The 57,671-nt window shown below is 70.4% G+C and carries 49 protein-coding genes (2 of these 49 running past the window's edge); 21 read left to right on the top strand and 28 right to left on the bottom strand.

The annotated features are described in order from the left end of the window. Both M1203_RS01000 and M1203_RS00995 read right to left on the bottom strand, forming a co-directional pair. Positions 1-682 carry the 5' portion of a hypothetical protein gene (locus M1203_RS01000; protein ID WP_249947510.1) on the bottom strand. Its footprint begins 425 nt before the window's first position, so only the first 682 of its 1,107 coding nucleotides appear in the window; it begins with the start codon at positions 680-682; its stop codon lies beyond the left edge, outside the window. Positions 683-1,305: 623 nt separating this feature from the next. Beyond that, positions 1,306-1,914 carry a TetR/AcrR family transcriptional regulator gene (locus M1203_RS00995; RefSeq protein WP_249947509.1) on the bottom strand — a complete coding sequence of 203 codons (609 nt, stop codon included), beginning with the start codon at positions 1,912-1,914 and terminating at the stop codon, positions 1,306-1,308. A gap of 198 nt (positions 1,915-2,112) precedes the next feature. Between M1203_RS00995 and M1203_RS00990 the strand changes: the two genes are divergently transcribed. The 5 genes from M1203_RS00990 (at position 2,113) to M1203_RS00970 (ending at position 7,485) form a co-directional block, all read left to right on the top strand. Continuing rightward, positions 2,113-2,934 (top strand): phosphatase PAP2 family protein, encoded by an 822-nt coding sequence (locus M1203_RS00990; protein WP_374401643.1) that lies wholly within the window; start codon positions 2,113-2,115, stop codon positions 2,932-2,934. After that, on the top strand, positions 2,931-3,989 hold the full coding sequence (locus M1203_RS00985; RefSeq protein WP_249947507.1) for a hypothetical protein: 1,059 nt from the start codon (positions 2,931-2,933) through the stop codon (positions 3,987-3,989). The genes M1203_RS00990 and M1203_RS00985 overlap by 4 nt, the downstream gene beginning before the upstream one ends. A 192-nt stretch (positions 3,990-4,181) precedes the next feature. Next, entirely contained in the window at positions 4,182-5,216 is a 1,035-nt protein-coding gene (gene tdh / locus M1203_RS00980) for an L-threonine 3-dehydrogenase (RefSeq protein WP_249947506.1), read from the top strand. An 83-nt stretch (positions 5,217-5,299) separates the two neighbouring features. Further along, entirely contained in the window at positions 5,300-6,499 is a 1,200-nt protein-coding gene (locus M1203_RS00975; RefSeq protein ID WP_249947505.1) for a glycine C-acetyltransferase, read from the top strand. Positions 6,500-6,570: 71 nt separating this feature from the next. After that, the gene (locus M1203_RS00970) at positions 6,571-7,485 is read left to right on the top strand and encodes a LysR family transcriptional regulator (RefSeq protein ID WP_249947504.1); all 915 of its coding nucleotides are present in this window, start codon (positions 6,571-6,573) and stop codon (positions 7,483-7,485) included. A 103-nt stretch (positions 7,486-7,588) separates the two neighbouring features. Here M1203_RS00970 and M1203_RS00965 read toward each other — a convergent pair whose 3' ends face one another. Continuing rightward, positions 7,589-8,320 (bottom strand): Clp protease N-terminal domain-containing protein, encoded by a 732-nt coding sequence (locus M1203_RS00965; RefSeq protein ID WP_249947503.1) that lies wholly within the window; start codon positions 8,318-8,320, stop codon positions 7,589-7,591. Positions 8,321-8,422: 102 nt separating this feature from the next. Continuing rightward, positions 8,423-9,898: a xylulokinase gene (xylB, locus tag M1203_RS00960; protein WP_249947502.1), complete on the bottom strand. Its 1,476-nt coding sequence runs from the start codon at positions 9,896-9,898 to the stop codon at positions 8,423-8,425. A gap of 201 nt (positions 9,899-10,099) precedes the next feature. Between xylB and xylA the strand changes: the two genes are divergently transcribed. Further along, entirely contained in the window at positions 10,100-11,269 is a 1,170-nt protein-coding gene (gene xylA, locus M1203_RS00955; protein ID WP_249947501.1) for a xylose isomerase, read from the top strand. A gap of 71 nt (positions 11,270-11,340) precedes the next feature. Here the strand turns inward: xylA and M1203_RS00950 are convergent, their stop codons facing one another. From M1203_RS00950 to M1203_RS00940, 3 genes are all read right to left on the bottom strand, one after another. Further along, complete coding sequence (locus M1203_RS00950; RefSeq protein ID WP_249947500.1) at positions 11,341-12,588, bottom strand: ROK family protein; 1,248 nt, start codon at positions 12,586-12,588, stop codon at positions 11,341-11,343. A gap of 125 nt (positions 12,589-12,713) precedes the next feature. After that, entirely contained in the window at positions 12,714-13,145 is a 432-nt protein-coding gene (locus M1203_RS00945) for a hypothetical protein (RefSeq protein ID WP_249947499.1), read from the bottom strand. Then, positions 13,139-13,612, bottom strand: coding sequence for an ATP-binding protein (locus M1203_RS00940; RefSeq protein WP_249947498.1), 474 nt, complete (start codon positions 13,610-13,612; stop codon positions 13,139-13,141). The genes M1203_RS00945 and M1203_RS00940 overlap by 7 nt, the downstream gene beginning before the upstream one ends. Positions 13,613-13,820: 208 nt before the next feature. On the opposite strand from M1203_RS00940, the gene M1203_RS00935 reads away from it, so the two are divergent. The 3 genes from M1203_RS00935 to M1203_RS00925 all read left to right on the top strand — a co-directional run bounded on the left by M1203_RS00935 (position 13,821) and on the right by M1203_RS00925 (position 15,859). Then, positions 13,821-14,684 (top strand): helix-turn-helix transcriptional regulator, encoded by an 864-nt coding sequence (locus M1203_RS00935; protein WP_249947497.1) that lies wholly within the window; start codon positions 13,821-13,823, stop codon positions 14,682-14,684. Then, a complete protein-coding gene (locus M1203_RS00930; RefSeq protein ID WP_030350290.1) occupies positions 14,685-14,921 on the top strand; it encodes a DUF397 domain-containing protein in 237 nt (78 codons plus the stop codon). A gap of 137 nt (positions 14,922-15,058) precedes the next feature. Further along, a complete protein-coding gene (locus M1203_RS00925; protein ID WP_249947496.1) occupies positions 15,059-15,859 on the top strand; it encodes an SAM-dependent methyltransferase in 801 nt (266 codons plus the stop codon). 76 nt (positions 15,860-15,935) lie between these two features. Here M1203_RS00925 and mmsB read toward each other — a convergent pair whose 3' ends face one another. From mmsB to M1203_RS00895, 6 genes are read right to left on the bottom strand one after another with little or no spacing between them, the layout of a single operon-like run. Next, positions 15,936-17,186, bottom strand: a complete 1,251-nt coding sequence (gene mmsB, locus M1203_RS00920) for a multiple monosaccharide ABC transporter permease (RefSeq protein WP_249947495.1) — start codon at positions 17,184-17,186, stop codon at positions 15,936-15,938. A 5-nt stretch (positions 17,187-17,191) separates the two neighbouring features. Then, entirely contained in the window at positions 17,192-18,742 is a 1,551-nt protein-coding gene (gene mmsA, locus M1203_RS00915) for a multiple monosaccharide ABC transporter ATP-binding protein (RefSeq protein WP_249947494.1), read from the bottom strand. Continuing rightward, the gene (chvE, locus tag M1203_RS00910; protein WP_249947493.1) at positions 18,739-19,845 is read right to left on the bottom strand and encodes a multiple monosaccharide ABC transporter substrate-binding protein; all 1,107 of its coding nucleotides are present in this window, start codon (positions 19,843-19,845) and stop codon (positions 18,739-18,741) included. Before chvE ends, mmsA begins: the two co-directional genes overlap by 4 nt. Positions 19,846-19,852: 7 nt before the next feature. Then, positions 19,853-20,890: a hypothetical protein gene (locus M1203_RS00905; protein ID WP_249947492.1), complete on the bottom strand. Its 1,038-nt coding sequence runs from the start codon at positions 20,888-20,890 to the stop codon at positions 19,853-19,855. Next, positions 20,887-21,981: an alcohol dehydrogenase catalytic domain-containing protein gene (locus M1203_RS00900; RefSeq protein ID WP_249947491.1), complete on the bottom strand. Its 1,095-nt coding sequence runs from the start codon at positions 21,979-21,981 to the stop codon at positions 20,887-20,889. Before M1203_RS00900 ends, M1203_RS00905 begins: the two co-directional genes overlap by 4 nt. Next, the gene (locus tag M1203_RS00895; protein WP_249947490.1) at positions 21,978-23,141 is read right to left on the bottom strand and encodes a mandelate racemase/muconate lactonizing enzyme family protein; all 1,164 of its coding nucleotides are present in this window, start codon (positions 23,139-23,141) and stop codon (positions 21,978-21,980) included. The genes M1203_RS00900 and M1203_RS00895 overlap by 4 nt, the downstream gene beginning before the upstream one ends. A 165-nt stretch (positions 23,142-23,306) precedes the next feature. Here M1203_RS00895 and M1203_RS00890 point away from each other — a divergent pair, with 165 nt between their 5' ends. The 3 genes from M1203_RS00890 to M1203_RS00880 all read left to right on the top strand — a co-directional run bounded on the left by M1203_RS00890 (position 23,307) and on the right by M1203_RS00880 (position 25,314). Next, positions 23,307-24,074, top strand: coding sequence for an IclR family transcriptional regulator (locus M1203_RS00890; protein ID WP_249947489.1), 768 nt, complete (start codon positions 23,307-23,309; stop codon positions 24,072-24,074). Positions 24,075-24,155: 81 nt separating this feature from the next. Further along, complete coding sequence (locus tag M1203_RS00885; RefSeq protein ID WP_249947488.1) at positions 24,156-24,590, top strand: YchJ family protein; 435 nt, start codon at positions 24,156-24,158, stop codon at positions 24,588-24,590. A gap of 85 nt (positions 24,591-24,675) precedes the next feature. After that, positions 24,676-25,314, top strand: coding sequence for a TetR/AcrR family transcriptional regulator (locus M1203_RS00880; RefSeq protein ID WP_249947487.1), 639 nt, complete (start codon positions 24,676-24,678; stop codon positions 25,312-25,314). 70 nt (positions 25,315-25,384) lie between these two features. Here M1203_RS00880 and M1203_RS00875 read toward each other — a convergent pair whose 3' ends face one another. The 6 genes from M1203_RS00875 to M1203_RS00850 all read right to left on the bottom strand — a co-directional run bounded on the left by M1203_RS00875 (position 25,385) and on the right by M1203_RS00850 (position 31,596). Further along, positions 25,385-26,959: an NAD(P)/FAD-dependent oxidoreductase gene (locus M1203_RS00875; RefSeq protein ID WP_249947486.1), complete on the bottom strand. Its 1,575-nt coding sequence runs from the start codon at positions 26,957-26,959 to the stop codon at positions 25,385-25,387. Positions 26,960-27,016: 57 nt separating this feature from the next. Further along, positions 27,017-27,787 (bottom strand): methyltransferase domain-containing protein, encoded by a 771-nt coding sequence (locus tag M1203_RS00870; protein ID WP_249947485.1) that lies wholly within the window; start codon positions 27,785-27,787, stop codon positions 27,017-27,019. Next, positions 27,784-28,416 carry a DUF2064 domain-containing protein gene (locus M1203_RS00865; RefSeq protein WP_249947484.1) on the bottom strand — a complete coding sequence of 211 codons (633 nt, stop codon included), beginning with the start codon at positions 28,414-28,416 and terminating at the stop codon, positions 27,784-27,786. Before M1203_RS00865 ends, M1203_RS00870 begins: the two co-directional genes overlap by 4 nt. Then, entirely contained in the window at positions 28,413-29,156 is a 744-nt protein-coding gene (locus M1203_RS00860; RefSeq protein ID WP_249947483.1) for a glycosyltransferase family 2 protein, read from the bottom strand. The genes M1203_RS00865 and M1203_RS00860 overlap by 4 nt, the downstream gene beginning before the upstream one ends. A 196-nt stretch (positions 29,157-29,352) precedes the next feature. Next, positions 29,353-30,414 (bottom strand): NAD(P)-dependent oxidoreductase, encoded by a 1,062-nt coding sequence (locus M1203_RS00855; RefSeq protein ID WP_249947482.1) that lies wholly within the window; start codon positions 30,412-30,414, stop codon positions 29,353-29,355. 111 nt (positions 30,415-30,525) lie between these two features. After that, positions 30,526-31,596, bottom strand: coding sequence for an ATP-dependent DNA ligase (locus M1203_RS00850; protein WP_249947481.1), 1,071 nt, complete (start codon positions 31,594-31,596; stop codon positions 30,526-30,528). A 74-nt stretch (positions 31,597-31,670) separates the two neighbouring features. On the opposite strand from M1203_RS00850, the gene ligD reads away from it, so the two are divergent. Continuing rightward, entirely contained in the window at positions 31,671-32,684 is a 1,014-nt protein-coding gene (gene ligD / locus M1203_RS00845) for a non-homologous end-joining DNA ligase (protein WP_249947480.1), read from the top strand. Between the two features lie 84 nt (positions 32,685-32,768). Here the strand turns inward: ligD and M1203_RS00840 are convergent, their stop codons facing one another. Both M1203_RS00840 and M1203_RS00835 read right to left on the bottom strand, forming a co-directional pair. Next, positions 32,769-35,000: an OmpL47-type beta-barrel domain-containing protein gene (locus M1203_RS00840; RefSeq protein WP_249947479.1), complete on the bottom strand. Its 2,232-nt coding sequence runs from the start codon at positions 34,998-35,000 to the stop codon at positions 32,769-32,771. Continuing rightward, positions 34,997-37,477, bottom strand: coding sequence for a ThuA domain-containing protein (locus M1203_RS00835; RefSeq protein ID WP_249947478.1), 2,481 nt, complete (start codon positions 37,475-37,477; stop codon positions 34,997-34,999). Before M1203_RS00835 ends, M1203_RS00840 begins: the two co-directional genes overlap by 4 nt. A gap of 203 nt (positions 37,478-37,680) precedes the next feature. Between M1203_RS00835 and M1203_RS00830 the strand changes: the two genes are divergently transcribed. Next, positions 37,681-38,709, top strand: a complete 1,029-nt coding sequence (locus M1203_RS00830) for a multicopper oxidase domain-containing protein (protein ID WP_249947895.1) — start codon at positions 37,681-37,683, stop codon at positions 38,707-38,709. A 1,129-nt stretch (positions 38,710-39,838) separates the two neighbouring features. On the opposite strand, the gene M1203_RS00825 is transcribed toward M1203_RS00830, so the two are convergent. Further along, positions 39,839-42,055, bottom strand: coding sequence for a DEAD/DEAH box helicase (locus M1203_RS00825; protein ID WP_249947477.1), 2,217 nt, complete (start codon positions 42,053-42,055; stop codon positions 39,839-39,841). Between the two features lie 184 nt (positions 42,056-42,239). Here M1203_RS00825 and M1203_RS00820 point away from each other — a divergent pair, with 184 nt between their 5' ends. Continuing rightward, positions 42,240-43,193, top strand: coding sequence for an alpha/beta fold hydrolase (locus M1203_RS00820; RefSeq protein ID WP_249947476.1), 954 nt, complete (start codon positions 42,240-42,242; stop codon positions 43,191-43,193). Positions 43,194-43,223: 30 nt separating this feature from the next. Here the strand turns inward: M1203_RS00820 and M1203_RS00815 are convergent, their stop codons facing one another. Next, the gene (locus M1203_RS00815) at positions 43,224-43,904 is read right to left on the bottom strand and encodes a TetR/AcrR family transcriptional regulator (protein WP_249947475.1); all 681 of its coding nucleotides are present in this window, start codon (positions 43,902-43,904) and stop codon (positions 43,224-43,226) included. Between the two features lie 124 nt (positions 43,905-44,028). Between M1203_RS00815 and M1203_RS00810 the strand changes: the two genes are divergently transcribed. Both M1203_RS00810 and M1203_RS00805 read left to right on the top strand, forming a co-directional pair. Continuing rightward, on the top strand, positions 44,029-44,826 hold the full coding sequence (locus M1203_RS00810; protein ID WP_249947474.1) for a VOC family protein: 798 nt from the start codon (positions 44,029-44,031) through the stop codon (positions 44,824-44,826). Between the two features lie 105 nt (positions 44,827-44,931). Beyond that, the gene (locus M1203_RS00805) at positions 44,932-45,237 is read left to right on the top strand and encodes a WhiB family transcriptional regulator (RefSeq protein ID WP_249947473.1); all 306 of its coding nucleotides are present in this window, start codon (positions 44,932-44,934) and stop codon (positions 45,235-45,237) included. A 150-nt stretch (positions 45,238-45,387) separates the two neighbouring features. Here M1203_RS00805 and M1203_RS00800 read toward each other — a convergent pair whose 3' ends face one another. The 4 genes from M1203_RS00800 to M1203_RS00785 form a co-directional block, all read right to left on the bottom strand. Next, on the bottom strand, positions 45,388-46,362 hold the full coding sequence (locus tag M1203_RS00800; protein WP_249947472.1) for an acyl-ACP desaturase: 975 nt from the start codon (positions 46,360-46,362) through the stop codon (positions 45,388-45,390). Between the two features lie 297 nt (positions 46,363-46,659). Continuing rightward, positions 46,660-48,933, bottom strand: a complete 2,274-nt coding sequence (locus M1203_RS00795) for an excinuclease ABC subunit UvrA (protein ID WP_249947471.1) — start codon at positions 48,931-48,933, stop codon at positions 46,660-46,662. Positions 48,934-49,005: 72 nt separating this feature from the next. After that, entirely contained in the window at positions 49,006-50,646 is a 1,641-nt protein-coding gene (locus tag M1203_RS00790) for an ABC-F family ATP-binding cassette domain-containing protein (protein WP_249947470.1), read from the bottom strand. A 335-nt stretch (positions 50,647-50,981) separates the two neighbouring features. Further along, positions 50,982-51,398, bottom strand: coding sequence for an SsgA family sporulation/cell division regulator (locus M1203_RS00785; protein WP_249947469.1), 417 nt, complete (start codon positions 51,396-51,398; stop codon positions 50,982-50,984). 167 nt (positions 51,399-51,565) lie between these two features. Here M1203_RS00785 and M1203_RS00780 point away from each other — a divergent pair, with 167 nt between their 5' ends. Then, positions 51,566-52,246, top strand: coding sequence for an endonuclease V (locus tag M1203_RS00780; protein ID WP_249947468.1), 681 nt, complete (start codon positions 51,566-51,568; stop codon positions 52,244-52,246). A gap of 20 nt (positions 52,247-52,266) precedes the next feature. On the opposite strand, the gene M1203_RS00775 is transcribed toward M1203_RS00780, so the two are convergent. Continuing rightward, on the bottom strand, positions 52,267-53,475 hold the full coding sequence (locus M1203_RS00775; protein WP_249947467.1) for a trans-acting enoyl reductase family protein: 1,209 nt from the start codon (positions 53,473-53,475) through the stop codon (positions 52,267-52,269). A gap of 395 nt (positions 53,476-53,870) precedes the next feature. On the opposite strand from M1203_RS00775, the gene M1203_RS00770 reads away from it, so the two are divergent. From M1203_RS00770 to M1203_RS00760, 3 genes are all read left to right on the top strand, one after another. After that, complete coding sequence (locus tag M1203_RS00770; protein ID WP_249947466.1) at positions 53,871-55,058, top strand: CaiB/BaiF CoA-transferase family protein; 1,188 nt, start codon at positions 53,871-53,873, stop codon at positions 55,056-55,058. Beyond that, the gene (locus M1203_RS00765) at positions 55,055-56,269 is read left to right on the top strand and encodes an acetyl-CoA C-acetyltransferase (protein ID WP_249947465.1); all 1,215 of its coding nucleotides are present in this window, start codon (positions 55,055-55,057) and stop codon (positions 56,267-56,269) included. Before M1203_RS00770 ends, M1203_RS00765 begins: the two co-directional genes overlap by 4 nt. Positions 56,270-56,367: 98 nt before the next feature. After that, positions 56,368-57,671, top strand: partial view of a 3-hydroxyacyl-CoA dehydrogenase NAD-binding domain-containing protein gene (locus M1203_RS00760; RefSeq protein WP_249947464.1) — the 5' portion only. Its footprint extends 901 nt past the window's final position; the window shows 1,304 of its 2,205 coding nt (coding positions 1-1,304); it begins with the start codon at positions 56,368-56,370; the stop codon falls past the right edge of the window.

Here is a 57,671-nt window from a genome sequence, read left to right as displayed (position 1 = left end):
TGACCAGCGTCCAGGTGATCTCCGTGAGCGCGCGTACCCGGGGGTCCTGCATGTCCTCGTCCGCCACGGAGAAGCCGCCGACCACCTCGATCATCGCGGTGGAGGGCGCCATCCCGATGGCCCGCATCCACAGGGTGATGTAGTCGTCGAGCGAGGGGAGTTCCGGATTGCGGCGCCAGGACGCCTCCCACACCAGTCCCGAGGTGTAGACGCGCATGGCCTCCGTCAAACGGCGTACCTGACGCGGCGACGCGTACTGCTCAAGCTCCAGCCGCAGCCTGCGCAGCGCGGCGGTGTGCGGCGAGTCCCCGAGCGCCCGCGCCGCGGGCGCCTCCACGGCGCGCATGATGCGCGAGGTCTCCTGGACCATCAGATCGGCCGTGGGCTCGGACTCGTCGCACACGCCGTCGTCGAGGGAGAAGAGCACGGCGTGGAATTTGGCCATGAGGGTGAGCGGTTCGAGCGCTCCGTACGGCATGGTCGAGGCGGTGAGACCGCCGAAGTCGCAGACCGCCAGCCGTTTGAGTTGATCCTCGTCGCTGTCGAGGCGCTGTTGGAGCATCCACCGCACGGTCCGGTCGTTGAGGACCTCGACCGAGGGATGTCTCGCGGGCGGTACGGGGCAGTAGAACGGCACAGCCGGAAGCTGTTGGACCAAGCGCTGTTCCGAGACACAGGTCATGATCGGCCTCCTGATGCGGCAAGGGCGCAATTCGGTGCGGAATGAGGGACGATGCCGTTCGGGTGGAGCGTATCTGTCCATCTCGTATCGTCAACAACTGAACAACTGGCGTGCCGCTGGCCGAAATTGACTGATTGTGAACTGACCTGATCGGTACCGGTCCTGCGCCGAAGCGGCCGCGCGTAAGCACCCCAGGGCCCGCGCACCGGCCGCACGTGCGGCGCCCACCGGTGGTTCACACCACTCGGGCGCGGCCCGCCCACCTCCGCCGAGCCCCCGCCGTGCGTCGCCGATCGAGGGTTCTCGTCACGGTTCGTATACGGCTTCTCCCGGATGCCGTCGCCATTCTGATCGTTGTCACTACGTCATAGAGCGGCAACGCACGGAGACGAATGTACGAGACCCCTCGCGACCTGAACCTCCGGAGCGGGCGAAGCCCCCGTGCCGACCTGAACCCCCGTGCCGACCTGAACCACCCTGCCGACCTGAACGCCCGTGCCGGCCCCGGCATGCCTGTGGGCCCCCTCCGGAGAAGAGGCCCACAGGCATGGAGTGCGCCGCTCCCGTCCCCACGGTGCGGCGCCGGTGAGTCGTCGTCATCCGCTCGGACGACGGCCCACCGGTCAGGGATGCGAGGTGACTCGCGAGATGGCCCGCAGGCCGAGTGCCGGGAAGACCGCGGCCTCCAGGAAGCGGTGGAGATACGCCTCGTCGGCATGCCTGCCCTCCACCATCTGCCGGGCCCGCATGACACCCATCAGCTGGGCGGCCACGAACTCCGTCGCGGGGTTGTCCGCCGCGACCTCACCGCGTGCCACGGCGCGCTCGACCATGGCGTTGATCGCCGCGATCTCCGGTTCGACGAGGTTCTCGCGCAGGGCGCGCAGCAGCTCCGGATTCTGGAAGGCCGCGTGGCTGAGCGCGTGCATCAGCGCGGTGTCGCGGCCCGCGGCCCGCACCGCCGCACAGGCCGCCGCCCGCAGATCCCCGACCAGGCTGCCCGTGTCGACATCCGCGAGCTTGACGCAGCGGGTGCCCCGGAGCGCCGCCGCGACCAGTTGCGGTTTTGTGCCCCACTGGCGGTAGAGCGTGGACTTGCCGCAGCGCGAACGGGCGGCGACGCCCTCCATGGTCAGTGCCTCGTAGCCGCTCTCTCTCAGCAGGTCCAGAGCGGCTTCGTAGAGTTCCAGCTCCCGTTCCGGCGTGATCTTGGAGCGGCGCTGCGGCGTCATCGTCTCTCCCCGTCTCTGTCGCTCGGGTCCGATGGGGCTCGGGCGGTGATACGTCGGTGTATCGATACGCCAGTGTACCGATACGAAGACGTATCGGTACACTGGCGTATCGATAGGGCGGGGTCCAGATCCCGCCGCCGCACCGCCACGACGTTCCGCGCGCCGTGTTGTCCAGGTACCAGGTAAGGGGGTCGGGTGATACAAGCCCGCACCGGGCCCGCCGCACGGAAGCCGGAAACTTCCGCCCGACCGCCCCTCGTACGCGAGCTGTCGCTCGTCGCCGGACTCTTTCTCCTCTACAAACTCGGCAGGCAGGCCGCCACCGGCCGGACCGCTGAGGCCTTCCGGAACGCCGACCGCGTCTGGGACTGGGAACGCGCCCTCCATCTGCCGGGCGAGGGCGCCGTACAGGGCGTACTGCTGGACAGCGGGACGCTGGTCCACCTGGCGAACACCTACTACGCGACGGTGCACTTCCCGGCGACGCTCCTCTTCCTCGGCTGGCTCTACTGGCGCCGGCCCGGCCACTACGTATGGGCCAGGCGCGTGCTGTCCGTACTGACCGGGGCCGCGCTCGCCCTGCATCTGCTGATGCCCCTCGCGCCGCCGCGGCTGCTCGCCGCGTCCGGTCTGGTGGACACCGGACAGGTGTACGGGCCGACGGTGTACGGCGAGAGCCCCGGCACCGGCTCGCTGGCGAACCAGTTCGCGGCGATGCCGTCGCTGCATGTCGGCTGGGCCCTGATGGTGGCCGTGGGGATCATCGCCGCCACCCGCTCGCGGTGGCGGTGGCTCTGGCTGCTCCATCCGCTGCTGACCCTGCTCGTGGTCATAGGCACCGCCAACCACTACTGGCTCGACGCCCTGGTGGCCGTCGCCCTGCTCACCGGCGTCCTGGCGGTCATCCGGGCACCGCGTCCCGGGTCCCCGCGGCGCGGCGCCCTGATCGCGCGCTCCGCCGTCGCGGCGGCCCCGCCGGCGCCGTCCGTCGCTCCCGTCGTCTCAGGGGCCGGCCGATGAACGGGGCGACGGCCGCGGCCGTGGCCCTGTCGCTGGTCTCGGCCGTCGCCTATGCCACCGCGGCGGTGGCGCAGGAGCGGCTCGCGGCCCGTACGGCGCCGGGCACCGGGCTGTTCACCCTGCTGGCCCGCGGCGCCTGGTGGTGGGCGGTCGGGCTGAACGCGACCGGCGCGCTGCTGCATGTCGTGGCGCTGACCTACGGTCCGCTCACGGTCGTCCAGCCGCTGGGCGCGCTCACCCTCGTCGCGGCCGTGCCGCTGGGCGCCCGTCGCGCCGGGCGGCAGGTCAGCCGGGGCGAGTGGCGCGGCACCGCCTTCACCCTGGTCGGCCTCGCGGCCATCCTGCTGGCGGCGGCCGGCAGTTCCCCCGACGAAACGCTCAGCCTGCCGCAGGCGCTCGGCGTCGCGGGTGTGGCGATGGCGCTGGTCGCCCTGCTGACCGGGCCGGGAGCGGGGTCCGCTCTCCGGCACGCGGCGGCCTCCGGTATCACCTCGGGCGTCGCCTCGGCCCTCACCCAGACGGTGACGGTCGCCGCCACCGCGCGCGACGCGGACGCGCTGCCCATGTGGCAGGTGGCGGCGGTGGCGCTGGTGGTCGCGGCCTTCGCCTCGGGTGGTCTGCTGCTGTCCCAGCGGGCCTACCGGGGCGGTCTCGGAGCCCCGCTCGCCGTCCTGACCCTGGCCAACCCGCTCGCGGCGGCGGTCATCGGTCTGACCCTGCTGGGGGAACGCCTCCAGGGCGGCGTCCCGGGCGTGACGGCGGCGCTCCTCGGCGCGGTGCTCGCCGCGCGGGGTGTGGTGCTGCTGACCCGTACGGCGGTGGCCGCACCCGCGATGCCGGCACCGGCGATGACGGCGGCGCCGACGGCGGCGCCCACGGCGCGGGTGCCCGGACAGCGGTCCGCCGTCCCCGCCGCCGGACCGCCGGACCGTCCCGCCCCCGGCGGCACCCCGCTCGCGGCGCGGACGTCCTGGCGACCGCATCCCCTGAGATCGGGACGGGTGCTCCAGCAGCGCCGCTGCCCACGCCGACGCGGGGACCGTACCTACCGATAGCGCTGCCCTTCCGCCCGCCACCCGGTCGTCTTCCCGGCGCGCCGCGGCGCGTGAAGCTGCGCTGTTGGGCCGCTTAAGAAATCCTCGATGGACTGAACGGCCACCGCTGGGCACATTGGTGCCCGACCACCGAACAGTGATCACCGCTCAGCGCCATGCACGACGCACCACCACCCTCCGGGAGCCGCGCCCATGAAGGCACTTGTCAAACAGAAGGCCGAGCCGGGGCTGTGGCTCATGGATGTGCCCGAGCCGGCGTACGGGGACGGTGACGTACTGATCAAGGTGCTCCGTACCGGCATCTGCGGCACCGACCTGCACATCCGGTCCTGGGACGGCTGGGCCCAGCAGGCCGTCACCACACCCCGCGTCCTCGGCCACGAGTTCGTCGGCGAGGTGGCCGCCGTCGGCGCCGCCGTACAGGACGTGGCCGTCGGCGATCTGGTCAGCGGTGAGGGCCATCTCGTCTGCGGCAAGTGCCGTAACTGCCTCGCCGGCCGCAGGCACCTCTGCCGCAGCACCGTCGGGCTCGGTGTCGGCCGCGACGGAGCGTTCGCTCAGTACGTCGCCCTGCCCGCCGCGAACGTCTGGGTGCACCGCGCCGAGGTGGATCTCGATGTCGCCGCGATCTTCGACCCGTTCGGCAACGCCGTGCACACCGCGCTCTCCTTCCCCCTCGTCGGCGAGGATGTGCTGATCACCGGCGCGGGCCCCATCGGCATCATGGCCGCGGCCGTCGCCCGGCACGCCGGTGCGCGCAATGTCGTGATCACCGACGTCAGCCCGCACCGCCTCGAACTCGCCCGCAAGGTCGGCGCGACCCTCGCCCTCGATGTCTCTCCCGCCGACATCGGTATCGCCGACGCACAGCGGCAGCTCGGCCTCAAGGAGGGCTTCGACATCGGTCTGGAGATGTCGGGCCGCCCCGAGGCCATGCGCGACATGGTGGACAACATGACGCACGGCGGCCGGATCGCCATGCTCGGGCTGCCCGCCGAGGAGTTCGCCGTCGACTGGTCGAAGATCGTCACCTCGATGATCACGGTCAAGGGCATCTACGGACGCGAGATGTTCGAGACCTGGTACGCGATGACCGTCCTGCTCGAAGGCGGGCTCGACCTCACGCCCGTCATCACCGGCAGCTACGGGTACGAGGACTTCGACGCCGCGTTCGACGAAGCGTCCTCGGCGCGCAGCGGCAAGATCATTCTCGACTGGAGCGTCTGACCGTCCGACCGCCTGACCGGCCCCCGTGGCGCACCGGGCCCAGCAGCCCGCGGCGCACCCAGCCCCACAAGAAGGAGCCCTTCATGTACGCGTCCGTCCGGGACGACCTGTCCGCCACTCTCGACGAGATCCGCGACGCGGGTCTATTCAAGCCCGAGCGGGTGATCTCGACCCCGCAGAGCGCCTCCGTCGCCGTCACCGCGGGTGGCGCCCCCGGGGACGTCCTCAACTTCTGCGCCAACAACTACCTCGGGCTCGCCGACCACCCCGAGGTCGTCGCCGCCGCCAAGGACGCGCTCGACCGCTGGGGCTACGGCATGGCGTCCGTGCGCTTCATCTGCGGCACCCAGGAGATCCACAAGGAGCTGGAGGGGCGGCTGTCCGCGTTCCTCGGCCAGGAGGACACGATCCTCTACTCCTCCTGCTTCGACGCCAACGGCGGGGTCTTCGAGACGCTCCTCGGCCCGGAGGACGCCGTCATCTCCGACGCCCTCAACCACGCCAGCATCATCGACGGCATCCGGCTCTCCAAGGCCCGTCGCCTCCGGTACGCCAACCGCGACCTCGCCGAACTGGAGACCAGGCTCAAGGAGTCCCAGGACGCGCGTCGCCGGCTGATCGTCACGGACGGCGTGTTCTCGATGGACGGGTATGTCGCCCCGCTGGCCGAGATCTGTGATCTCGCCGACCGGTACGACGCGATGGTCATGGTCGACGACTCGCACGCCGTCGGCTTCGTGGGCCCCGGCGGCCGGGGCACCCCCGAACTGCACGGCGTCATGGACCGGGTCGACATCATCACCGGCACGCTCGGCAAGGCGCTCGGCGGCGCCTCCGGCGGCTATGTCGCGGCCCGCGCCGAGATCGTCGCCCTGCTGCGCCAGCGCTCCCGTCCGTATCTCTTCTCCAACTCGCTCGCCCCGGTCATCGCCGCCGCGTCGATCAAGGTCCTCGATCTGCTGGAGAGCGCGGACGAACTGCGGGACCGGCTGAACGCCAACACCGCGCTCTTCCGTACGGAGATGACGGCGGCGGGCTTCGAGATCCTGCCCGGCGACCACGCCATCGCTCCCGTCATGATCGGCGACGCCGCGGAGGCGGGCCGGATGGCCGAACTGCTGCTGGAGCGCGGGGTGTACGTGATCGGCTTCTCGTACCCCGTCGTCCCCATGGGCCGGGCGCGGATCAGGGTGCAGCTGTCCGCCGCGCACTCCACGGCGGACGTGGAGCGGGCGGTCGCGGCGTTCGTCGACGCGCGCGAGGCGATGAAGCGGGAGGGCTGAGCGCCGACGACAGTGGGGCGGGAGGTACCGGTGGGGGTGGAGTTCCGGCCAGACCTGGCAAAATGGGCTGGGTGATCGACCCCCGGCGGCTGCGCGTCCTGCGGGCCGTGGCGGACCACCGTACGGTGACCGCCGCGGCCGCCGCGCTCTATCTCACCCCCTCGGCCGTCTCCCAGCAGCTCGCCGCGCTGGAGCACGAGACCGGGCACGCGCTGCTGACCCGCAGCGGCCGGGGCGTGCGGCTGACCGCCGCCGGGGAGATCCTGCTCACCCACGCGCACGCCGTCCTCGCGCAGCTGGAGCGCGCCGAGGCGGAGCTCGCGGCGTACGCGGGCGGGGCGGCGGGCGAGGTCACGGTCGCCGCCTTCGCCACGGGCATCGCGGAAGTACTCGCCCCGGCCCTCCAACTGCTCGGCGGACCCCACCCCGACATCCGGGTGCGCGTACGGGACGCCGAGGGTGATGAGAGCCTGCCGATGGTGCTCGACGGCGAGGCGGATCTCGCGGTCGCGGTCGAGTACCGTGGCGCCCCGCGCGAGGACGATCTGCGGCTGTGGCGGGTGCCGCTGTACGCGGAGCCGTTCGACGCGGTCCTGCCCGCCGCGCATCCGCTCGGCCTCGGCGCCGTGGTCGAGCTGGCCGAGCTGGCCGACAGCGACTGGATCGGCCCGTACCCCGGCAACCCCTGCCATGACGTGATCCAGCTCGCCTGCGAACTGGCGGGCTTCCAGCCGCGACTGGCGCACTCCTCCGACGACTTCCGCGCGGTCGTCGCCCTCGCGGGCGCGGGCGCGGGGGTGGCGCTGGTCCCGCGCTCCGCGCTGCGCGGCATGGAGCTGAAGGGTACGGTCGTACGCCCGGTGGCGGGCCCGGCCGCGACCCGCAGGGTCTTCGCCGCCGTACGCAGGGGCGCGGAGGCGCACCCGCTGATCCGTCCGGTCCTCGACGCGCTGGCGCGGGCGGCGGGCGGCCTGCCGACGGACTGACGGCGACCGGCGAAGGCCGTACTCGCCAGGGGCTCCGTGGCAGCCGCTGTGAGGGCCCGCCCGCCGGACACGACCTGGGCGCGGGCGGGCCGGTGCGTCACTCCTACGCCTGGAACTTCTCCCCGATCGTGCTCAGGGCGGCCGACACGTGCTCCTCGGTGCCCGCCCTGCTCAGGCCGAGACCGCTGAGCACGCCCACGCCGTCCTCCTGCTCCAGCAGCGCCAGCAACAGGTGCTCCGTACCGATGTAGTTGTGACCCAGCCGCAGTGCCTCGCGGAAGGTGAGTTCGAGGACCTTCTTGGCCCGCGCGTCGAAGGGCACGAGGTCGGGCACGGTTTCACCGGAGGGCTCCGGCAGCGCCTCGGCCGCGGCGGCCGCGACCGTCTCCAGCTGCACGCCCTGGGCGATGAGTACCTGTGCGGCCAGCCCCTCCGGGTCGTCGAGCAGGCCGAGCACGAGATGCTCCGTGCCGATCTGCTGGTGTCCGCCTTCGCGGGCCTTGTTCTGGGACGCGACGACGACGCTCCTGGCCCGCGGGGTGAACCTGCCGAAGTTCTGGTTCGCGTCGGACACCGGCTCGTCCTTCGTCACGAACCGCTTCTGGGCGGCCTGCCGCGTGACGCCCATGGACTTGCCGATCTCGGTCCAGGAGGCGCCGGAGCGCCGGGCCTGGTCGACGAAGTGGCCGATGAGGTGATCGGCCACTTCGCCGAGATGGTCAGCGGCGACGACGGCGCTCTGGAGCTGGTCGAGGGCGTCTCCGTGCACCTTCTTGATCGCCTGGATGAGGTCGTCGAGACGGACGGGATTGTCTACCTGTGTGGGTTTCGCCATGAGGCAACCCTAGGTTGACAGTCGGATGCGTGTCAACCCGTGGTTGACACCAGGATGGGGCGGGCGCGTCGATCTCCACCCCCTGATCGTGTGCGCCGTGGCTCAGCTCAGCAGGCTCGGCGCCGCCCGGTCCAGTACCGATCCCACGCGCTCCCAGGTCTCCATGTCCCGCTCCACCGGGGGAAGTTCAGCTCCTTCGCCGGTCCGCCAGGAGGTGGCGATCGCCACCGGGTCCTCGCCCGTCGCCGCGCCGGCGGCCAGCGCGGCGGCGCCCAGCGCGACCAGCTCACCGCTGGTCGGGACGATCACCCGGCGGCCGGAGAGCCTGCGGACCGTATCCACCCACATCCGGCCCTGCGCACCGCCGCCGACCAGGCGCAGCGGCCGGCCCGCCGCCTCCGGGGACGCGGGGTCGAGGCCGCAGGCGCGCAGCACCTCGTCCAGCGCGCGCAGTACGGTGACGGCCGCGCCCTCGTAGGCGGCGCCCAGCAGTTGCTGGGGGCTGGTGTCATGGCGCAGCCCGGTCAGCAGACCCGAGGCGGCGGGGAGATCGGGGGTGCGCTCGCCGTCCAGATAGGGGAGCAGGACGGCCTCGCCGCCGGGTACGGCGTCCTCCCGGTCGAGCCGGAGCAGCGAGGCCACCTTGTCGACGGCGAGTGTGCAGTTGAGCGTGCAGGCCAGCGGCAGATACGTACCGTCCGCCGCGGCGAACCCGGCGAGCGCCGGGGAGCCGGGGCGGGTGCGGGTGGCGGCGAAGACCGTACCCGAGGTGCCGAGACTCAGGACCGGATGGTCCAGCAGTCCGGCGCCGCCGAAGCCGAGACCGACGGCCGCGCTCATGTTGTCGCCGGTGCCCGCGGCGACGGCGATGCCCGCCGGCAGGCCCAGTTCCGCCGCCGAGCCCGCCGTGAGCGAGCCGACGCGCGCCGCGCCGGTCGCGGCGACGGCGGGCAGCAGATCGGCGTCGAGACCCAGGAGCGCGAGAAGTTCGGGGTCGTACTCTCCGGTGGCCGTGGAGTACCAGCAGGTGCCCGAGGCGTCACCGGCGTCGGTGGCCGCGGTGCCCGAGAGCCGCTCGGTGAGAAAGTCGTGGGGGAGCCGGATGGCCGCCGTGGCCTCCGCGATGGCGGGGTCGTTCTCTCGCAGCCACTGCCACTTCGACGCCGTCATCGAGGCCACCGGCACGGAGCCCGTGCGCGCCGTCCAGGCGTCCGGGCCGCCCAGGGCCTCGGTGAGCGCGGCGGCCTGCGGGGCCGAGCGGGTGTCGTTCCAGAGCAGCGCGGGGCGCAGCGGCCGGCCGGTGCGGTCGAGCACCACCAGGCCGTGCTGCTGCCCGGCGACGGCGATGCCGGTCACGGCCGAGGCGTCCACCCCGGATTCCTTGAGACCGGCGGCGACCGCCTCGCGCAGCGCGTTCCACCACACCTCCGGATCCGTCTCCCGGGCGCCGCCCTCACCGGTCACCCGGTGTGGCGCGCGGCCCACGGCGAGCAGCCGGCCTGTGGTGGCGTCCGTGAAGGCCGCTTTGGTGGACTGGGTGGAGCTGTCCACGCCGATCACGACCGGGTTCCGCGACATGGGCGTACCTCCAGATTGGGCGTCGGGGAAACAAATTACGCGATGGCCTGACACACGGGAACCGTGCCGACGATCATCATCCTGTGTCCATGGGCGTGCGGGGGCTTTTGCGCACACGCATACCCGTGCATTATTAGTCATGTCAGATAACAAATAAGGTCGGCACGTGCCGGACCTGAGGTATCGAAGGCGGCCAGAGTCATGACGGAACGCTTCACACCCACCCCCGAGGACAAGTTCAGCTTCGGCCTCTGGACGGTGGGCTGGCAGGGCAAGGACCCGTTCGGCGACACGACCCGCCCGGCGCTGGATCCCGTCGAATCGGTTCACCGACTCGCGGAGCTCGGCTCGTGGGGTGTGACCTTCCACGACGACGACCTCATTCCGTTCGGCTCGACGGAGGCGGAGCGCGAAGCGCACATCAAGCGGTTCAGGCAGGCGACCGAGGAGACCGGCATCACGGTCGAGATGGTCACCACCAACCTCTTCACCCACCCCGTCTTCAAGGAAGGCGGCTTCACCGCGAACGACCGCGACATCCGCCGCTACGCGCTGCGCAAGGTGCTGCGCAATGTCGACCTCGCGGCCGAACTGGGCGCCAGGACCTTTGTCGCCTGGGGCGGCCGTGAAGGCGCCGAGTCGGGCGGCGCCAAGGACATACGCCTTGCCCTCGACCGGATGAAGGAGGCGTTCGACCTGCTCGGCGAGTATGTCGTCGAGCAGGGCTACGACCTCAGGTTCGCCATCGAGCCCAAGCCCAACGAGCCGCGCGGCGACATCCTGCTCCCCACCGTCGGCCACGCTCTCGCGTTCATCGACCGCCTGGAGCGCCCCGATCTGTTCGGCGTCAACCCCGAGGTGGGCCACGAGCAGATGGCCGGGCTCAACTTCCCGCACGCCATCGCCCAGGCGCTCTGGTCGGGCAAGCTCTTCCACATCGACCTCAACGGCCAGCACGGCACCCGCTACGACCAGGACCTGCGGTTCGGCGCCGGCGACCTGCGCGCCGCCTTCTGGCTGGTCGACCTGTTGGAGAACGCGGGCTGGGAGGGTGCGCGGCACTTCGACTTCAAGCCGCCGCGCACCGAGGACATCGACGGGGTGTGGGCCTCCGCCGCCGGCTGTATGCGCAACTATCTGATCCTCAAGGAGCGCGCCGCCTCCTTCCGCGCCGACCCGCTCGTCCAGGAGGCCCTGCGCGCCTCCCGCGTGGACGAGCTGGCGCAGCCCACCGCCCCCGAGGGCGTGACCGCGCTGCTGGCCGACCGCGCCGCGTACGAGGAGTTCGACGTCGACGCCGCCGCCGCGCGCGGCATGGCGTTCGAGCACCTCGACCAGCTCGCCATGGACCACCTCCTCGGCGTCCGCTGACGGCGGGAGCCGGGCCACGGGCGCGTGGTACGGGTGTACGTCAGCCCGTACCGCGCGTCTCGCGGTGTACGTCAGCCCGTACCGCGCGCGTCGCGGTGTACGTACGCCACCGGATCGGCCAGCACCGCCTGGACGACCAGAGCCGCCGCGCCGCGTGCCGCGTCGCCCGCCGAGGAGGACCCGCGCAGCCGCCCGCTGTCGCTCTCCCACAGGCCCGACACCACCCGGGCGGTCAGCTCCCGGTCGGCGGCGGGCGAGAGCCAGGGCATCAGCTCCCGGTAGATCCCGCCGAGCACGACCGCGTCCGGATCGAAGAGATTCACCGCACCCGACAGCACCCGGCCGAGGACCCGCCCGGCCCGCTCCACGGCGGCGACGGCCCCCGGGTCGCCCGCGCTCGCCCGCAGCTCCAGCTCGGCCACGCCGGGCACACCCGCGTTCTCGTCGATCCCCGCCGCCCGCAGCAGCGCGGACTGGCCCGCGTACTGCTCCAGGCACCCCCGGGAGCCGCAACGGCACAGCGGACCCTCCGGATCGACGACCACATGGCCGATCTCCCCGGCGAACCCATGGGCCCCGCGCAGCAGTTCGCCGTTGAGCACCAGCGCGCCGCCGACGCCGATCTCGCCCGTCAGATAGAGGAAGGTACGGAGCGGGCCGAGTTCGCCGAACCACAGCTCCGCCAGCGCCGCGAGATTGGCCTCGTTCTCCGAACTCACCGGCAGCGGGGGCAGTTCGGGGCGCAGCTCGGCCAGCGCGGCGGCGAACAGCTCGTCGGCGGGGACGAGGTTCCAGCCGAGGTTCGGGGCCTGTCGGACCGTACCGCCCGACACCAGCCCCGGCAGGGCGAGTTGGACCCCGACCGGCAGCAAGTCCTGCTGGGCGGCGGACTCCAGGGTGCGGGCGGCGATCCTGGCGCAGCGGGCCAGCACATCGGTGGGCCGGGAGCCCCGGTTGTCGAGGTGTTCGGTCAGCCGGACCCGGTCCGTGCCCGACAGGTCGACCACACACACCGACACATAGTCGATATTGATCTCGACGCCGATCCCCGCGGGGCCCGTGCGCGTCACCTTCAGTACGGTGCCGGGGCGCCCGGCCTGGCCGCTGAACGTCTTGCCGGACTCGGAGAGGAACCCGCTGTCAAGCAGTTGTTCGACCAAGGACGACACGGCTGCCCGGGTCAGGCCCACCCGCGCCGCGACACCGGCCCGGGTCGCCTCGCCCTCGTCCCGTACCGCTCGCAGCACAAGGCTCAGATTGTGCCGGCGTACGGTCTCTTTGTCGGCCTTCGGGCCGAGGGAAGTGTGGTTGTTGTTCATCTCGCAGCCGAGCCTATGTGATCGGCCCGCGGTGGCGGGAGCGGAGCGCCAAGCCGACCGGCCGATCAGTCGGTCCCCGCTCCGTGATCCGGCCGGATCCACACGACAGGCCCTATCCCCAGGCCCTATCCCCGCTGTGCCGGTACCGTCCCCGCCGTGCCGTCCGGCGTCCAGGACGGGGCCGTGCCGGTGAGCTGGCAGACCATGAGGTAGAAGGGGATCGGCGGGGTGTACGGCGTGGGGTCCTCCGGCCAGTGGATCAGCCGGGGATGCGCCGCCGGTACGGTCGTCCCCGCCACATAGCGGGCCGGGGAGGGCCAGGTCAGATCGAGATCCGAGCCCGCCGGAACGATCCACCACCACCAGTCGGCGTCGGCGAAGATACAGCCCTTCCTCGGCAGCCGCGCCATCAGCCGGAAGCCGTGCTCCGCGGGGATACCCACGGCGTCGCACCCCAGCGAGGCGGGCAGGGTCGGCGGCAACGGCAGCTGTACGTGACCGGGAGACGACTCGGTGCGCAGGCCGCGCGACAGGCGCTGCAGCGCGGTCTTCAGCATGACTGCTCCGCTCCGTGTGACAGTTCCGCCCAGACGACCCGCCCGGGTCCGTATCCCGAGGTGTCGTGGGCTCCCCAGCCACTGCATATGGACTCGACGAGAAACAGTCCGCGGCCGCCCTCGCCCTCGGCCTCGCCCTCCTCGGTGCGGTGCAACTGCGGCCCCGTCGGCCCGTACCCCTGGTCCTCCACGGCGATCCGCAGCTTTCCCTCGCTCTGCCGTATCTCGCAGATGACATGGTCGCCCGCCGCGTGCACCACCGCGTTGGTGACCAGCTCCGACACGACGAGTACCGCGGTCTCGCGGGACTCCTCGTCCACGCCCCAGGTGATGAGACGGTCGCTGGTCAGCCGTCTCGCGCGACAGACGGACTCGGCGTGAGCCGGCAACTGGAACCCGTAACGGCGGACAACGTTGCCAGGGCACAGGGCTATGAGCTGGGGGGTGAGCGCGTTACCAGGTGCCACGACCGATTCCTAACGGTGGGGGAGCAGCGTTCGCGCGCAAGACCTCTCCCGTGGCAGAGCGCGACAACCGCGTGAACTGGTTCACCGATCCACTCTCCACCCGCCGAGGACACTTGGCAAGTAGCACTCTGAATTTTTCAGAGTGCCGTGTTCTTCGTGGAAGAGACATGGCAGACTGCTGTCAACCGTGCGTGGGGAGGACCCAGAAGTGAGTGAGCCGCGGTCCGCCCCGACCGTGGGACAGGTCGTACTGGGCAGACGTCTGCAGGATCTGCGTGAGCGTGCCGGTCTGAAGCGCGAGGAGGCCGCCAAGCTCCTCCGTGTGGCGCCGGCGACCATACGCAGGATGGAGACGGCCGAGGTCGCTCTCAAGATCCCCTATGTGCAGGTGCTGCTCAGGGCCTATGGGATCCCCGAGGACGAGGCCGACGCGTTCGTCGAGCTCACCGAGGAAGCCAATAAGCCGGGCTGGTGGCAGCGGTTCCACGACATCCTGCCCGACTGGTTCAGCATGTATGTCAGCCTGGAGGGGTCCGCCGCGCTGCTCAGGGCGTACGAACCGCACTTCGTCCCCGGGCTGCTCCAGACCGAGGGCTACGCGCGCGCCGTGATGAACGCCGGAGCGGTGGGACAGGCACAGCCGGAGGACATCGAGCGCCATGTGGCGCTCCGGATGGAACGCCAGTCGCTCCTGACCCGTGCGGACGCGCCCAAATTCTGGGTGATCATGGATGAGACGGTGCTGCGCCGCCCGGTGGGCGAGGGCCCGGAGATCATGCGGGAACAGATCGACCGGCTGCTCGAAGCCACCGCCCTGTCCCATGTGACCCTGCAGATCGCGGAATTCTCGACCGGACACCACCCGGGTACCTACGGGCCGTTCGTGATCTTCCGTTTCGCGGAACCGGAGCTGCCGGACATGGTCTACAGCGAGTACCTCACCGGTGCCGTCTATCTCGATGCTCGTCCCGAAGTGGCCACCCACCTGGAGGTCATGGACCGGATGGCGGCCCAGGCCGCAACTGCACAACGCACGAAGGAGATCCTCAAGGATGTCCGCAAGGAGCTGTGAATGGATCCCATATACAACGGCATGCCCGCCGCCGACCTCGGCGCCGAAGGCTGGCACAAGCCGTGGAGTGGTGGTAACGGCGGCAACTGCATCGAGGCCATGAAGCTGGCCGACGGCAGAGTCGCTGTGCGCCAGTCCGCCGACCCTGACGGCCCCGCACTGATCTACACCACCAACGAGATCGCCGCCTTCATCCAGGGTGCCAAGTCGGGCCAGGCGGACTTCCTGCTCACCTGATCCCTCAGCCGGTCCCGCTCAGCCGAACCCGCTCGACCCCCGCTTTCCCGTTCTTCCCTTCTCCCTATCTCCACATCTCCACAGCTGTACATCTCCACTCATCGACGACTCATTGACCTGAGACTCATGGAGCGCACATGACCGGGCATGACCCGATCGACACCACCAGGCCGCATCCGGCCCGGGTGTACGACTGGTTCCTCGGCGGCAAGGACAATTACCCGGTGGACGAGGAGATGGCGAAGCAGCTTCTCGCACTGGACGCCCGGGGACCCGAAATGGCCCGGGTCAACCGGGCGTTCATGCACCGCGCCACCCGCTGGCTCGCCACCGAGGGCGGGGTGCGCCAGTTCCTCGACATCGGTACGGGCATCCCCACCGAGCCCAATCTCCACCAGATAGCCCAGGAGGTCGCCCCCGACTCCCGGATCGTCTACACGGACAACGACCCGATCGTCCTCCGGCACGCCGAGGCGCTGCTGCGCAGCACCCCGGAGGGCGTCACCGAGTATGTCCAGGCCGATGTGCGCGAGCCGGAGAGCATCATCGAGGCCGCGGGAAAGATCCTGGACCTCACCCGTCCGGTCGCGGTCTCGCTCGTGGCGCTGCTCCACTTCGTCTCGGACGAGGACGGCGCGTACGAGCTGGTGCGGCGGCTGCTCGACCCGCTGCCCTCCGGCAGCTATCTCGTCGTCTCCCACGCCACGGGCGACTTCGACCGGGAGAGCTCGGACCAGGCCCGTGCGCTGTACCGGCAGCGCGGTCTGACCCTGGCCCTCCGTTCGCGGGACGAGTTCGCCGCGTTCTTCACCGGGCTCGATCTGGTCGAGCCCGGTGTCTCGCTGGCCGCCGACTGGCGTCCGGAGCTGGGTGAGGTCGTGCCGGTCCCCGGCAACGAGCCGGTCCCGGGGTACGCGGCCGTGGCACGCAAGCTGTAACCGGTAACGGGGGCGCGGCGTCGCAGCACTATTCAGGTGTGCTGCGACGCCGCGCGCAAGTAGTGGTCGGTGACCCTCAGGCGCCCACCCGGCGTTTGTTCCACACGTCGAAGCCGACCGCGGCCAGCAACACCAGCCCCTTGATGACCTGTTGGTAGTCGGTGCCGATGCCCACGAGCGACATCCCGTTGTTGAGCACACCGAGCACCAGCCCGCCGATGATCGCGCCGAAGACCGTGCCGACGCCGCCGCTCATCGAGGCGCCGCCGATGAACGCGGCGGCGATGGCCTCCAGTTCGAAGTTGATGCCGGCCTGGGGCACACCCGCGTTGAGCCGGGCCGCGTAGACGATTCCGGCCAGCGCCGCCAGTACCCCCATATTGACGAAGACGAGGAACGTCACGCGCCTGTCCTTGACCCCGGACAGTTTCGCCGCGGCCTGGTTGCCGCCGAGCGCGTACACATGACGGCCGACGACGGCGTTGCGCATGACATAGCCGAAGCCGATCAGCAGCGCCGCGAGCAGCAGCAGGACGACCGGCACCCCCCGGTAGCTGGCCAGTGTCATCGTGAAGGCGAGCACGGCGGCGGCGAGCGCCACGCACTTGACGAGGAAGAGATTGCGGGGAAGCACCTCCAGGTCGTACGCCCGCTGCCGGCGCCGGTCCCTGAACTCCTGGAAGAGCGCGAACGCCAGCAGCGCCAGCCCCATCAGCAGCGTCAGATTGTGGTAGTTGGTGGCCGGGCCGATCTCGGGCAGATAGCCGGTCGAGATCTTCTGGAAGCCCTCGGGGAACGGGCCGAGCGAACGCGACCCCAGGAAGATCTGTGTGCCGCCCCGGAACAGCAGCATCCCGGCGAGTGTGACGATGAACGACGGAATGCCGACATACGCGATCCAGAACCCCTGCCAGGCACCGGCGGCCGCCCCGATGAGCAGTCCGAGGACCAGCGCGAGCACCCAGGGGATGTCGTGCTCGACCATCATCACCGCGCAGGCGGCGGAGACGAACGCGGCCAGCGAGCCGACCGAGAGATCGATATGGCCCGCGATGATGACGATCATCATGCCGATGGCGAGGACCAGGATGTAGCTGTTCTGGAGCACCAGATTGGTGACGTTGTTCGGCTTGAGGAGGACGCCGTCGGTCCAGATCTGGAACAGGACGACGATCAGGCCGAGCGCGATCAGCATGCCGTACTGCCGCATATTGCGGCGCGCGGCCTCCAGCAGGAGCGCCCCCGTACCGCTTCGCCCGGACGGGGGCGACGGTGGGGATTCCTTCGGTGTGTCGCCCTTCGGTGTATCGGTGGTGACCGGTCCCATGTCGACTACCTCGTGTTCCTGGTCATGTGAGTCATGTGACGCATCAGGACTTCCTGGGTCGCCTCCGCCCGTGGAATCTCACCGGTGAGCCGGCCGGCCGCCATCGTGTACACGCGGTCGCACATACCGAGCAGCTCGGGGAGTTCGGAGGAGATGAAGATGACGGCCTTTCCCTCGGCGGCGAGCCGGTCGATGACGGTGTAGATCTCGTACTTCGCGCCGACGTCGATACCGCGCGTGGGCTCGTCGAGGATCAGCACCTCGGGTCCCGCGAAGATCCATTTGCCGAGGACGACCTTCTGCTGATTGCCGCCCGACAGCCGGCCCGCCTGTTCGAAGACGGTCGGTGCCTTGATGTTCATGCTCGCGCGGTACGACTCGGCGACCCGTGTCTCCTCGTGCTCGTCGACCACCCCGCGTCGGGCGACCTTCGACAGGGCGCTCAGGGTGATGTTCCGGCCGATGGTGTCGATGAGATTGAGCCCGTACCGCTTGCGGTCCTCGGTGACATACGCGATGCCGTGCGCGACGGCCTCCGGCACCGTCCGCGTACTGATCTCCCGGCCGTCCTTGAGTACGCTCCCGCTGATGTTCGTGCCGTACGAGCGGCCGAAGACGCTCATGGCCAGTTCGGTGCGGCCCGCGCCCATCAGCCCGGCGATCCCCACGATCTCGCCCTTGCGGACCCGGACCGAGACGCCGTCGACGACCTTGCGCTGCTGGTCGATCGGGTGGTGCACCGTCCAGTCGCGCACCTCAAGCGCGGGGTGGGCGCCCGGATCGCCCTCGTAGGGGGTGCGTTCGGGGAAGCGGTGGTCGAGATCGCGGCCGACCATGCCCCGGATGATCCGGTCCTCGGTGGTCGACTCGGCCTTCACATCAAGGGTCTCGATGGTCCGGCCGTCCCGCAGGATCGTGACGGAGTCGGCCACCTCCGCTATCTCGTTCAGCTTGTGCGAGATGATGATGGAGGTGATGCCCTGCTCCTTCAACTCCCTTATCAGCCGCAGGAGCTGGGCGCTGTCGCCGTCGTTGAGCGCGGCGGTCGGCTCGTCGAGGATCAGCAGCTTCACCCGCTTGGCGAGCGCCTTCGCGATCTCCACGAGCTGCTGCTTGCCGACCCCGATATCGGCGACCCGGGTCCCCGGACGCTCGTCCAGACCGACCCGCTTGAGCAGCGAGGCCGCGTGTCTCAGGGTGTCGTTCCAGTTGATGAAGCCACGCGTGGCGTGCTCGTTGCCGAGGAAGATGTTCTCCGCGATCGACAAGTAGGGGATCAGGGCGAGTTCCTGATGGATGATCACAATGCCCCGGTCCTCGCTGGCCCCGATGTCGCGGAAGGCGCAAGGAGAGCCCTCGAAAAGGATCTCGCCTTCGTAACTGCCGTACGGATGAACCCCGCTGAGCACCTTCATCAGGGTCGACTTGCCCGCTCCGTTCTCGCCGCAGACAGCGTGCACCTCGCCCTGGGCGACCGTGAGGCTGACATCGGAGAGCGCCCTGACCCCGGGGAAGGTCTTCACGATGGAGCGCATCTCCAGGACGGGCGTCGTCACTTCAGGTCACTCGCCTTGAGGTAACCGGAGTCCACCAGTTCCTTCTGGTAGTTCTCCTTGTCGACGCTGACCGGCGTCAGCAGATACGCCGGGACGACCTTGGACTTGTTGTCGTACGACTTCTCGTCGTTGACCTCGACCTTCTCGTCCTTCAGCATCGCGTCCGCCATCCGGGCGGCCGTCCTGGCCAGCAGCCGGATGTCCTTGTAGACGGTCATGGTCTGCTGGCCCGCGATGATCGACTTCACCGAGGCGACCTCGGCGTCCTGCCCGGTGACCAGCGGATACGGCTTCGCGGACGTGCCGTAGCCGTCGGACCTGAGCGACGACAGAATGCCGATGGAGATGCCGTCGTACGGCGAGAGCACCGCGTCCACGTTCTGCGAGCCGTACGACTTGGTGAGCAGGTCGTCCATCCGCTTCTGCGCGGTGCCGCCGTCCCAGCGCAGGGTGGTGACCTGATTCAGCTGGGTCTGTCCGCTCCGGACGACGAGCCGCTTGTCGTCGATGTACGGCTTGAGGGTCTTCATCGCGCCGTTGAAGAAGTACTGGGTGTTGTTGTCGTCGGGGGAGCCGGCGAACAGCTCGATGTTGAACGGGCCCTTCTCGCCGCCGTCCTTCAGACCCAGCTTGTCGATCAGATAGGTGGCCTGGAGGACGCCGACCCGCTCGTTGTCGAACGACGCGTAGTAGTCGACATTCTTGGTGCCGAGGATCAGCCGGTCGTACGAGATGACCTTGATGTTCCGGTCCGCGGCCTGCTGGAGGACATCGCTCAGGGCGCTGCCGTCGATGGCCGCGATGACCAGGACATCCACGCCCTTGGTGATCATGTTCTCGATCTGGGCGACCTGTTGGGCAACGTTGTCCTCGCCGTACTGGAGGTCGGTCTCGTAGCCCAGCTTCTTGAGTTCACCGACGACGTTGTCTCCGTCGGCGATCCAGCGTTCCGACGACTTGGTGGGCATCGAGATGCCGATGGTGGATCCCTTGCCGCCCTTCGTGTCGTCCTTGCTGCCGCCCTCACTGTTCTGCCCGCAGGCGGCGAGTGAGAGGACCAGCGATACGGCGGTGACGGCGAGTGCGGCTCGGCGAGTGCGCATGGGGGCATCAGTCCTTGTCTGGGGTCAGCTGGTTCGGGGTCAGCTGGTCTGGGGGCAGCTGGTCCGGGGTCAGGGGGAAGCGGCTGAGCGGGCCGGGCAGCCGCGAGCCGAGCGGCGACATTCCGCCGTCGGCGCCGTGCCGGATGAGCAGATCGAGGACGAGCCGGCCGCGGCGGATCCGTTCACGGGCGCTGCTGAGGGCGGTGTCCCGCAACTGGGCGCCGTACGGATAGATTCCGGGCGACTTCGACAGTCCGAACTTGAGATAGAGCGGGGCGCCGCGCCGGATCAGCTCCGCCGTCTCGTACATCCGCACATAGCCGCCGAGATCGTCGGGCGCCTCGATATAGAGGTCCATCGGCGCCCGGCTCGCCCGGCGGATCTCGCTGAAATGCGCGAGCGCCAGATCGGAGGGGATATTGATCGAGTCGGCGCCCAGCTGCTCGAACACCGCGTACGACGCCGGGTTGACCGGCCCGATCAGCGCCGACACCTTGAACGTGGTGTCGGCGGGCAGCACGCCCCTGGCGCGCAGCCGGTGCAGGGTCCACAGCACACCCTCGTCCGCGACGAGCAGACACTTCACCCCGAGCCCGGTCGCGCGCAGGGCGTCCTCGACACAGCCGGCCAGGGCGTCATGGCCCCGGGCGCGCAGTCCCGCGCCGCCGGAGTCCGTACGGGTCGAGCCGCCCGTGTCCCATGTCCCGCGCGGCCCGGTGAACAGACACAGCTCGATGTCACGGGCCGCGCAGGCATCGGCCATCTCGCTGATGTCGGCGTCGGAGAGCATCCAGACGCCGCTGCCCTGGCTGACGCGGTGGATGGGCACATCGAGCCGGGCCGACTCCTTGAGGACCTCCGCCAGACACTCGGGGCCCTCCACCGAGGGGACCTCGGTACGCCAGCGGCCACCGTCGGGGAACGAGTGCGGGGAGGCGTCCGCGGGGTGGGGTGCGGGCGCGGTCAGTCCGATCGTGGTGAGCGCCTGCTCGCCGGGTCGGCGGGGGGCGGGGGGCGATACGGCGGGGGCCGTTACGTCGGTCACGGACGGGTCCTCCGGTTCAGTGGTGCGCGGTGTGGGGCCGGTCCGGTCACGGGCCAGGGGCGCAGCAGCACCTTTCCGGTGCCGGGCGTGCCGCGGCCGACCAGCGTCACGGCCTCGCCGTACCGCTCCAGCGGGAATTCGTGGGTGATCAGCTCGGCCGGGGCCAGCAGCCCGGCGGTGAACGCCCGTACGGCGAAGGCCCAGGCGGCGGAGGGCGCGCCGAAGACGCCCCGTACCGTCAGCTGACGTGTCGTCAGCAGAGCTGGATCGATCCCGGTCGCGCCGGGGGCGAACATCCCGGTGAGCACCACCCGGCCGCCGCGCCGGGCGAGGCGACAGGACGAGGCGGCCGTGGACGGTGCGCCGGCGGTCTCCACCACCAGGTCGTAGCGGCCGTGCAGCTCCTTCGCGTCCTCGGGGGTCCCGGTCTGGGTCGCGCCGAACCGCGTGGCGAGCAGAGTCCGTTCGGACCGTGGATCGAGCACCGCCAGCTCGGCGGGGGAGGAGGCCGCGAGCAGCTGTACGGCGAGGAGCCCCAGGGTGCCCGCGCCCACCACCGCGATCCGCTCACCGGGCTCGGGCCGGCCGGACCGTACCGCCGCCGCCACCACGGCGGCCGGCTCCAGCAGGGCGGCGGCCCGAAGATCCGCGTCGTCGGCAAGCGGATGCAACAGCCGTGCGGGCACCACGACATGGTCGGCGAACGCACCGGGAGCGGTGAAGCCCGTCTCCTCGTAACCGCCGGCGCACAGCGAGGTCTCGGCGGCCCGGCACCGTGCGCAGGTCCCGCAGGAGCGGAACCCCTCGGCGACCGTGGCGCGCCCGGTCAGCCGCGCGTCGACGCCCTCGCCCACCGCCTCGACCGTGCCCGCCCACTCATGCCCCGGCGTCACCGGATAGCGCACATAGGCCGCGTCGCGATGTCCGTCGTACACCTCGCGATCGCTTCCGCAGATCCCGGCCGCGGCGACCCGTACCCGTACCTCGCCCGGCCCGGGCACGGGCACGGGACCGCTCACCAGCCGGTGGACACCGGGCCGGTCGACGACGATCGCCCGGCTGGCCGCCGCGTCCGCCGCCGGGCCGGTCACCTCGGTGCCTTCGGCTCGCGCTTCTCCCAGCCCTCGGCCCACAGGTCGAACCGCGCGTGCTGCTGCGGGAATTCGGCCGCCGCGGCCACATCGAACTCGACCCCGAGACCCGGCGCGCGGGACACCTCGAAACACCCCGTCGCGGGATCGACCTCCGGAGCACCGGTGACGACCTTCTTGATCTCCGCGTCCGCGAAGTCGTTGAAGTGCTCAAGAATCTTGAAGTTCGGTGTGCAGGCAGCCAGTTGCAGACTCGCGGCGGTCAGCACCGAACCGCCGACATTGTGCGGTGCGATCAGTGTGTAGTGGGTTTCGGCGGTCGCGGCCAGCTTCCGGGTCTCCAGGATGCCCCCGATGTGCCCCACGTCCGGCTGGATGATGTCGGCGGCGCCCGACTCGAACAGCTCACGGAACTCGATCCGGTCATGGATCCGTTCACCGGTGGCGATCGGCAGCTCGACCTTTGCCGCGACCTTGCTCAGGGCCTTGAGATTCTCCGGCGGCACCGGCTCCTCCAGCCAGGCCGGGGCGTACGGCGCCATCTCGCGCGCCAGCCGTACGGCGGTCGACGGGCTGAACCGGCCGTGCATCTCCAGCATCAGCTCCGCGTCGGGCCCGATCGCGTCCCGTACCGCCTCGATCAGCGCCACCGCCTCGTTCGACGCCGCCCGGTCCAGCTCGAAGTGGCCGGTGCCGAACGGGTCGATCTTCAGGGCCCGGTAGCCACGCGCGATCACCGCCTCGGCCGCCCGGTGGTACGCCTCCGGGGTCCGCTCCGTGGTGTACCAGCCGTTGGCGTACGCCTTGACCCGGTCGGTGACCTTGCCGCCGAGCAGCTGCCACACCGGCACACCCAGCGCCTTGCCCTTGATGTCCCAGCAGGCCATCTCCACGACCGCGATGCCCGACATCACGATCTCGCCGGCCCGCCCGTAATCGCCGTACTTCATCCGCCGTACGAGATCCTCGACGGCGAACGGGTCCGAGCCCTGGATGTGGTTGGCCTCGGCCTCGCGTAAGTACCCGAGCAGCGCGTCCGTTCTGCCGAGCATCCGGGTCTCGCCGACCCCGGTGAGCCCTTCGTCCGTATGGACCAGGACATAGGTGAGGTTGCGCCAGGGTGTACCGACCACATGTGTGCTGATTCCCGTGATACGCAAGGCAGTTGCCCTCATCTCGTTCGGTATTTCGGCACCCGTTCGAAATCGTGGCGTGACGGTATTCAGGCACTCCGAGGGGTGTCAATGGGTAGCGCGGCGGTTAGCCTGTGTTCGTCATTCCGACCGATGGTCGAGGTACCGAACAAGAGGGGTGGGTGAGCGGTCGTGGGACGGCTGGTCCCCGCGGTGACGCGGGCCCTGGACATACTCGAACTGTTCCTGGAAGGCGACGGCACGCTCTCCGCCCCCGATGTCATCAGGAAACTCCAACTGCCGCGCACCACCGTGCACGAACTGCTCACCACGCTCGCGGCCCGCTCGTATCTGGCGGCCGTCCCGGGACAGCCGGGTCGCTACCGGCTCGGCGTGCGCTCCTACCAACTCGGCAGCAGATACGCGGAACAGCTCGATCTCGCCGCCGAGGGCGGCCATGTCGCCCGCGAGATCGCGGAGACGTGCGACGAGACCGTACATGTCGCGATCCTGGAGGGGACCGATGTCATCTACATCGCGAAGGTGGACTCCACGCACGCGGTCAGGATGGTCTCGGCGGCCGGCCGGGGACTGCCCGCCCACTGCACCTCGGTCGGCAAGATGCTGCTCGCCTCACTGCCCGAGGACGAGCTGGAGAACCGAATCGCCGGGCATGAGTTCACCGCGATGACGCCCGCCAGCATCACCGATCCGCGGGTGCTGCGGGCGGAGCTGGCGGGCATCAGGGAGCGCGGTGTCGCCGTCGAGCACCGCGAGTCCAACCCCGATGTGAGCTGTGTGGCGGCGCCGGTACGGGACAGCGCGGGCCGGGTCGTCGCGGCTCTGTCCATCTCCGTGCCGGTGACCCGGTGGAGCGACGCGCGCGAGGAGGAGCTTGCCCGGCTCGCCACGAAGGGCGCGGACGCGCTCTCGGCGCGGCTCGGTCACCGCGGGCGGTGAGGTGCCGGTCGCCCACCGGGAGGATGCCGAGCGGGCTAGGCCCGGTGTGAGCGACCGCGGCCCGGCGGCGAGAATGGGCGTATGGCCCGACGCCCCGCTCGCCCCAGCCGCCCCGCTCGCTCCAGCCGGTCCGCCGTCACCGCCGACTCGCCCTGTCCCTGCGGGATGGACGCCACGTACGGCGCGTGCTGCGGACGGTTCCACACCGGTCCCGCCACCGCACCCACCGCCGAGCTGCTGATGCGCTCCCGCTACAGCGCCTTCGCCGTCCTCGACGCGGCCTATCTGCTGCGCTCCTGGGACCCGGCCACCCGCCCGCCGACCGTCGATCTCGACCCCGCGACGCGGTGGACCGGCCTGGAGGTCCTGGACACCACCGAGGGCAGCCCGTTCCACACCACGGGCACCGTCACCTTCCGGGCCCACTTCACCCAGCGGGGCGAGCCGGGTGTCCTTGAGGAGCACAGCCGGTTCGCGCGCCACGACGGGGCCTGGGTGTACGTGGGGCACGCTTGAGCGGCACCTTCGTGGACGGAGCGGACGGAGCGGACGGCCGGGCTTCCTGACACCCGAGTCAGGAAGCCCGGGTAAGGTGTCCTCCGTGACACGCAAAAAGGCTGTCCTGAGGCGTGAGGAAATCCTCGAAGCGACAGTGGAGCAGATCAAGCTGCGGGGCATCACGACCACCCGCGTCGCCGATGTCGCCGGGGCGTTGAAGGTGAGCAGTGGGCTGGTCCACTACCACTTCGCGACCAAGGAACTGCTCGTCGAGGAAGCCTTCGCCCACGCGGCGCGACGGGAGATGGAGGCGCTGCGGACGACGGTCGCCCGGTCCGGCTCCGCGCTGACCCGGATGAAAGCGCTGATCCGGCTGTACGCGCCGACGGGGCAGGCGCCCGGCTGGCGGCTGTGGATCGACGGCTGGTCGGCGGGCATGCGGGACAAGGGCCTCCACGACGTGATGCGAGAGATGGACGAGGAGTGGAAGTCCCGCATCGTGTCGCTGGTCCAAGAGGGAATGGACAGCGGCGAGTTCCACTGCGCGGACGCCCGGGTCGCGGCGTGGCGGATCACACTCTTCCTCGACGGTCTCGCCGTGCAGCTCATCGCCCGGCGGGGCGCCCTGGAGAAGGCGGAAGCCTCGCGGTGGGTGCGTGAGCACGTGGCCGCGGAGCTCGGGATCGATCCGGCGGCTCTCGGACCGCGCGGTGCCGCCGTACAGCAGACCGACCTGTCCTGACCCGTCCTCCTCGACGGGGTGAACGCGGAGGCCGGGACGGCCCGGCCTCCGCGTGACGGCGACGACGAACTCACCGCTCCAGTACGGCCATGGCCGCGTTGTGCCCGGGGATACCGCTCACACCACCGCCGCGCACCGCGCCCGCGCCGCAGAGCAGTACGTTCTTGTGCGCGGTCTCGACCCCCCAACGGCCGGTGCCCTTCTCCTCGTCGGCGAACGGGAACGCCAGCGACCGGTGGAAGATGTTCCCCCGGGGCAACCGCAGCTCCTCCTCCAGGTCGAGGGGGGACTTCGCCTCGACGCACGGCCTGCCGTCCTCGTCCCGTACCAGACAGTCGGCGATCGGCTCGTCGAGCACCGCGTCGAGTTCGGCGAGAGCCGCCTTGAGCAGGGCCTCCCGCTTGGAGTCGTGGTCCTCCGTGAACAGCCGCGCCGGCGTGTGGACTCCGAACATCGTCAGCGTCTGGTAGCCGCGGGCGACCAGCTCCGGGGCGAGGATGGTCGGGTCGGTCAGCGAGTGGCAGTAGATCTCCGAAGGCGGTGCCGACGGCAGCGCGCCGCCTGCCGCCTCCCGGTAGGCCCTGGCCAGTTGGCCGTAGCCCTCGGCGATGTGGAACGTACCGGAGAACGCCTCGCGCGGGTCGACGGACGTGTCACGCAGCCGCGGCAGCCGGCGCAGCAGCATGTTGACCTTGAGCTGGGCGCCCTCGGGCCGGTCGGCCGGAGTCTCGTCGCCGACGAGCCGGGCAAGGGCCTCGGGGGACGCGTTCACCAGGACCTTGCGCGCCGCGACGGTGCCTTCCCCGGCCCGGGTGCGATACGTGACAACGGACTGCGCATCGTCCGGGTCGATCCGGAGCACTTCGTGACCGGTGATGATCTCGGTGCCGGCCGCCCGGGCCGCGTGGGCCAGCGCGTCGGTGAAGGCGCCCATACCGCCGACCGGAACGTCCCAGTCTCCCGTGCCACCGCCGATCACGTGGTACAGGAAGCAGATGTTCTGGGCCAAGGACGGGTCGTGCGCGTCGCTGAAGGTCCCGATGATGCCGTCGGTGAGAACGACACCGCGCACCAGGTCGTCCCTGAACCGCTCTTCGATCGCGACACCGAGCGGCTGCTCGAACAGCATCTGCCAGGCGGCGTCGTCGCCGATCCGCGCGCGAAGGGCCTCACGGGTCGGCAACGGCTCGGTGAGCGTCGGGAAGACGCTCCTGGCGACGCGTCCCGTCGTGGCGTAGAAGTCCTGCCACGCCTCGTACTCCGCGTCGGATCCCGTGAGGGCACGGAAAGACGCGCGGGTGCGCTCCTCACCGCCCCCGACCAACAGCCCGGTCGGGCGCCCGTCACGCACCGTGGGCGTGTAGGAGGCCACGGAGCGCTTCCGTACGGCGAAACTCAGCCCCAGGTCGTCGACGACCTTCGACGGCAGCAGAGAGACGAGGTACGAGTAGCGGGACAGACGCGCGTCCACACCCGCGAAGGCCCGGGTCGAGACGGCGGCCCCTCCCGTGACACCGAGACGTTCGAGAACGAGCACCGAGCGCCCCGCCCGAGCGAGATACGCGGCGGCCACCAGCCCGTTGTGACCACCACCGACAATGACGACGTCGTAGACGTCCTTGGTGAATTCCGCTTGTGCTGCCATGACTCTTGGTAACACGCTCGTGTCGCGCATCGCAACGAATACTGACTGACTCAGCAGTCAGCGACCGTCCGGACGCTCCAGGGCGACGAAGCGGCGACCCGCCACCGTCCACTGCTCGGACGGGGCCCAGCCCGTGGCGCGGGCGTGCCGTATGAGCGCGCGGACGCCGACCCGGGCCCACGAGAACGCCTCGCCCGGGGCGCCGTTGCCATTGTCGACCCGCACCCGGACGCGCTCGTCCAGCTCGGCGTCCGTGCCGGCCGAGGCCGCTTCGACGATCAGCGAACCGGCCGTGCCGACCACCCCGGTGAGCCGGGAGAGCAGCGCCGGCGGATCCCCACCGATCCCGATATTGCCGTCCATGAGCAGCGCGGTGTGCCAACCGCCCTCCCGGGGCAGCGGATCGAACACCGACCGCACCAGCGCGCTGCCGCCCGCGCGTACGGCCCGCGCCACGGCCGCCGGGCTGATGTCGATGCCCAGGGAGGGGCGGCCCCGGGACGCCAGCGCCGCCACGAGCCTGCCGGGACCGCAGCCGATGTCGAGCACGCTGCCCCGGCAGCGCTCGAGCACCGTCAGATCGGCGCTGTCGGGCTCCGCGCACCAGCGCTCCACCTCCAGCGGCAGCAGCCAGCCGTCGGAGCGCCGCAGGAACAGCGGGCCGCGGCCGGTACGGAGCGCGTCGGTGTACGGGTCCGCCTGCCACGGGGCCTTCCGGCGCGGCCGCAGGGCGCCCGCCGCGGGCGACCGGGGCGGGGCCGGGGCATGGGCCTGGCCGTGGGCCTGAACGAGGGCCTGGGCCTGGGCGGTGGTCCTGGCGGTCGTCATCGCACCCCGGCCCCGGTGAGCCGGCCGAGGGCCGCGGCGAACCGGCTGCCCGGTGCCTCGGCCGCGACCAGCGTGGCGTCCCGCGCGGTGTCGACATCCCGCAACGGCGCCAGATCCCGTACGGCGAGCCCCGCGTCCAGCAACCGCGCGCGCTGTACGGCACCGGTCTCGGGCACCGACATCGGTACGCCCAGCAGGAGCGCGGGGTCCGGCGCGGCGAGACCCAGCGCCCAGAACCCGCCGTCCAGAGCGGGCCCGAACCACGCGTCGGTGCCCTGCCAGGCGTCGGGCGCGAGAGCGGGGGCCAGCAGCTCAGGGGTGAGCTGCGGGGTGTCCATCCCGACGAGCACGGCGGGCCCCGTACAGAACCCGAAGGCGGCGGCCAATCGCTCGTCCAGCCCGCCGCCCGACTGCGGTATGACCTCGATCCCGGCCGGCAGCCAGTCTCCCGGGACACCGTCGAGGACGAGCAACCGGCGTCGTACGGGCGCGGCCAGCACCGCGGCGAGCGTGTCGCACAGCGCCGCCTCCGCGAGCGCCGCGGCCTCCTCGGGCCGGAACGGGGGAGTGAGCCGTGTCTTGACGCGCCCGGCCACGGGCGCCTTCGCCAGGACGAGGAGAGTGGTCATCGGACACCCGCCCGGCTCGTCCCGTTCCGCCCGGCGCGCGAGCCCTCCGCGCCGGCCCCGGCCGGCGGCTCCGCGAGCACGCCGCGCATGTCGTGCACCGCCTGCCAGGTGCCGCGCCAGGTGCCGGTCACCTTCGATCTGCCGGTACGCGGCAGATACGGCACATCGCGCTCGGCCACCCGCCAGCCCGCGTCGGCCGCCCGTACGACCATCTGGAGCGGGTAGCCGCTGCGGCGGTCCGTGAGGCCGAGTCCGAGCAACGCCTCGCGCCGCGCCGCGCGCAGGGGGCCCAGATCGTGCAGCCGCAGGCCGGTTCTGCGGCGCAGCAGCCACGCCAGCGCCAGATTCCCGGCCCGCGCGTGCGCCGGCCAGGCCCCGCGCGCCCGCGGCCTGCGGCGGCCGAGCACCAGCTCGGCCCGGCCCGCCGCGATCTCCGCCACGAAGGCGGGCAGCAGCCCGGGGTCCAGGGAGGCGTCGCAGTCGCAGAAGCAGACGAACTCCGCCTCGGCCGCGAGCAGTCCGGCATGACAGGCGGCCCCGAACCCGCGCCGCGGTTCGTGCACCACCGTCGCGCCGAGCCCGGCGGCGATCTCCGCGGAGCCGTCGGCCGAGCCGTTGTCGACGACGATCGCGCGCCAGCCGTCCGGCATGTGCTGGAGCACCCAGGGCAGGGCAAGGGCCTCGTCGAGGCAGGGGAGTACGACGTCAACCGTCGTGGGTTCGGAGAAGGTCACGTCCATCACCGTATGAATTCGGGAACCGACAAAAGGGATGTGAGGCCTTACGAAACACGGACATCCACGGGGCGGCGACCGGCCCCGGGCCGTTCGGGTCACAGCACACCGCGCGGGATCGCGCCAGGGCAGCCGGGACCGGTCGGGGCAGCCGGGACCGGCCCGGGACGCCGTACCGCTCCGGGCCGCGCGTGCGTGCCGCTCAGAGGACCACGGCCGCCCGCTGACCGGCCGCGGCGAACTCCGCCATGCCCTCGGCGAATCCGACCGACGGCCGCCAGCCGAGCTCCGCCCTGAGCCGCGCCGACGACGCCGTGATGTGCCGGACGTCGCCGAGCCGGTACTCCCCGGTGACGACCGGTTCGGGGCCGCCGTGCGCCGCCGCCAGCGCCCCCGCCATCTCGCCGACCGTGTGCGGCTCGCCGCTGCCGGTGTTGAACGCGCTCAGCACGCCGGGCTCCCGGATCCGTACGGCACTCAGCGCCAGCGCGTTCGCCGACGCCACATCCCGTACATGAACGAAGTCCCGCCGCTGCCCGCCGTCCTCGAAGACCCGCGGCGCCTCGCCCCTGGCGAGCGAGGAGCGGAAGAACGAGGCGACCCCCGCGTACGGGGTGTCGCGCGGCATCCCCGGCCCGTACACATTGTGGTAGCGCAGCGCGACGGCCCGGCCCCCGGTGGCCCGCGCCCAGGCCGCCGCCAGATGCTCCTGGGCCAGCTTCGTCGCCGCGTACACATTGCGCGGATCCGTGGCCGCGTCCTCATCGATCAGCCCCGGCGCCAACTCCGCGCCGCAGGACGGGCAGCCGGGCTCGAAGCGCCCGGCGTCCAGGTCGGCCACCGCCCGTGGCCCCGGCGCGACCCGGCCGTGCCGGGGGCAGTCGTAGCGGCCCTCGCCGTAGACGACCATCGACCCGGCGAGCACCAGGTCCCGCACCCCCGCCTCCGCCATGGCCGCGAGCAGTACGGATGTGCCCAGATCGTTGCAGCCGACATAGTCGGGGGCGTCCGCGAAGTCCTTGCCGAGCCCGACCATAGCCGCCTGGTGGCAGACCGCGTCCACACCGGCCAGGGCGGCGGCGAGGGCCGTCCTGTCCCGTACGTCGGCGTGGATCCACTCCGCCTCCGGGGGACACGGTGGTGGGACGGGGTGCGCCGAGGGCAGCAGGGCGTCCAGGACGACGGGCCGATGGCCGAGGGAGCCGAGAGTGGTGACGATGTGCGAGCCGATGAAGCCCGCGCCTCCGGTGACGAGTACGCGCATGGCGGGGACGCTATGCGGCCCCCGGCCGCCACGCGCGGTCACGCGCCGGGGCGTCACAGGTCCGTAAGATCGCGGCCCCCGTGTGGCCGACCGGGTGCGCGCGAGGCGCGCTCAGGGGCCGGGCGCCCGCAGGACCTCCGCGAGGTCGTACCGCACCGGCTCCTCCAACTGCGCGTACGTGCAGCTCGCGGGCGTACGGTCGGGCCGCCAGCGGCGGAACTGCGCGGTGTGCCGGAACCGGTCGCCCTCCATATGGTCGTACGCGACCTCGCACACCCGCTCGGGCCGCAGCGGAAGCCACGACAGATCCTTCGTACCGGACCAGCGGCTCGGCGCGCCCGGCAGCCGGGCGCTCTCGTGCGCGGACTCCTCCGCCCACGCCGCCCAGGGATGGCCCTCCGCCGACTCCATACGCAGCGGGGCCAGTTCCTCGATCAGCTCCGCCCGGCGCTTCATCGGGAACGCGGCGCACACCCCGACATGCTGGAGCGCGCCCGCCGAGTCGTACAGCCCCAGCAGCAGCGAGCCCACCACGGGGCCGCTCTTGTGGTGGCGGTAGCCGGCGACGACCACATCCGCGGTCCGCTCGTGCTTGATCTTGTACATGGACCGGGTGTCCGGCCGGTACGGCAGATCGAGGGGTTTGGCGATCACGCCGTCAAGACCGGCGCCCTCGTACCGCTCGAACCACTCCCTGGCCACCTCGATATCGCACGTGGCGGGCGCGAGATACACCGGTGGGTGCAGCACCGCGAAGGCGGCCTCCAGCGCCTCTCTGCGCCGCGCCTGGTCGATGGTGAGCAGTGAGGTGTCCCCCAGGGCCAGCAGATCGAAGATCACGAAGCTCGCCGGGGTCCGCTCGGCGAGCAGGTCCACCCGGGACTTCGCCGGATGGATGCGTTCGGTCAACCGGTCGAAGTCCAGCCGGTCCCCATGGACGATCACGATCTCGCCGTCCACCACACAGCGACCGGGCAGCTCGGCGCGCAGGGCACCGACCAGCTCCGGGAAGTACCGGGTCAGGGGCTTCCCGGTCCTGCTGCCGATCACCACCTCGTCGCCGTCGCGGTGGACGATCGCCCGGAAGCCGTCCCACTTGGCCTCGTACTGCATCCCGGGCGGGATACGCGCCACGGACTTGGCGAGCATGGGTTTCACGGGAGGCATCACCGGCAGATCCATGCCCCGATTGTGCTCGGGAACGGCGGGCCGCGCCCGATATGCGCTCCGCGCGGGCCCGGCCTACGGTGGCGCACATGGGTGGTGCAGCGGTGGAGCTGGAAGCGGGCGGCAGGGCCGTACGGCTGTCCAGCCCGGACAAGATCTACTTTCCCGAGCGCGGTTTCACCAAGCTGGATGTGGCGCGCTACTTCCTCGCGGTCGGGCCCGGCATCCTGCGTGCCCTGCGCGACCGGCCCACCACCCTGGAGCGGTTCCCCGAAGGCGTCGACGGCGAGTCCTTCTTCCAGAAGCGCGCCCCCAAGAACCTGCCCGACTGGATCCCCACCGCCCGTATCGACTTCCCCAGCGGCCGTTCGGCCGACGAGATCTGCCCGACGGAGGTCGCCGCCGTCCTGTGGGCCGCGAACCTCGGCTGTCTCACCTTCCACCCCTGGCCGGTGCGCAAGGGCCGCACCGACCACCCCGACGAGCTGCGCATCGACCTCGACCCGCAGCCCGGCACGGACTTCAAGGACGCGGTCGCCGCCGCCCACGAACTCCACGCGTTCCTGGAGGAACAGGGGCTGCGCGGCTGGCCCAAGACCTCCGGAGGACGCGGCCTCCATGTGTTCGTACCGATCGAACCGCGCTGGACCTTCACCGAGGTACGTCGGTGCGCCATCACCGTCGGCCATGAGCTGGAGCGGCGCATGCCGGGCCGGGTGACCACCGCCTGGTGGAAGGAGGAGCGCGGCCGGCGGATCTTCGTCGACTACAACCAGACCGCCCGCGACCGCACCATCGCCTCCGCCTACTCCGTACGCCCCAAGCCGCACGCCCCGGTCTCCGCGCCACTGCGCTGGGCCGAGCTGGACGATGTCGCGCCGCAGGATTTCGATCTGGCGACGATGCCGGTGCGCTTCACCGAAGTGGGCGATCTGCACGCCGAGATGGCGGACCGGCCGCACAGCCTGGAAGGGCTGCTGGAACTGGCCGACCGCTACGAACGGGACCACGGCCTGGGGGACATGCCGTACCCGCCGGACTACCCGAAGATGCCGGGGGAGCCGAAGCGGGTCCAGCCCAGCCGGGCCAGGAAAGAGCCGTAGACGCGGAGGTGCCCCCTCTCCGGCGGAGAAGGGGCACCTCCTTGATGCTGGGTCCTCAATCTGAGGCTCGCCCTGCGGCTTGCTCTACAGCTCCTGGATACGGATGTCGCGGTACGAGATCACGTCCGTCGTGCCGTGGACCTGGAGCCCGATATAGCCGGAGGCGTACCGCCGGCCGTCGGTGCCGGGGTCTCCGGCGCGCTCCGGGTAGAAGGTCTGCCCGCCCACATTGTCGAACTCATTGATCACGACACCGTTGCGCAGGATCGTGAAGTGCTGGTCGACCACGCGGATCTCGTAGTCGTTCCAGGTGCCCTTCGGAGTGACCCCGGCGCCGCCCAGACCCACGCGGTCGAAGCCGTAGATCGAGCCGGTCTTGTACATGTCGCCGTCGGGCCGGTCGAGGATCTGGATCTCATGGCCGTAGTTGATGGCGACCCACTCCGGCCGGGACTCCTCCGGGTGGTCGTGGACATTCGGGAAGCGGACGAAGACACCGCCGTTGGCGTTGCCGTTGCCCGGGGCGTCGTCGCGGAACTGGAGCTTCAGCGAGAAGTCGCCGTACTTGCGCTCCGGGAACCACAGCATGCCCATGCCCTGGACCGTGGTGCTGCTGGTGATGGCACCGTCGCCGGAGAGCGCGAACTTACCGCCGCCGACCTGCTGCCACTTGGCGAGGGACGCCGCCGTGCCGTCGAAGAGCGAGCGGTAGCCCTCGGTCTGTCCGGGCTGGCCGATCTTGGACTGCTTGGCGGCCCTGGTGATCTTGTTGAACTCGCGCTGGTCGATGACATTGTCGGCGAGCAGCTTGTCGAGCACCGTGTCGACGTGCTTGAGGAAGAGGGCGTGCGAGCTCCAGTCCTTCTCGTCCTCGATCAGCTCGTTGATCGTGCACCGGTTACGGGTCAGCCGGTTCGGCACGCCCGTGTCGACCGTACCGACGATGACCGTCAACCGCTCGTCGAACTCCGGGCAGTTGGGCGCGGGAACGCCCCCGCCCTGCGCGATGGTGAACGACGCCTGCTTGGCCTGCGCGGTGTTGCCCGCCTTGTCCGTCGCCCGGTACGCGAGGACGTGATAGCCGACCTGGTCGACGATCACGGGCGTCGTGTACGCGAGATACGGACCGCCATCGAGGGAGTACTCGATCTTGTCGACCCCGGACTCGGAGTCGGTCGCGGTGACGGTCGCCTTGGCGCTGGTGATGAACGCGCCGTTGGAGTTCTTGTCACCGGTCACGACCGCACCGGTCACCGGCGGGGTGGTGTCCTTCGCCGGCGCCTCCACGACCGTGAAGTCGACCGACTTCTCGGCCGCCGCGTTGCCCGCCTTGTCGGTCGCGCGGTAGCGGACCTTGTGGGTGCCGGTCTGGTGCACCATCACCGGAGCGGTGTACTCCTGCCAGGCGCCATCGGCACCGAGCGCGTACTCGATCTTGTTGACGCCCGAGCCGGTGTCCGAGGCGGTGACGGTGACCGTGGCCATCGTCAGATAGTTGCCCGCCTCGTCCTTCTCGCCGCTCACGGTCGCCGAGGTCTCCGGCGGGGTCGTGTCATCGGTCGGCGGGGCGACGACCTTGAACGAGACGCTCTTCTCGGCCGCCACGTTCCCCGACTGGTCGGTGGCCCGGTATCTGATCGTGTGATCACCGACCTGGTCGACCACCACGGGAGCGGTGTACGGCTGCCACGGTCCGTCGGCGCCGACCGCGTACTCGGTCGTCGCCACCCCGGAGCCCGAGTCGGTCGCCGTCACGGAGACCGTCGCGGAACCGACGTACGCGCCGTCGCCGTTCTGCTGTCCCTCCACCTTGGCGTCGGTCTCGGGAGCCGTGGTGTCACCGGGCCCGACCTCGGTCACGGTGAGCACACCGGTCATCTGCCCGTGCCCCGGGATGACGCAGTGGAAGCGGTACTTGCCCGGGGTCAGATTGACCTCGGCCGTGTACTTGCCGCCGTTGGCGTCACTCGGGTTGGCGAGGATGTTCAGCTGGACGTCGTTGTTGTACTCGGGATCGGACACATCGAAGGTCAATGTGTGCGGCATCCCGGTCGTGTTGCCGGTCGCCGTGCTGTTCTCGAAGACGATCGTGGTCGGCCCGGCCAGCGCGGTGGTCGGGAAGGAGAGGTACCTGTCGATGGGGTCGCCGGCCGTCCAGGTGAGCACCTGGGCCGCTGCCGCCTTCCCGCCGTCCGTACGGTCGTCGCTGCGCCCGTACGCCGCCGTCGAGGTCAGCCCCAGCACCATCAGGAACGCGCCCACCAGGGCCGTCCACAGGCGTAGAGGCCGATTCCTCAGGAGAGATCGGTGTCTCACTGCGCCGCCTTCCTGACCAGATTGGCGGCGGCCGGTGTCGCCGCGCCGCCCTTGTACGTCACACGCCACAGCGCGGACTGGTTGTCGGAGGTGAAGAAGCCCCGCCCGTAGTCGAGGACATAGAGCGAGCCGTCCGGGGCGAACTTCCAGTCCATCAGGTTGCGGATACCGCCCTGACCGACCGGAATGATCTTCTTCAGTGTTTCCGCGTGCACCGGCAGACCGCCCTGGCCGATGGTCTTCGGGTCCGTCACCACCGCGTGGCGCGGGCTCTCCGCGGCATCGTAGAAGTCACCCACGAACCACTTGCCGTCCCAGTACTCCGGCCACTTCTCGGTGCTGGCGCTCTGCGCGTCGTACCGGTAGACCGGGCCGTCCATGGTGGCCTGGCCGCCGCCCTTGAGCCATGGCAGGAGGTACTTGGCCTCCTCCGGCTTGTAGCTGGGCACCCCGTTCGCGTCACGCGGGTAGTCCGGGGCACCGCCCTGCGGCGAGTACCAGATGGTGTTGCCCGTGACGGGCGGCAGATTCACCAGGCCGTCGTTGTTGGGCGACTCGTTCTTCGGCGCGGCACAGTTGTACCAGCCGAGCGGCTTGGACGGGTCGGGCAGATTGCGGTCCCGGTAGGGCTGGTTGTTGCCCATGCAGAACGGCCAGCCGTGGTTGCCCGCCTTGGTGATCGCGGAGAAGGTGTCGTACTTCGCCGGACCCCAGACGGTGGACGGCGAACCGGCGTCCGGGCCGACCCAGCCCGCGTACAGCGTGTCGGTCTTCTTGTCGATGGAGATACGCGCCGGGTTGCGCACGCCCATCACATAGATCTCACCGCGGGTCTTGCCGCCGCCCTCGGCCTGCTCCTTGCCCGTGAAGAGGTTCCCCTCGGGCAGGGTGTACGTGCCGTCGGACTCCGGGTGGATACGGAGGATCTTGCCGTTCAGGTTGTTGGTGTTGCCCGCGGTGCGGCGCGCGTCCGCGAAGGAGACACCCTTGTAGTTCGGCTGCGGGTTGTTGCCCGAGTAACCGTCGCTGAATCCGGACGAGTTGTTGTCGCCGGTCGCGATGTAGAGGTTGCCCTTCGAGTCCCAGGCCATGCCACCGCCCGCGTGGCAGCAGCTGTTCACCTGCACCGGCCACTTCAGCAGGACCTTCTCGGAGGCGAGATCCAGCTTGTTGGTCGCCAGGTCCAGTGTGAAGCGGGAGACGCGGCGCTCCGCCATCCGGGTGTCACGGTTGAGCTGGGAGTGCGGGGTGTAGTGCAGATACACCCAGCCGTTGGTCTCGAAGGCGGGGTCCAGCTCGATACCGAGAAGCCCCTCCTCGACCTTGATCAGCTCATCGCCGCCGCCCTTGTTGCCGAAGATCGTCAGCGCGCCCGCGAGCGTCACCTGCTTCGTCTTCGGGTCATAGACATGGATCTGGCCCAGACCCTTGCCGATGTTCGGGTTGGCCCAGTCGGTCACCACCGGGGCGCTGTTGTCGCCACCGCCGCGGCCGATGTAGAACACACGGCCGTCGGGCGCCACGACCATGCCGTGCGGCTCGCCGATCTGGTCCTGCTGGCCCGCCTGGTTCGGCTGAGTGACGCGCTCCGCCTTGTAGTTGGAGTCGATCGTCGCCTTGCAGTCGGCGGGGGAGATACGGGTGGTCCATTGCAGCGCGCCGCGCAGATGGGTGCGGAAGTCGGTCTCGGCGAACGAGTCGGCCGTACCGCCCATCCCGGTGTAGAAGGACCGGCCGCCGTCGTAGTCACGGCACCAGGAGATCGGGTGGTCGGCGCCGTTGGCACCCGTGCCGGGCTTGTAGCTGGCCTCCCTGACGCGGGCGACCGTATGCACCTTGCCGGACGGGTTGGTGGCCCAGTTGAGCCACTTGTCCGGCCGCTTCCACTCCAGCGGCAGGCTCTTGGTGGCCGGGTTGACGCGGTCGCCCACCTCGACGGTCGCGCGCTGGACGGTCGCGGGACTGGTCGTGGGACGCGCTCCGATCAGCCCGGTGAACCAGTCGGAGTACGGCTCCGTACGGGCCGCGTCATGAATGCCGAGGAAGCCGCCACCGGCCTCCACATAGGCTTCGAGGCCGGCCTCCTGATCGGGATCGAGTACATCGCCGCCGCCCGTGAGGAAGACGACAGCGTTGAACTTGCCGAGCCTCGTGGCGTTGGTGAAGACCGAACCGTCGTCCGTCGCCTCGGTCTTGAAGCGTCCGGCCGCGGGTCCCGTCAGCCCGATCGTCTCGATGGCCTCGATACCGGCGTTGACGACCGGCGACTCCTCGGTGGCCGAAGCGTGGAAGACCAGGACCTTGACATTCTCGCCGCCGGGCGGCGACGGAAGGGACAACGTTGTCGACGACGGCTCCGGGTACGGCTTGGCCGTGGCGGCGGTACCGCCGAGCAGGGACGCCGCCATCGTGCCGGCCACCAGGGCCGCGGCCATTCCGCGCCTGGATCTTGACCGGTGATGTGGTGCGCTCTGCATGTGTTCACCCACCCCTCTTTGGTCACAGCAACAGCGCCTGAAGCTAGACCTCTTTGGTCAGTTCGCCAATAGGTACGACCGCATTCCCACCAACTTTGTCCTGAGTGTGGATAAACGAAGATCCCTGGTCTACCGTGTGGCCGTCCCCGGGGCCTCATGTGCCCCGTAAATATCCGTACGGCACTGGGGAGTTCGGTATGGCCATGGACAGACGGAGCTTCAATCGGCGGCTGTTGGCGGGTGGCGCGGTCGCCGCGACGGGGGTGACATCGTTGTCGGTGGCCTCGGCCTCCACGGCCACCTCGGCCCCCGCGGCGGTGACTCCGCCCAGAACCGCACCTGCGGGTGGTCAGGTACGTCACCTCAAGCTCTACGCCGAGACCCTGCCGAACGGTCAGATGGGCTACGGCCTGGAGAAGGGCAAGGCGAGCATCCCGGGCCCGCTGATCGAGATCACGGAGGGGGACACCCTCCATATCGAGTTCGAGAACACGATGGACGTGGCGGCCAGCCTCCATGTCCACGGCGTGGACTACGACATCGCCAACGACGGCACCAGGATGAGCAAGAGCCATGTGGAGCCCGGCGGTACGCGTACGTACACCTGGCGCACCCACGCGCCCGGCAAGCGCGCGGACGGCACCTACCGGCCGGGCAGTGCGGGGTACTGGCACTACCACGACCATGTCGTCGGCACGGACCACGGCACGGGCGGCATCCGGAAGGGCCTCTACGGTCCGGTGGTTGTCCGCAGGAAGGGTGACATCCTCCCGGACAAGCAGTTCACGATCGTCTTCAACGACATGACGATCAATAACAAGCCGGGCGCGGAGAGCCCCAACTTCGGGGCCACGGTGGGGGATCGTGTCGAGATCATCATGATCACGCACGGCGAGTTCTACCACACCTTCCATATGCACGGTCACCGCTGGGCGGACAACAGAACGGGCCTGCTCACCGGCCCGGAGGACACCAGCCGTGTGATCGACAACAAGATCACCGGCCCGGCGGACTCCTTCGGCTTCCAGATCATCGCGGGCGAACTCGTGGGCGCGGGTGCCTGGATGTACCACTGCCATGTCCAGAGCCACTCGGACATGGGAATGGCCGGCCTGTTCCTGGTGGCGAAACCGGACGGCACGATCCCGGGGTACGAGCCGCACCATCCGGCGCACTCGATGGGGGCGGAGGGCGCGGGGGACGCGAAGGGGGCGGAGCATTCGGGGCATTAGGGGGTAGTCGGGGGCAGCCGGTGCGTTTGGTGTCGGGTGGGGGCCGCCCCTGATCTTTGAGTGTCGCGGTTGCGGGTCGGGCGTCAAGGGCGCTCCTTCGTCGCGTCGGCAAGCCGATGGGCTGCGCCCACCCTTGACTCCCAACCCTCCACCGCAAGTGCAGCTTTGAGGGGGGCGGCCCGGGGGAGGGGTCCCCGGGGGGCCTGTCTATTGGACCGGCCCGGTTCCCGGCCTGCGGCCCGGTGGGCCCTGCGGGGCGCGCGGGAGTGGAGTGGGGCGGCCCGGCACCGGCTCAGCGGGCTGGTGTGGGTGGGTGGTTGGGACTCATGCCCCGCTGTGCGGGCTCGTTGTCGGGTGACATCTGTCAGCCGAGGCAGACGGATCCGTCACCCGCCCCCTATGTCCCAGTTCGGCGGGCTGTTCGGGGGCTCCCCGGCCGGTCATGTGTCCTGGGTTCGGTTAAGTCGTTCCCACGGCGCATCACCGGCTCTGACTGGCCCATTGGCCGCCCCATGAGTCACACCCGCCCCTCTGCTCACACACCCCGGGGCGGTGGGGCGGGTGTGACTGGCGAGGTGCTGATTGGACCGGTCGGAGGGGTGATGTGTCATGGGGCCCGGTTAACCGAACTCCGGACGCAAGACCCGCCGGATCACTCCCCAAAGCCCCTTCCAAACAGGGACATTGGGGGCAGGTGGCACGCCCGTCCACCTCGGCTGACAGGTGTCACCCGGCAACGGACCCGCACAGCGGGGCATGAGTCCCAACCACCCACCCACGCCTGCCCGCTGAGCCGGGGCCGGGCCGCCCCACTCCACTGCCGCGCAGACCACCCACCGACCTGCGGTCGGGAACAGGCCGCCGGTACATGGGTGCTTCCCCGGGGACCCCTCCCCCCGGGCCGCCCCCCTCAAAGCAGCACTTGCGGTGGAGGGTTGGGTGTCAAGGGTGACCGGAGGTCATCGGCTTGCCGACGCGACGAAGGAGCGCCCTTGACGCCCAACCCGGAACCGCGAAACTGAAACCCAAGGGGCGGCCCCCACCCGACACCAAACCCCCCGGCCCACCCCGACTACCTCTCGGCACGAACCCGCACCCAACCCCAAACCCACCCACCCCGCCCCCTCACTCACCCCTCCGCCAGCCGCACCTGTTCCTCCTCCACGATCCTGCGCGCGATGTCGCGGTCCGAGGCGTCGATCGCGTCCGGTGTCGCGTCCGCCAGGTCGCTGCGTCTGGCGTACGCGTCGAACAGTCGGTTCTTGTTCGCGAGGATGTGCAGCAGGCGCTGGTCCACGCTGTCCACCGCGAGCAGTCGGTGGACCTGTACCGGACGGACCTGTCCCATCCGGTGGGCGCGGGCCACCGCTTGGTGTTCCAAGGTGGGTTTGACCTGTGGTTCGCAGAGGATGACCACCGACGCGGCCTGCATGTTGAGCCCGACGCCGCCCGCCTGGATCTGGCTCAGCAGCACCGCGTGGCCCGGGGCCGCCGTGAAGCGGTCGACGATCCCCTGGCGGCGCGCCGCCGGCACATCGCCGGCGAGCGGGCCGAACGCCCGCTCGCCCAGGGCTTCTCGGACCGTGGCGAGAACATCCTGAAAGTACGAGAAGACGACGACCTTCAGTTCGTTCTCCGCCGCCTCGGTCACCAGCTCACGCAGCCGCCCGAGCTTCGCCGAGGTCCCCGGGCGTGCGTACGCGGCCCGGCGCATCCGCATGAAGTGCCCGGAGGCCACGGCCTCCCGGTAGGCCGCCAGATCCCCGGCGCTCAGCTCCTCCCACTCGTCGACCTGTACCAGCGCGGGCAGTTCGGCGAGGACGTCCTGCTGGTTGCGGCGCAGATAGGCGGGGGCGACCGCGCGGCGGAAGGCATGGGAGCCCGCGACCGCGTCGATTCCCTCCACCGCCTGGGCCAGTTCGGGCTGGAGGCGCTGGACCAGGCTGCGGAACTCCGCGACCCGGTTCTCCATCGGCGTACCCGTCATGAACAGGACGTGTTCGGCCCCTGCCGTCCAGCCGGAGAGGGCACGGGATCTGCGGGTGTCCGGGTTCTTCACATAGTGAGCCTCGTCGACCACCAGCATCCGGGGCTCCGGGGAAGGCGGCTTCATGGCCTCGGCCCGCGGCTCCGCGTCCCCGGCCAGTGGTAGCGTATGCAGGGAGTCGAAGGTGGTGACGGCGACGCCGCCTCGCTCGCGCCACTCCCTGAACGCCTCCCGCCGCTCCGGGCCGTGCACCGGAACCGCCCGCAGGGTGCTGCGGGCACGGATCTCCCGGGTCCAGTTGATCAGCACGCTGTTGGGGCACACCACCATGAAGTGCGTGCCGCCGCGCGCCGCGAGATGGGCGAGCGCGGCGATGGCCTGCACCGTCTTGCCGAGGCCCATCTCGTCGCCGATGATCACCCGTCGCTGGCTCAGCGCGAAGCGCGCCCCGAACGACTGGTAGCCACGCAGCGACACCCGCAGTCTGGTGTCGTCCAGTTGCTGGGCCCGGACCCGCCCCGCGATCTCGGACGGCATGAACCCCTCGGACGCGGCGACATCGGGCGCGCCGCCCGTGGTCTCGGCGAGCACGCTGTAGTACTCGGCCGAGCGCAGCTCGAAGTCGATCCAGCATTCGACGTCCGAGGCCGGCTCCCGCAGCAGATCCACCGAGAGCTGCGCGAACAGCATCGGTACGTCCGCTTCCGCGGCCTCGTCGAGTCGCTGCCGGATCCGGCCGACCGCGCCGAGTGCCCGCTCCCGCCGTTCCCGTCCCATGAGCGCCATCCGCAGCCGACCGCGCGTGGGCTCGGCTTCCGGCAGCAGTGCGCGCAGCTCCGTGGTGAGCCGCTCGGCGGAGTCGTGCGCGCGCCGCAGCCCCGGTCCCGCCTCGACCAGCCGGTGCAGGGCCGTCACCAGCGCGGTGGTGCGCGGCTCGGGGTGGTCCATGTCGATGCGTACGGAGACGGTCTCCCCGACCGCCTCGGCGATCCGGGTGGCGGCGGCCACCGCCTGGTCGGCGGTGTGCCCGCCGACGCCGGGCAGTTGACGCAGGGCGTGCCGGCCCGCCTCGTACACCTCGCCCACCGAGGTGAAACCGGCCTGTTCGAGCGCGCCGAGCCGTAACCGGCCCGAGGTGACGTCCTTGAGCCGGGAGACCGGGATCGCGGCGAGCTCCGCGCCCGTCAGCTTCCGCCGGAGCGGCCGGTGGGCATCGCGTACGGCGGTGACGGCTCGGTCGTGGTCGTCGAGCAGCCGCTGTGCGCCGTCGAGCAGCGACAAGGCCGCGTCGAGCACGGCACCGGCCCGTCGTCCCGCGGGCACCGGGGGGTGTCCCGGCGTGGCCCCCGCACCTCTCATACGCCTCTCCACCCGATACCGGACCGAACCGCTCTGTCCGCACCTGACCGGCTCATATGCTCCCACGCCCACCGGACGAAGAGGCCCGTGCCCCGCTACCGGGCCCGTGTCCTTCCAGCTAAAACTAAACGAACGATCGTGCTAGCATCTTCCCATTCGCCGGCCGATCAAGGAGATCCGGGCCATGTCACCCATGACCGCGCTCGTCCAGACCGTCTCTCGTACCGCCCTGCGCACCGCCCTCAACACCACCTCGCACCTCGCCCCCCGGCTGGCCGGACGCGCCGCCTTCGCCGTCTCTCTGCGGCCCGTCGGCCACAGCCGTCTCCGCCCGGGGGAGAGCGAGTTGCTCGCCGAGGCCCGTACCGGACGGCTCACCGTGAACGGCAAGTCCGTCGTCACCCATCAGTGGGGCGACGGCTCGCGTCCCGTGCTGCTCGTGCACGGCTGGGAGTCACGTGCCTCGCGGCTCGGGGCATTCGTCACGGCGCTGCGCGAACAGGGCTACAGCCCGGTCGCGTTCGACGCCCCGGCGCACGGCGCCTCCTCGGGGCGTGACACCTCGATCATCGAATACCGGGAGATCATCAGACGGTTGCACGCCGAGCACGGGAGATTCGAGGCCGTCGTCGCCCACTCGTTCGGTGTGCTCGCGACGTTCTTCGCGCTGCGCGACGGCGTGGAGGCACGCCGGGTGGTCGGGATCGGCGGGGTCGCCGAATTCGACTGGATCATCGGTGGGTTCCGTACGATGCTCGGTCTGCGGGAGCGGATAGCCCGCGACATGCGCGGCCATCTCGAACGGGTCATGCTTCCGGGGGAGCCGGACATCTGGCGGCGCCTCAGCGCCACCCATCGTCCGGAGGAGATCGGCGTCCCTGTTCTGCTCGTCCACGACGAGGACGACGACAGGGTGCCGCTCGACCAGTCCCGGGCCCTCGTCCGCGCGTACGGGGAGAGCGCGCGGCTGGTCGTGACCCGGGGGCTCGGCCACCGGAGGATCCTCGGCGACCCCGAAGTGGTCGCCACCGCCGTGGACTTCGTACACCAGGAGCGGCAACACGCCGCCCCGTCGGAGCGACGGGTCGAGCCGGGCGTACGGGATGCCGCCCCGCGCCCCGGATCAGCCGTCCTCTGACGCGGCCGTCCCTGACGCCGCTGCGGGCGCTTACGCGGACGCCGGTGTGTCCCCGCCGAAGTCGGGGCTCCCGGGGAGGGCAGCCGGGTCGGTCGCGGCGGCGCGCAGTCGGTTCAGGATTCCCCGCGCCGCCCTCTCGTACGCGACCTCGTCACCGTGCAGTACGGACTTGGCGTTGGCCGCCTCCATCAGCGCGATGATCTCGAACGCCAGCTGCGGCACGTCCAGTTCGGCCCCGAAGCCCCCGGCGAGCCGCGCCTTCTCGATCGTGCGCTCCACATAACCCACCCAGTCGTCCAGGGAAGTGGCGATCGCGTCGTGCACCGGACCGCTGCGCGCGTCGAATTCGGCGGCGACGGCGTAGAAGAAGCAACCGCCGGCGAAGACCCGGGTCGAGGAGTACGTCAGCCAGTTGCGGCACAGCGCCCACACGCGCCCGGCGCCAGGGGGCAACTCGCGCGTCGGGTGGACGACATGCGTGGCGTAGACATCGGTGGCCGCCCGTACCGTCGCCAGCTGAAGTTCCTCCTTCGAGCCGAAGAGGGCGAAGACACCGCTTTTGCTCAGCTTCAGCTCGGTGGCGATACGACCGAGGGAGAGCCCTTCCAGCCCCTCGACCGACGCGATGTCCATCGTGCGGTCGAGCACCAGCCGCCGAGTCTGATTGCCGCGCTCGACGCGCCCGTCAGTACTGCCGCGTGTGCCGCTCATTCCCCCACTCTACTGAACGCACGATCGTGCGGCCTCCTGTCGGGCCCGGCAGCACATGCGAGGGCACCGCACGGGGAGGAGACTCGGAGGGAGACAGCTATGGGATCCCCTGAAGGAGCGCGCCATGGTCAGGACGCCGTTTGTCACCGGTTCCCCGGTGTGGATCGACCTCGGCACCCCCGATATCGAGGGCGCGGCCACCTTCTACAAAGGTATTTTCGGCTGGGACTTCGTCTCCGCGGGCCCGGAGGCCGGCGGCTACGGCCTGTTCCAGCTGAACGGCAGGACAGCGGCCGGTGCCATGCCCGTGGAGCCCGGCCAGGCGCCGCCTTCCTGGTCCCTGTACTTCCAGACGCCCAACGCCGATGCCATGGCCAAGTCCGTTCAGCAGGGCGGTGGTTCTGTCGTCTTCGAGCCGATGGACGTGATGGACCTCGGCAGAATGGCGGTCTTCACCGATCCGTCGGGCGCGGGCTTCTCGGTCTGGCAGCCGGGCAAGAACAAGGGGCTGGACGCCGTCGACGAGCCGGGCAGCCTCTGCTGGGGCGAGTTGTACACCCCGGACGAGGACGCCGCGTACCGCTTCTACAACTCGGTCTTCGGCTGGGAGACCACCAGCATGCCGATGCCGGACGGAACGGGCGCCTACCGGATGGTGAATCCGGCGGGCCAGGGCGCCGAGGGGATGTTCGGCGGCTTCGTGCCGCTCGGCACCGACCCGGCGGAGGCCGACACGGGCCCGCACTGGCTCCTGTACTTTGCGGTCACGGACTGCGACGCTTCTGTGACGGCCGCGCGGAAGCTGGGCGGTACGGTCCGGGTGGCGCCGACCGATATCGAGGGCGTCGGACGGTTCGCGAAGCTCACCGACCCCTCCGGGACGCGGTTCGCGGTGATGCAGGGCGTGGACCAGACCGGCTGACGCCGGCTGACGGCGGCGCGGGAGACGCCCGGCCCTTCGCCGGCCCGCCGGGTCGTTGACGGTTCGTCAATCACTTGTTTATCGCGGCCCGGCAGCCTGTGCGGCATGCCGATCAACATCACCGACATCACCACCAGCACGACCGACACAAAGGACGCGACCGACCGCGGTGAGCACGAACTCTCCTGGCAGGAGAGCGCGTTGTGTGCCCAGACCGGGCCGGAATTCTTCTTCCCCGCCCCCGGCTCCTCCACCCGGGAGGCGAAGCGGCTCTGCGGCGCCTGCGAGGGCAGGGTGGCCTGCCTCCAGTACGCGCTCGCCAACGACGAGCGATTCGGCGTCTGGGGTGGTCTCTCGGAGAAGGAGCGGCAGAACCTCCGGCGAGACGCGGCCGGCCTCCGCAGAGGCTGAACCGTGCGCGTGAACCCGGGCGCGTGAACCCGGGCGCGTCCGAGCGGATCGTCGCCGCCGCCGAAGAACCCGGCGACGGCGACGATGTGGGCAGGGCAGCCGCTCCGGCAGCCGCTACAGCAGCCGGCCCACGGAACCCGGCCGGCGGAATCAGCCGGCGGCGCGCGCCGCCATCCGTGCCTTGCGCGCGGCGAGCCTCTCGTCGAACTTGCTCGCCTCGCTGTTCAGACCGCCCATGTACATCCCCAGCTCTTCCTGCGCCTTGAGTCCCTCCGGGCCCAGCCCGTCGATCTCCAGGACCTTCAGATAGCGCAGCACCGGCTGGAGCACATCGTCGTGATGGATCCGCATGTTGTAGATCTCGCCAATGGCCATCTGCGCGGCGGCGCGCTCGAAGCCGGGCATGCCGTGTCCGGGCATCCGGAAGTTCACGACGACATCGCGGACGGACTGCATGGTCAGATCCGGGGCGATCTCGAAGGCCGCGCCCAGCAGATTCCGGTAGAAGACCATGTGCAGGTTCTCGTCGGTGGCGATCCGCGCCAGCATCCGGTCACAGACCGGGTCGCCCGACTGGTGTCCGGTGTTGCGGTGCGAGACCCGGGTCGCCAGCTCCTGGAAGGCGACATAGGCGACGGAGTGCAGCATGGAGTGGCGGTTGTCGGACTCGAATCCCTCCGACATGTGCGCCATCCGGAACTGCTCCAGCTTGTCCGGGTCCACGGCCCGCGAGGTGAGCAGGTAGTCCCGCATCACAATGCCGTGCCGGCCCTCTTCCGCGGTCCAGCGGTGCACCCAGGTGCCCCAGGCCCCGTCGCGGCCGAAGAGACTCGCGATCTCGTGGTGGTAGCTGGGGAGGTTGTCCTCGGTCAGCAGATTGACCACGAGCGCGATCTTGCCTATGTCGGTGACCTTCGACTGCTCGGGGTCCCAGGCCTCGCCGTTCTCGAAGACGCCGGGGAAGTTGCGGCCGTCGGACCATGGCACGTACTCGTGCGGCATCCAGTCCTTGGCGACTTTGAGATGGCGGTTGAGCTCCTTCTCCACCACCTCTTCCAGCGCGTACAGCAGCCGGGCGTCAGTCCACGCGTCCGAACTGCCGAGGTGGGGAGAGGTGATCGACACGGGTACTCCAGGGGGGACGGGAGGTTTACCTACGGGTTCGTAGGTTACGACACCGTAGGTTAAGGCCCCGGTAAGGCGAAGACCAAGCCCGCTGACGTCGAACATCCCTACGCTCGGTCATGCGCGCAGGTCGGAGAGGTCCCGAAGGCGCACAGAGAGACACGTCACGCACCCTTCGAACTTGGCGACCCGTGCCCGCTGGACCCGCCCGTACCCGCAAAGCCCGCCCGTGCCCGCTGGACCCGGCCCGTGCCCAGCCGGCCTGGCCGGTGCCCAGCGGAGCCGGCTCGTATCCGCTCAGGCCGGGAGAGGGGCCCCCTCCTGCTCCCTGCGCAGATACTCGGCGGTGAAGGACTTGGGATGATCGAGCAACTGCCGCGGAGTTCCCTCGAAGACGATCTCTCCGCCGTGCTTGCCGCCGTCGGGGCCGAGATCGATCACCCAGTCCGCCCGCTTGACCACATCCATGTTGTGCTCGACGCAGATCACCGAGTTCCCGGCGTCGACCAGCCGGTCCAGCAGTGTCACCAGCGTGTCCACGTCCGCCATGTGCAGCCCGGTGGTCGGCTCGTCGAGTACGTACACACTGCCCGTGCGATGCAGTTGCGTGGCCAGCTTGATGCGCTGGCGCTCGCCGCCCGAGAGCGAGCTGAGCGGCTGACCGAGGGTGAGATAGGTCAGCCCGACGTCATTGAGCGTACGCAGCTTTCGCAGCAGCGCCCTGTCCGTGAAGAACTCCATGGCCACCGCCGCCGTCATGTCCAGTACGTCGACGATGGAGCGGCCCCGCACCGTGTGCCGCAGCACCTCGTCGTGGAAGCGCCGTCCCTCGCAGGCGTGGCAGGTCGTGGTCACCGGGTCCATGAAGGCGAGATCGGTGTAGATCAGCCCGCGTCCCGAGCACTCCCCGCACGCCCCCGAGGAGTTGAAGCTGAACAGCCCCGGCGCGACCCCGTTCTCCTTGGCGAAGATCTTGCGGATGGTGTCCATGACGCCGAGGTACGAGGCGGGGGTGGAGCGGGACGAGGCGGTGATGGCGCCCTGGTCGATGACGATCGCCTCCGGGTACGCCGCCGTGAACACCTCCGAGATCAGGGTCGACTTCCCGGACCCCGCCACCCCGGTCACGGCCGTGAGCACGCCGGTCGGGAACCGTACATCGATGCCCTTGAGGTTGTGCAGCGCCGCGCCGGTCACCGGAAGCCAGTCGGCGGGGGAGCGGAACGACTCCTTGACGGGTGTACGGCGGCGCAGACAGCGGCCGGTGAGCGTATCGGCCTCCCGGAGCCGGTCCACCGGGCCCTCGTACACGATCCGGCCGCCGTCCGTCCCGGCCTTCGGACCCATGTCGACGATATGGTCCGCGATCGCCATCACATCCGGGTCGTGCTCCACCACCAGCACCGTATTGCCCTTGTCGCGCAGCCGTATCAGCAGATCGTTCAGCCGGCCGACATCGCGCGGATGCAGTCCCACACTCGGCTCGTCGAAGATGAAGGTGAGGCCGGTCAGCGAACTCCCCAGATGGCGCACCATCTTGAGCCGCTGGCCCTCGCCGCCGGACAGTGTGGTGGTCTCCCGGTCCAGGCTGAGATAGCCGAGCCCGATCCCCACCAGCCGCTCCAGCCGCTCACGGGCGGCGGTCGCGATCGGGGTCGCCACGGGGTCGTCTATCCGGCCCAGCACCTCCACCAGATCGGCGACCTCCATGCGGGTGTGATCGGCGATGCTCAGCCCGTCGATACGGGAGGCGAGCGCGGCCTCGTTGAGGCGCGCCCCGCCGCACGCCTCGCACAGCCGCTCCACCGTGAAGCGCGCCGCCGCCTCCTTGCGCTTCTCGGAGAGATTGGCGGTGTCACGGTTGAGGAAGAGCCGGGTGAAGCGGGAGACGATTCCCTCGAACCGCATATCGACCGCGCCCGACTTCACTTGGATCCGGACCTTGAAGTCACCGCCGTGCAGCAGCAGTTCACGCTCCTCGTCGGTGTACTCGCCGAGCGGCTTCGCCCGGTCGAAGTGGCCGGACTCGGCGTACAGACTCCACTCCCAGCTGTTCACGGAGAGCCCGGGCAGCAGCAGCGCGCCCTCGTCGAGCGATTTGGTCCAGTCGATCGCCCGGTCGATGTCGAGCGCCACCACCCGGCCCACCCCGTCGCAGAGCGCGCACATCCCCGACGGGTCATTGAAGGAGTACGCGGTCGCCGCCCCCGCGCTCGGCACGCCATGGCGCGAGAACAGCACCCGGATCACCGAGTAGATGTCCGTCATCGTGCCGACCGTGGAGCGGACATTGCCGCCGATCGGCTTCTGGTCGACAACGACCGCCACCGAGAGATCATCGATCCCGTCGACCTGCGGGCGCTCGTACTTCGGCAGAAAACTTCTGATGAACGAGGTGAAGGTCTCGTTCAGTTGGCGCTGCGACTCCACCGCGACGGTGTCGAAGACGATCGAGGACTTGCCGGACCCCGACACCCCGGTGAAGACGGTGATCTTGCCCTTCGGAATGGTGAGGGACACGTCCCGGAGGTTGTTCTCACGGGCACCCGTGATGGTGATGTTTTGAGGCATGCCCCGACGCTAACCGGAAACCCGGACATCTTCTGTCCGGATTTCCGGTCGGCGCCCGGTGCGCCCATTCACTTATCCACGCGTTCCGGCCGCCCGTACCTCCTCGGCGGTGGTGTCGCGCAGCTCCCCGTCCAGCAGCAGCCAGCGGGTGATGCCGAGCGACTCCAGGAACGGCACATCATGGCTCGCCACGATCAGCGCGCCCTCGTACGACTCCAGGGCGGCCGTGAGCCGGCGCACCCCCGCCATGTCGAGGTTGTTCGTCGGCTCGTCCAGCATCAGCAGCCGCGGCGCCGGCTCCGCCAGCAGCAGCGCGGCGAGCGAGGCCCGGAACCGCTCCCCGCCCGAGAGCGTACCGGCCGGCTGGTCGGCGCGCGCGCCCCGGAACAGGAAGCGTGCCAGCCGCGCCCGGATCATGTTGTTCGTCGCCCCGGGCGCGAACCGCGCCACGTTGTCCACCACGCTCAGCGCGTCATCGAGGACATCCAGCCGCTGAGGCAGAAAGCGCAGGGGGACATGGGTCAGCGCCTCGCCGGAGACCGGTTCCAGCTCCCCGGCGACCGTACGCAGCAGTGTGGTCTTGCCCGAGCCGTTCCGGCCGACGAGCGCGATCCGCTCGGGGCCGCGGATCTCGAACTCCCCCTTGGCCTCGGCCCCGTACGGCGGTCGCAGCTCTCGCAGCGTGAGCACGGCGCGGCCGGGGTGGACCGTGGTGTGCGGCAGCTCGATACGGATCTCGTCGTCGTCCCGTACCGCGTCCACCGCCTCGTCCAGGCGCTCCCTCGCCTCGGCCAGCCGCTCGGTGTGCATGACGCGGTGCTTGCCCGCGGACTCCTGGGCGGTGCGCTTGCGCATCCTCATGACGGCCCGGGGCTCCCGTTTGGTGTCGTACATCTTCTGGCCGTATCGCACGCGCTTGGCCAACTTCTGCTGGGCTTCGGCGAGTTCGCGCTTCTGTCGCTGTACGTCGGCCTCCGCGACCCGCACCATGCGTTCGGCCGCCTCCTGTTCCTGGGCGAGCGCGTCCTCGTAGGCCGTGTAGTTGCCGCCGTACCACCGCACCTCGCCGTCCCGGAGATCCGCGATCTGATCGACGCGTTCGAGCAGTTCGCGGTCATGGCTGACCACGACCATCACACCGGACCAGGTGTCGACCGCGTCGTACAGCCGTCGCCGCGCGTGCAGATCGAGGTTGTTGGTCGGCTCGTCGAGCAGCAGCACCGCCGGCCCGGCCAGCAGCAGCGCGGCCAGCCGGAGCAGCACGCACTCGCCGCCCGACATCTCACCGATGGTCCGGTCGAGGCCGAGATGGCCGAGGCCGAGCTGAGCGAGGGTGGCATGGGCCCGCTCCTCGACGTCCCAGTCGTCGCCGACGGCGGTGAAGTGCTCCTCGCTCGCGTCGCCCGACTCGATGGCGTGCAGCGCGGTGCGGGTCGCCGCGATACCGAGGGCCTCGTCCACCCGCAGCGCGGTGTCGAGCACCACGGTCTGCGGCAGATGACCGATCTCGCCGGCCACCTTGATCGTGCCCTCGGCCGGGGTCAGTTCGCCCGCGATGAGCCGCAACAGCGTTGATTTTCCTGATCCGTTGAGACCGATCAGACCCGTTCTGCCGGGACCGACGGCCAGCTGGAGATCATCGAACACACCGGTCCCGTCGGGCCAGGTGAAGGAGAGGGCGGCGCAGGTGATGAAGGTGGGAGAGGTAGACATGGAGGTCTCCGGTCGCTGCGGGGAAGTCAGGTGTACGGGGCAACGGATGGAGACACCGCGAGACGGGGGATCCCGGTCGGGAGGACGGCTCGGCAGCCGAGGTCGCACACGAGACGCACAACGGCCGGAAGAACCGGCGGAGGCTGTGCGACAGCGGTGTCTCAGGACCTCAGACGAGCAACGTCCTACTCCAATCGGCGACAACAGGACCACGACCCACCGTAGGGAGGGGCCGGGGTGTGGTCAACGCGATTACGGCGGAGTGGGCGCGGGCGCGCGCCGGGCGGACTCGGACTCGGACGCGGCGGGCGGACTCGGGCGGGGGGCGGGCGGGCTCAGCAGGCGTCGCGCAGCAGCTCGGTCAGATCGTGGTCGAGATCGAGGTAGTGATGCTCGCGGCCGACCGGGACGAGATCCTCGGAGCGCTCCAGGAAACGCCGCAGCTCGGCGGTGCGCAGATGGACCATCGCGGTGCCCTCGGGAGCGTGGAACTCCAGCACCGTACGGCCGTACCCGAAGGGCCGCACCCGTACGTCCCCGACCCCGACGGGCTCGGTCATGCCCGTCGCCAGCAGCTCACGGGAGAACTCCCAGGTCACCTCGGTGCCCTCCAGCGTCGCCGGCGGCGGGAACGCCATCCGTACGGCGAAGGGGTCCGCCCGGTCGTAGCGCAGGGTCGCGGGTACGGTCTCCAGCCGGGGAGCGGACGCGACCAGCCGGGCCTGTACGGCCTGTTCAATGACGAGCGTCATGGTCTGCTCCCCTTCGTCGGACCTGGATGAGGTCTTCTTCTATGGGAAAGACGGTGGAGCGCCTCGATACGTGCTCCAAAACGGGAGTGAGCTGTGTCACCGTGCCCCCCAAAGGTCTCCGCCATGGCGTGATTCCGACCCCGGGCGGGCCCTAGTGTGTGTTGACCATGAAGATGATCAGAACGCCCGAGGACGAGACCGAGGCCCGTGCCATCCAGGACGAGCTGCGCGGCCTGGTCGTACGGGACGAGCCGGGGCCGCCGCCCGGAACCGGGCTGGTGACGGGGGTGGATGTGGCGTACGACGACGAGCGTGATGTCGTCGCCGCCGCGGCCGTCGTGCTCGACGCCGCCACCCTCGCCGTCGTCGAGGAGGCCACCGCCGTCGGCACGGTCGCCTTCCCTTACGTACCCGGACTGCTGGCCTTCCGGGAGATCCCCACCGTCCTGGCCGCCCTCGAAGCGCTCACCTCGGAGCCCGGCCTCATCGTCTGCGACGGCTACGGACTGGCCCATCCGCGCCGCTTCGGGCTCGCCGCGCATCTCGGGGTGCTCACCGGCCTTCCGGTGATCGGTGTGGCCAAGAACCCGTTCACCTTCTCGTACCGGCAGCCGGGCGGCCGGCGCGGTGACTTCTCACCGCTGGTGGCCGACGACGGCGAGGAGGTGGGGCGGGCGCTGCGCACGCGGGAGGGCGTCAAGCCGGTGTTCGTCTCGGTCGGCCACCGTGTCGGCCTCGCCAACGCCTGCGCGCACACCCTGCGACTGACACCCCACTACCGCCTTCCCGAATCCACCCGGCGGGCCGACGCCCTCTGCCGCCGCGCGCTGCGCGAGACGACCGACTGAGGGAGATCCCCCGCCAGGGCTCAGCCGGCCGCGTCCAGCTGCCGCGCGTCCACGATCCTGAACCCCAGCCCCGCCGCCCGCAGTCGCCCCAGCAGCGCGTCGCCCATCGCCACCGCCGGGGTCACCTGGCCGGCGGTGGCGGGCAGCTCGTCCATGGCGAGCGAGAGCGCCGACTCGGCCAGCATCTTCGCCGACTCGTCATAGCCGGGGTCGCCGCCCGAGACCTCGGTGAAGACCCGGTGTCCGCCGCCCGTGCCCACCAGACGGAGCGAGAAGCTGCTCGCTCGCCTGCGTTCGAGGTCCGGGCCGCTGCCCGACTCGAATCGTCCCGTCAACCACCTCCGGACCGGGGGCAGTTGGGCCAGGGCGACACCCACCCCGGCCGCCGCGCTGCCGCCGAGCGCCACCGGCAGTGTCTTCACCCCGGCGAAGTACCGGTAGCGGAAATCGGGACCGTAGCGCGGCAGCGCCGCTGCCGAGCGCGCCACCACCTGCGCGTCGAGCGTCGGCAGCGGCAGTGCCCAGTACCCGGTCTCCCGGCTGAAGTGCGGGGCGCCGAGGGACCCGCGCGCGCGGCGGTCGACCAGCCTCGGCTCATGCAGCCGCCGCTCCCGGGCCGCGTGCAGCGACTGCCGGCCGCGGCTCATGGCCGTCAGCACGGTGGCGAGTGTGCCGCCGGAGAAGAGGGCGTTGGAACGTACGAACGCGTCCACGCGCAGCGGTACGTCCTCCGGCAGGTGCTGGACGGTGAGGTACGCGCCCAGATCGCCGGGGATCGCGTCGAAGCCGCAGGCGTGCACGAGCCGTGCCCCGGTCTCCCGGGCGCGGACGTCGTAACGCAGATACATCAGATCAAGGAACTCGGGCTCGCCGCACAGGTCCGCGTAGTCGGTCCCCGTCTCCGCGCACTCCGCCACCAGCCTCTCGCCGTACCAGATATACGGCCCGACGGTCGACGCGACGACCCGGGTGGACTCGGCGAGGGCGCGCAGCGAGTCGGGGTCTTCCGCGTCGGCCCGCAGTACGGGCAGCACGGCGCACCCCGGATTGAGCGCGGTGAGCCGTTCCCGCAGCCGCTCCAGCCGGGCCTGATCGCGCCCGGCGATGGCCCAGCGGCAGTTCTCGGGGGCGTGGGCCGCGAGATACTCCGCGGTCAGTGTCCCCACGAAGCCCGTCGCCCCGAAGAGCACGATGTCGTACGGGCGCTCCGTCCCGTTCGTCCTGGCCATTGACTCCTCCGCCGTTCCGCCCCGCGCCATTGCCGGTGGCCGAGGCTAGTGCCCCTCCCGGCAATGTTTGCCCCGTCGCGTCGCCCAGCACGCGCGCTCGCGGCGTTGGCCAGAAGCCCAAGTAGCCCCGCTACAAGGGCTTCTGGCCGCCTTGCGATCACACGCACTGGACGCCGCTCCTTGACGGGCAAACATTGCCGGTCGCGGCACTAGCGTGAGATCTCGGGCACGGAGCGGGAACACTCATCGCGGAACCGGTCGGGTCGGCATAGGCTCGACAGAGAGAACTAAGCGCTTGCTCGGCCCGAGGGGTTGTGCGGAGTGGGGCCCGTTCTTAGCATCGCTGGTGTTACATCAGTTGTGTCACACAGCGCCGGAAGCCAGATGGGAGCCGGATGTCAGCCGCGGGAAATGGTCCGCTGACGGGCGTACGCGTGGTCGAGCTGGCCGGTATCGGCCCCGGCCCCTTCGCCGCGATGACCCTCGCCGATCTCGGCGCCGATGTCGTACGGGTCGACCGTCCGGGCGGTGCGGGCCTCGGTATCGATCCGGCGTACGACCTGACCAACCGCAACAAGCGGTCCGTGCTGATCGACCTCAAGACCGAGGACGGCGCGGCCCGTGTCCTCGATCTGGCCGAGCGCGCCGACGTACTCATCGAGGGATACCGGCCGGGGGTCGCCGAGCGCCTCGGTGTCGGGCCGCGGGAGTGCCTGGACCGCAATCCACGGCTGGTGTACGGGCGGATGACCGGCTGGGGCCAGGACGGACCGCTCGCCGAGCGTGCCGGGCACGACATCGGGTATATCGCCGTCAGCGGCGCGCTCTCCATGATCGGCACGGCCGGGGAGCCCCCCGCGCTCCCGGCGAATCTGCTCGGGGACTACGCGGGCGGCTCGCTCTATCTGGTCATCGGGGTCCTCGCCGCGCTCCAGCACGCGCGTACGCCCGACGGTGCGGGACAGGTGGTGGACGCGGCGATCGTCGACGGCACCGCCCATCTCACCACCATGATCCACGCGATGATGGGCGCGGGTGGCTGGCAGGACCGGCGGGGCGCCAATCTGCTCGACGGGGGCAGTCCGTTCTACGGTTCGTACGAGACCGCCGACGGCGAGTACATGGCGGTCGGCGCGCTGGAGCAGCGGTTCTACAACGAGTTCGTGGAACTGCTCGGCATCGCCGAACAGCTCCCGCCGCGCAAGGACTTCGGGCGCTGGGACGAACTGCGCGAGGCGGTCGCCGCCCGGTTCAGAACGAAGACCCGCCAGGAGTGGACGGCGGTCTTCGAGGGCTCCGACGCGTGTGTCGCGCCGGTGCTCTCCCTGCGCGAGGCCCCGGCCCACCCGCATCTGGCGGCCCGCGGCACCTTCACCCGCCACGCGGGACTCACCCAGCCCGCGCCCGCGCCGAGGTTCTCCGTCACTCCCGGGTCGGTGCGCCACGCTCCCGCGCGGCCCGGCGCGGACACCGCCGAGGTGGTCCGCGACTGGGACCTGCCCCTACGCGCCACGGAGAACAGCCCAGCCACTCGTCTCGCCCCTCCCCCTCCCGAAACCTCTCCCGAAAGGCAGTCGCCGTGAGTACCGAAGCGTTCGTCTACGACGCGATCCGCACCCCGCGCGGCCGCGGCAAGGCCCATGGCGCCCTGCACGGCACGAAGCCGATCGATCTCGTCGTCGGACTGATCCATGAGCTGCGCCGCCGCCTCCCCGGACTCGATCCGGCGGCGATCGATGACATCGTCCTCGGTGTGGTGAGCCCGCTCGGCGACCAGGGCTCGGACATCGCCCGGATCGCGGCCGTCGCCGCCGGACTGCCCGACTCCGTCGCGGGCGTCCAGGAGAACCGCTTCTGCGCCTCCGGGCTGGAAGCCGTCAATCTGGCCGCCGCCAAGATCCGCTCCGGCTGGGAGGACCTGATCCTCGCGGGCGGCGTCGAGTCGATGTCGCGGGTGCCGATGGGCTCCGACGGCGGCGCCTGGGCCATGGACCCGATGACCAGCTTCCGGACGGGCTTCGCCCCGCAGGGCATCGGCGCCGATCTGATCGCCACCCTCGGCGGCTTCAGCAGGCGCGATGTGGACGAGTTCGCCGCGCTGTCCCAGGAGCGGGCGGCCACCGCGTGGAAGGAGGGCCGCTTCGAACGCTCGATCGTGCCGGTCCTCGACCGCAACGGCCTCACCGTCCTCGACCATGACGAGCACATGCGCCCCGGCACCACCGCCGACTCGCTCGCCGCGCTCAAACCGTCGTTCGCCGGCATCGGGGACAAGGGCGGCTTCGACGCCGTCGTCCTCCAGAAGTACCACTGGGTCGAGCGGATCGACCATGTCCACCACGCCGGCAACTCGTCCGGCATCGTGGACGGCGCGGCCCTGGTCGCCATCGGCTCCCGCGAGACCGGTGAACGTCACGGACTCACGCCCCGCGCCCGGATCGTCTCCGCGGCCGTCTCCGGTTCCGAACCGACCATCATGCTGACCGGCCCCGCCCCCGCCAGCCGCAAGGCGCTCGCCAAGGCCGGGCTGACCATCGAGGACATCGACCTCGTCGAGATCAACGAAGCCTTCGCGGCGGTCGTCCTGCGCTTCGTCGAGGAGATGGGCCTCTCGCTGGACAAGGTCAATGTCAACGGCGGCGCCATCGCGCTCGGCCATCCGCTCGGGGCCACCGGCGCCATGATCCTCGGCACTCTCGTGGACGAACTGGAGCGCCAGGACAAGCGGTACGGCCTCGCCACGCTCTGCGTCGGCGGCGGTATGGGGGTCGCCACCATCGTGGAACGGCTCTGACGGCCCCGCGCCCGCGCCCCACTCCTGGACCCCGCCCGGTTCCCCCGGATTCCCCCTCCTGGACCCCCGTCCGGATTTCCCCGATACGGAGCAGCAGCATGAGCGAGTCCACCACCCCGGCCTCCCCGGCGATTCGCTGGGAGCAGGACGGGACAGGCGTCGTCACCCTCGTCCTCGACGACCCCGTCCAGTCCGCCAACACCATGAACCAGGCCTTCCGGCGGTCCATCGCGGCGATCGCCGACCGCGTGGAGGCCGAGCGGGACAGCATCCGCGGCATCATCATCACCTCCGCGAAGAAGACCTTCTTCGCGGGCGGCGACCTCAAGGACATGATCAAGCTCGGTCCCGCCGACGCCGAGCAGGTCTTCGAGGGCAGCATGGCCATGAAGCACGCCCTGCGCCGTATCGAAACCCTCGGCAAGCCCGTGGTCGCGGCCCTCAACGGCGCGGCTCTGGGCGGAGGTTACGAGATCGCGCTCGCCTGCCACCACCGGATCGCCCTGGACGCGCCCGGCTCCAGGATCGGGCTGCCCGAGGTGACGCTCGGACTGCTGCCTGCGGGCGGCGGGGTCACCCGTACCGTACGGCTGATGGGCGTCGCGGACGCGCTGCTCAAGGTGCTGCTCCAGGGCACCCAGTACACCCCGGCGCGCGCCCTGGAGAACGGGCTCGTCCATGAGGTCGCCGCCACCGCGGACGACATGCTCGCCCGTGCCCGCGCCTTCATCGACGCCCACCCCGAGTCGTCCCAGCCGTGGGACGTCAAGGGCTACAAGATCCCCGGCGGTACGCCGTCCAGTCCGCGCTTCGCCGCCAATCTGCCCGCGTTCCCGGCCAATCTGAAGAAGCAGACGGCGGGCGCCCCGTACCCGGCGCCGCGCAATATCCTCGCGGCGGCCGTCGAGGGCTCCCAGGTCGACTTCGAGACCGCCCAGACCATCGAGGCCCGCTACTTCGCCGAACTGGTCACCGGCCAGACCGCGAAGAACATGATCCAGGCGTTCTTCTTCGACCTCCAGGCCGTCAACTCCGGCGCGGGCCGCCCCCAGGGCATCGCACCGCGCGAGATCCGCAAGGTCGCGGTCCTCGGCGCGGGGATGATGGGCGCGGGCATCGCGTACTCCTGCGCGCGCGCCGGATTCGACGTCGTGCTGAAGGACGTCTCGGCGGAGGCCGCCGCGAAAGGGAAGGCGTACTCCGAGAAGCTGCTCGCCAAGGCGCTCTCCCGGGGCCGTAAGACCGAGGCCGAGCGGGACGCGCTGCTCGCCCGTATCACCCCGACCGCCGACCCCGCCGACCTCGCCGGTTGCGACGCGGTGATCGAGGCGGTCTTCGAGGACACCGCGCTCAAGCACAAGGTGTTCCAGGAGATCCAGGACATTGTCGAGCCCGACGCGCT

This window comes from Streptomyces sp. 35G-GA-8 (genome assembly GCF_023534745.1).
In the GTDB taxonomy this organism is placed as follows: domain Bacteria; phylum Actinomycetota; class Actinomycetes; order Streptomycetales; family Streptomycetaceae; genus Streptomyces.
This window is presented reverse-complemented; position numbering and strand designations above follow the sequence as displayed.

What these genes read in the sequence shown, in the direction of transcription:
- xylA (WP_249947501.1), top strand. Translation starts at nt 10,100, where the DNA reads ATGACGGAACGCTTCACACCCACCCCCGAGGACAAGTTCAGCTTCGGC.
- M1203_RS00805 (WP_249947473.1), top strand. Translation starts at nt 44,932, where the DNA reads ATGCCGATCAACATCACCGACATCACCACCAGCACGACCGACACAAAG.
- M1203_RS00925 (WP_249947496.1), top strand. Translation starts at nt 15,059, where the DNA reads ATGACCGGGCATGACCCGATCGACACCACCAGGCCGCATCCGGCCCGG.
- M1203_RS00885 (WP_249947488.1), top strand. Translation starts at nt 24,156, where the DNA reads ATGGCCCGACGCCCCGCTCGCCCCAGCCGCCCCGCTCGCTCCAGCCGG.
- M1203_RS00930 (WP_030350290.1), top strand. Translation starts at nt 14,685, where the DNA reads ATGGATCCCATATACAACGGCATGCCCGCCGCCGACCTCGGCGCCGAA.
- chvE (WP_249947493.1), bottom strand. Translation starts at nt 19,845, where the DNA reads ATGCGCACTCGCCGAGCCGCACTCGCCGTCACCGCCGTATCGCTGGTC.
- M1203_RS00810 (WP_249947474.1), top strand. Translation starts at nt 44,029, where the DNA reads ATGGTCAGGACGCCGTTTGTCACCGGTTCCCCGGTGTGGATCGACCTC.
- M1203_RS00875 (WP_249947486.1), bottom strand. Translation starts at nt 26,959, where the DNA reads ATGGCAGCACAAGCGGAATTCACCAAGGACGTCTACGACGTCGTCATT.
- M1203_RS00945 (WP_249947499.1), bottom strand. Translation starts at nt 13,145, where the DNA reads ATGCTGAAGACCGCGCTGCAGCGCCTGTCGCGCGGCCTGCGCACCGAG.
- ligD (WP_249947480.1), top strand. Translation starts at nt 31,671, where the DNA reads ATGGGTGGTGCAGCGGTGGAGCTGGAAGCGGGCGGCAGGGCCGTACGG.
- tdh (WP_249947506.1), top strand. Translation starts at nt 4,182, where the DNA reads ATGAAGGCACTTGTCAAACAGAAGGCCGAGCCGGGGCTGTGGCTCATG.
- M1203_RS00780 (WP_249947468.1), top strand. Translation starts at nt 51,566, where the DNA reads ATGAAGATGATCAGAACGCCCGAGGACGAGACCGAGGCCCGTGCCATC.
- M1203_RS00790 (WP_249947470.1), bottom strand. Translation starts at nt 50,646, where the DNA reads ATGTCTACCTCTCCCACCTTCATCACCTGCGCCGCCCTCTCCTTCACC.
- M1203_RS00995 (WP_249947509.1), bottom strand. Translation starts at nt 1,914, where the DNA reads ATGACGCCGCAGCGCCGCTCCAAGATCACGCCGGAACGGGAGCTGGAA.
- M1203_RS00825 (WP_249947477.1), bottom strand. Translation starts at nt 42,055, where the DNA reads ATGAGAGGTGCGGGGGCCACGCCGGGACACCCCCCGGTGCCCGCGGGA.
- M1203_RS00855 (WP_249947482.1), bottom strand. Translation starts at nt 30,414, where the DNA reads ATGCGCGTACTCGTCACCGGAGGCGCGGGCTTCATCGGCTCGCACATC.
- M1203_RS00985 (WP_249947507.1), top strand. Translation starts at nt 2,931, where the DNA reads ATGAACGGGGCGACGGCCGCGGCCGTGGCCCTGTCGCTGGTCTCGGCC.
- M1203_RS00965 (WP_249947503.1), bottom strand. Translation starts at nt 8,320, where the DNA reads ATGGCGAAACCCACACAGGTAGACAATCCCGTCCGTCTCGACGACCTC.
- M1203_RS00815 (WP_249947475.1), bottom strand. Translation starts at nt 43,904, where the DNA reads ATGAGCGGCACACGCGGCAGTACTGACGGGCGCGTCGAGCGCGGCAAT.
- M1203_RS00865 (WP_249947484.1), bottom strand. Translation starts at nt 28,416, where the DNA reads ATGACCACTCTCCTCGTCCTGGCGAAGGCGCCCGTGGCCGGGCGCGTC.
- M1203_RS00850 (WP_249947481.1), bottom strand. Translation starts at nt 31,596, where the DNA reads ATGGATCTGCCGGTGATGCCTCCCGTGAAACCCATGCTCGCCAAGTCC.
- M1203_RS00785 (WP_249947469.1), bottom strand. Translation starts at nt 51,398, where the DNA reads ATGACGCTCGTCATTGAACAGGCCGTACAGGCCCGGCTGGTCGCGTCC.
- M1203_RS00860 (WP_249947483.1), bottom strand. Translation starts at nt 29,156, where the DNA reads ATGGACGTGACCTTCTCCGAACCCACGACGGTTGACGTCGTACTCCCC.
- xylB (WP_249947502.1), bottom strand. Translation starts at nt 9,898, where the DNA reads ATGTCGCGGAACCCGGTCGTGATCGGCGTGGACAGCTCCACCCAGTCC.
- M1203_RS00775 (WP_249947467.1), bottom strand. Translation starts at nt 53,475, where the DNA reads ATGGCCAGGACGAACGGGACGGAGCGCCCGTACGACATCGTGCTCTTC.
- M1203_RS00820 (WP_249947476.1), top strand. Translation starts at nt 42,240, where the DNA reads ATGTCACCCATGACCGCGCTCGTCCAGACCGTCTCTCGTACCGCCCTG.
- M1203_RS00830 (WP_249947895.1), top strand. Translation starts at nt 37,681, where the DNA reads ATGGACAGACGGAGCTTCAATCGGCGGCTGTTGGCGGGTGGCGCGGTC.
- M1203_RS00950 (WP_249947500.1), bottom strand. Translation starts at nt 12,588, where the DNA reads ATGAACAACAACCACACTTCCCTCGGCCCGAAGGCCGACAAAGAGACC.
- M1203_RS00770 (WP_249947466.1), top strand. Translation starts at nt 53,871, where the DNA reads ATGTCAGCCGCGGGAAATGGTCCGCTGACGGGCGTACGCGTGGTCGAG.
- M1203_RS00835 (WP_249947478.1), bottom strand. Translation starts at nt 37,477, where the DNA reads ATGCAGAGCGCACCACATCACCGGTCAAGATCCAGGCGCGGAATGGCC.
- M1203_RS00795 (WP_249947471.1), bottom strand. Translation starts at nt 48,933, where the DNA reads ATGCCTCAAAACATCACCATCACGGGTGCCCGTGAGAACAACCTCCGG.
- M1203_RS00975 (WP_249947505.1), top strand. Translation starts at nt 5,300, where the DNA reads ATGTACGCGTCCGTCCGGGACGACCTGTCCGCCACTCTCGACGAGATC.
- M1203_RS00870 (WP_249947485.1), bottom strand. Translation starts at nt 27,787, where the DNA reads ATGACGACCGCCAGGACCACCGCCCAGGCCCAGGCCCTCGTTCAGGCC.
- mmsB (WP_249947495.1), bottom strand. Translation starts at nt 17,186, where the DNA reads ATGGGACCGGTCACCACCGATACACCGAAGGGCGACACACCGAAGGAA.